General features: G+C 65.5%; 60 protein-coding genes and 1 pseudogene (1 of these 61 only partly in view). 5 read left to right on the top strand and 56 right to left on the bottom strand.

What is annotated here, in order from left to right; genetic code table 11:
* From CBM2594_RS15510 to pilM, 11 genes are all read right to left on the bottom strand, one after another.
* A protein-coding gene (locus CBM2594_RS15510; protein WP_116357596.1) for a glutamate synthase subunit beta crosses the window boundary here: on the bottom strand, nt 1-103 show its 5' end (the start). Its footprint begins 1,361 nt before the window's first position; only the first 103 of its 1,464 coding nucleotides appear in the window; the start codon lies at nt 101-103; its stop codon lies off the left edge, out of view.
* 121 nt (nt 104-224) lie between these two features.
* On the bottom strand, nt 225-4,934 hold the full coding sequence (locus CBM2594_RS15515) for a glutamate synthase-related protein (RefSeq protein WP_116357807.1): 4,710 nt from the start codon (nt 4,932-4,934) through the stop codon (nt 225-227).
* A gap of 375 nt (nt 4,935-5,309) precedes the next feature.
* Nucleotides 5,310-6,029, bottom strand: a complete 720-nt coding sequence (locus CBM2594_RS15520) for a transposase (protein WP_116357597.1) — start codon at nt 6,027-6,029, stop codon at nt 5,310-5,312.
* A 54-nt stretch (nt 6,030-6,083) separates the two neighbouring features.
* Complete coding sequence (locus CBM2594_RS15525; protein WP_116357598.1) at nt 6,084-7,226, bottom strand: deoxyguanosinetriphosphate triphosphohydrolase; 1,143 nt, start codon at nt 7,224-7,226, stop codon at nt 6,084-6,086.
* A 48-nt stretch (nt 7,227-7,274) separates the two neighbouring features.
* On the bottom strand, nt 7,275-8,381 hold the full coding sequence (gene aroB / locus CBM2594_RS15530) for a 3-dehydroquinate synthase (protein WP_116357599.1): 1,107 nt from the start codon (nt 8,379-8,381) through the stop codon (nt 7,275-7,277).
* Nucleotides 8,378-8,938 carry a shikimate kinase gene (locus tag CBM2594_RS15535; RefSeq protein ID WP_116357600.1) on the bottom strand — a complete coding sequence of 187 codons (561 nt, stop codon included), beginning with the start codon at nt 8,936-8,938 and terminating at the stop codon, nt 8,378-8,380. The genes aroB and CBM2594_RS15535 overlap by 4 nt, the downstream gene beginning before the upstream one ends.
* A gap of 343 nt (nt 8,939-9,281) precedes the next feature.
* Nucleotides 9,282-11,414, bottom strand: coding sequence for a type IV pilus secretin PilQ (gene pilQ / locus CBM2594_RS15540; protein WP_116357601.1), 2,133 nt, complete (start codon nt 11,412-11,414; stop codon nt 9,282-9,284).
* Complete coding sequence (locus CBM2594_RS15545; RefSeq protein ID WP_116357602.1) at nt 11,411-11,959, bottom strand: pilus assembly protein PilP; 549 nt, start codon at nt 11,957-11,959, stop codon at nt 11,411-11,413. The genes pilQ and CBM2594_RS15545 overlap by 4 nt, the downstream gene beginning before the upstream one ends.
* A complete protein-coding gene (locus CBM2594_RS15550; protein WP_116357603.1) occupies nt 11,956-12,627 on the bottom strand; it encodes a type 4a pilus biogenesis protein PilO in 672 nt (223 codons plus the stop codon). Before CBM2594_RS15550 ends, CBM2594_RS15545 begins: the two co-directional genes overlap by 4 nt.
* A 2-nt stretch (nt 12,628-12,629) precedes the next feature.
* Nucleotides 12,630-13,295 carry a PilN domain-containing protein gene (locus CBM2594_RS15555; RefSeq protein WP_116357604.1) on the bottom strand — a complete coding sequence of 222 codons (666 nt, stop codon included), beginning with the start codon at nt 13,293-13,295 and terminating at the stop codon, nt 12,630-12,632.
* 17 nt (nt 13,296-13,312) lie between these two features.
* On the bottom strand, nt 13,313-14,383 hold the full coding sequence (gene pilM / locus CBM2594_RS15560) for a type IV pilus assembly protein PilM (RefSeq protein ID WP_174079128.1): 1,071 nt from the start codon (nt 14,381-14,383) through the stop codon (nt 13,313-13,315).
* Between the two features lie 399 nt (nt 14,384-14,782).
* Here pilM and CBM2594_RS15565 point away from each other — a divergent pair, with 399 nt between their 5' ends.
* Entirely contained in the window at nt 14,783-17,158 is a 2,376-nt protein-coding gene (locus CBM2594_RS15565; RefSeq protein WP_116357606.1) for a penicillin-binding protein 1A, read from the top strand.
* An 82-nt stretch (nt 17,159-17,240) separates the two neighbouring features.
* Here the strand turns inward: CBM2594_RS15565 and cyaY are convergent, their stop codons facing one another.
* The gene (gene cyaY, locus CBM2594_RS15570; protein ID WP_116357607.1) at nt 17,241-17,576 is read right to left on the bottom strand and encodes an iron donor protein CyaY; all 336 of its coding nucleotides are present in this window, start codon (nt 17,574-17,576) and stop codon (nt 17,241-17,243) included.
* A gap of 374 nt (nt 17,577-17,950) precedes the next feature.
* On the opposite strand from cyaY, the gene lysA reads away from it, so the two are divergent.
* Nucleotides 17,951-19,210, top strand: coding sequence for a diaminopimelate decarboxylase (lysA, locus tag CBM2594_RS15575; protein WP_116357609.1), 1,260 nt, complete (start codon nt 17,951-17,953; stop codon nt 19,208-19,210).
* Between the two features lie 34 nt (nt 19,211-19,244).
* Here the strand turns inward: lysA and msrQ are convergent, their stop codons facing one another.
* From msrQ to CBM2594_RS15615, 8 genes are all read right to left on the bottom strand, one after another.
* Nucleotides 19,245-19,946 (bottom strand): protein-methionine-sulfoxide reductase heme-binding subunit MsrQ, encoded by a 702-nt coding sequence (gene msrQ, locus CBM2594_RS15580; protein ID WP_116357610.1) that lies wholly within the window; start codon nt 19,944-19,946, stop codon nt 19,245-19,247.
* Nucleotides 19,946-20,947 (bottom strand): protein-methionine-sulfoxide reductase catalytic subunit MsrP, encoded by a 1,002-nt coding sequence (msrP, locus tag CBM2594_RS15585; RefSeq protein WP_116357611.1) that lies wholly within the window; start codon nt 20,945-20,947, stop codon nt 19,946-19,948. Before msrP ends, msrQ begins: the two co-directional genes overlap by 1 nt.
* Nucleotides 20,948-21,107: 160 nt before the next feature.
* Nucleotides 21,108-21,971 carry an anti-sigma factor family protein gene (locus CBM2594_RS15590; RefSeq protein ID WP_116357612.1) on the bottom strand — a complete coding sequence of 288 codons (864 nt, stop codon included), beginning with the start codon at nt 21,969-21,971 and terminating at the stop codon, nt 21,108-21,110.
* Nucleotides 21,968-22,507: an RNA polymerase sigma factor gene (locus CBM2594_RS15595; RefSeq protein WP_116357613.1), complete on the bottom strand. Its 540-nt coding sequence runs from the start codon at nt 22,505-22,507 to the stop codon at nt 21,968-21,970. The genes CBM2594_RS15590 and CBM2594_RS15595 overlap by 4 nt, the downstream gene beginning before the upstream one ends.
* Nucleotides 22,508-22,546: 39 nt before the next feature.
* Nucleotides 22,547-22,984 (bottom strand): COG4315 family predicted lipoprotein, encoded by a 438-nt coding sequence (locus tag CBM2594_RS15600; RefSeq protein WP_116357808.1) that lies wholly within the window; start codon nt 22,982-22,984, stop codon nt 22,547-22,549.
* 157 nt (nt 22,985-23,141) lie between these two features.
* Nucleotides 23,142-24,308 (bottom strand): c-type cytochrome biogenesis protein CcsB, encoded by a 1,167-nt coding sequence (ccsB, locus tag CBM2594_RS15605; RefSeq protein ID WP_116357809.1) that lies wholly within the window; start codon nt 24,306-24,308, stop codon nt 23,142-23,144.
* Between the two features lie 49 nt (nt 24,309-24,357).
* Nucleotides 24,358-26,565, bottom strand: a complete 2,208-nt coding sequence (locus tag CBM2594_RS15610; protein ID WP_116357614.1) for a cytochrome c biogenesis protein ResB — start codon at nt 26,563-26,565, stop codon at nt 24,358-24,360.
* A gap of 185 nt (nt 26,566-26,750) precedes the next feature.
* A complete protein-coding gene (locus CBM2594_RS15615; protein ID WP_116357615.1) occupies nt 26,751-27,410 on the bottom strand; it encodes a c-type cytochrome in 660 nt (219 codons plus the stop codon).
* Nucleotides 27,411-27,906: 496 nt separating this feature from the next.
* Here CBM2594_RS15615 and yihA point away from each other — a divergent pair, with 496 nt between their 5' ends.
* The 3 genes from yihA (at nt 27,907) to CBM2594_RS15630 (ending at nt 31,090) form a co-directional block, all read left to right on the top strand.
* On the top strand, nt 27,907-28,608 hold the full coding sequence (gene yihA, locus CBM2594_RS15620) for a ribosome biogenesis GTP-binding protein YihA/YsxC (protein WP_116357616.1): 702 nt from the start codon (nt 27,907-27,909) through the stop codon (nt 28,606-28,608).
* Nucleotides 28,609-28,870: 262 nt separating this feature from the next.
* The gene (gene hemB / locus CBM2594_RS15625) at nt 28,871-29,863 is read left to right on the top strand and encodes a porphobilinogen synthase (protein WP_116357810.1); all 993 of its coding nucleotides are present in this window, start codon (nt 28,871-28,873) and stop codon (nt 29,861-29,863) included.
* A gap of 24 nt (nt 29,864-29,887) precedes the next feature.
* A complete protein-coding gene (locus tag CBM2594_RS15630) occupies nt 29,888-31,090 on the top strand; it encodes a magnesium transporter CorA family protein (protein WP_116357617.1) in 1,203 nt (400 codons plus the stop codon).
* A 19-nt stretch (nt 31,091-31,109) separates the two neighbouring features.
* Here the strand turns inward: CBM2594_RS15630 and dsbD are convergent, their stop codons facing one another.
* The 36 genes and pseudogenes from dsbD to rpsL form a co-directional block, all read right to left on the bottom strand.
* Nucleotides 31,110-33,038: a protein-disulfide reductase DsbD gene (gene dsbD, locus CBM2594_RS15635; RefSeq protein WP_116357618.1), complete on the bottom strand. Its 1,929-nt coding sequence runs from the start codon at nt 33,036-33,038 to the stop codon at nt 31,110-31,112.
* 43 nt (nt 33,039-33,081) lie between these two features.
* Nucleotides 33,082-33,456 (bottom strand): divalent-cation tolerance protein CutA, encoded by a 375-nt coding sequence (cutA, locus tag CBM2594_RS15640; protein ID WP_116357619.1) that lies wholly within the window; start codon nt 33,454-33,456, stop codon nt 33,082-33,084.
* Nucleotides 33,457-33,583: 127 nt separating this feature from the next.
* A complete protein-coding gene (gene rplQ, locus CBM2594_RS15645; protein ID WP_010812373.1) occupies nt 33,584-33,979 on the bottom strand; it encodes a 50S ribosomal protein L17 in 396 nt (131 codons plus the stop codon).
* A 135-nt stretch (nt 33,980-34,114) separates the two neighbouring features.
* Nucleotides 34,115-35,095 carry a DNA-directed RNA polymerase subunit alpha gene (locus tag CBM2594_RS15650; protein ID WP_010812374.1) on the bottom strand — a complete coding sequence of 327 codons (981 nt, stop codon included), beginning with the start codon at nt 35,093-35,095 and terminating at the stop codon, nt 34,115-34,117.
* 165 nt (nt 35,096-35,260) lie between these two features.
* On the bottom strand, nt 35,261-35,884 hold the full coding sequence (gene rpsD / locus CBM2594_RS15655) for a 30S ribosomal protein S4 (RefSeq protein ID WP_116357620.1): 624 nt from the start codon (nt 35,882-35,884) through the stop codon (nt 35,261-35,263).
* A 314-nt stretch (nt 35,885-36,198) separates the two neighbouring features.
* Nucleotides 36,199-36,597, bottom strand: coding sequence for a 30S ribosomal protein S11 (rpsK, locus tag CBM2594_RS15660; RefSeq protein ID WP_010812376.1), 399 nt, complete (start codon nt 36,595-36,597; stop codon nt 36,199-36,201).
* A 24-nt stretch (nt 36,598-36,621) separates the two neighbouring features.
* The gene (rpsM, locus tag CBM2594_RS15665) at nt 36,622-36,987 is read right to left on the bottom strand and encodes a 30S ribosomal protein S13 (protein ID WP_010812377.1); all 366 of its coding nucleotides are present in this window, start codon (nt 36,985-36,987) and stop codon (nt 36,622-36,624) included.
* Nucleotides 36,988-37,006: 19 nt separating this feature from the next.
* Nucleotides 37,007-37,123 carry a 50S ribosomal protein L36 gene (gene rpmJ, locus CBM2594_RS15670; protein WP_008642959.1) on the bottom strand — a complete coding sequence of 39 codons (117 nt, stop codon included), beginning with the start codon at nt 37,121-37,123 and terminating at the stop codon, nt 37,007-37,009.
* Between the two features lie 31 nt (nt 37,124-37,154).
* A complete protein-coding gene (gene infA, locus CBM2594_RS15675) occupies nt 37,155-37,373 on the bottom strand; it encodes a translation initiation factor IF-1 (RefSeq protein ID WP_010812378.1) in 219 nt (72 codons plus the stop codon).
* Between the two features lie 23 nt (nt 37,374-37,396).
* Nucleotides 37,397-38,740: a preprotein translocase subunit SecY gene (gene secY, locus CBM2594_RS15680; RefSeq protein WP_115660937.1), complete on the bottom strand. Its 1,344-nt coding sequence runs from the start codon at nt 38,738-38,740 to the stop codon at nt 37,397-37,399.
* A 44-nt stretch (nt 38,741-38,784) separates the two neighbouring features.
* The gene (gene rplO / locus CBM2594_RS15685) at nt 38,785-39,219 is read right to left on the bottom strand and encodes a 50S ribosomal protein L15 (protein WP_012354135.1); all 435 of its coding nucleotides are present in this window, start codon (nt 39,217-39,219) and stop codon (nt 38,785-38,787) included.
* Between the two features lie 19 nt (nt 39,220-39,238).
* Entirely contained in the window at nt 39,239-39,421 is a 183-nt protein-coding gene (rpmD, locus tag CBM2594_RS15690) for a 50S ribosomal protein L30 (protein ID WP_010812381.1), read from the bottom strand.
* Between the two features lie 10 nt (nt 39,422-39,431).
* Entirely contained in the window at nt 39,432-39,950 is a 519-nt protein-coding gene (rpsE, locus tag CBM2594_RS15695; RefSeq protein ID WP_006160449.1) for a 30S ribosomal protein S5, read from the bottom strand.
* A gap of 21 nt (nt 39,951-39,971) precedes the next feature.
* Nucleotides 39,972-40,328 (bottom strand): 50S ribosomal protein L18, encoded by a 357-nt coding sequence (gene rplR, locus CBM2594_RS15700; RefSeq protein WP_010812382.1) that lies wholly within the window; start codon nt 40,326-40,328, stop codon nt 39,972-39,974.
* An 11-nt stretch (nt 40,329-40,339) separates the two neighbouring features.
* Nucleotides 40,340-40,873, bottom strand: a complete 534-nt coding sequence (rplF, locus tag CBM2594_RS15705) for a 50S ribosomal protein L6 (RefSeq protein WP_012354137.1) — start codon at nt 40,871-40,873, stop codon at nt 40,340-40,342.
* A gap of 10 nt (nt 40,874-40,883) precedes the next feature.
* On the bottom strand, nt 40,884-41,279 hold the full coding sequence (gene rpsH, locus CBM2594_RS15710; protein ID WP_010812384.1) for a 30S ribosomal protein S8: 396 nt from the start codon (nt 41,277-41,279) through the stop codon (nt 40,884-40,886).
* A 27-nt stretch (nt 41,280-41,306) separates the two neighbouring features.
* Nucleotides 41,307-41,612 carry a 30S ribosomal protein S14 gene (gene rpsN, locus CBM2594_RS15715; protein WP_010812385.1) on the bottom strand — a complete coding sequence of 102 codons (306 nt, stop codon included), beginning with the start codon at nt 41,610-41,612 and terminating at the stop codon, nt 41,307-41,309.
* A gap of 9 nt (nt 41,613-41,621) precedes the next feature.
* Complete coding sequence (gene rplE, locus CBM2594_RS15720; RefSeq protein WP_010812386.1) at nt 41,622-42,164, bottom strand: 50S ribosomal protein L5; 543 nt, start codon at nt 42,162-42,164, stop codon at nt 41,622-41,624.
* 25 nt (nt 42,165-42,189) lie between these two features.
* Nucleotides 42,190-42,498 (bottom strand): 50S ribosomal protein L24, encoded by a 309-nt coding sequence (rplX, locus tag CBM2594_RS15725; RefSeq protein WP_010812387.1) that lies wholly within the window; start codon nt 42,496-42,498, stop codon nt 42,190-42,192.
* Nucleotides 42,499-42,507: 9 nt separating this feature from the next.
* Complete coding sequence (gene rplN / locus CBM2594_RS15730; RefSeq protein WP_010812388.1) at nt 42,508-42,876, bottom strand: 50S ribosomal protein L14; 369 nt, start codon at nt 42,874-42,876, stop codon at nt 42,508-42,510.
* A 281-nt stretch (nt 42,877-43,157) separates the two neighbouring features.
* Nucleotides 43,158-43,436 carry a 30S ribosomal protein S17 gene (rpsQ, locus tag CBM2594_RS15735; RefSeq protein WP_116357621.1) on the bottom strand — a complete coding sequence of 93 codons (279 nt, stop codon included), beginning with the start codon at nt 43,434-43,436 and terminating at the stop codon, nt 43,158-43,160.
* A complete protein-coding gene (gene rpmC / locus CBM2594_RS15740) occupies nt 43,433-43,627 on the bottom strand; it encodes a 50S ribosomal protein L29 (protein WP_010812390.1) in 195 nt (64 codons plus the stop codon). The genes rpsQ and rpmC overlap by 4 nt, the downstream gene beginning before the upstream one ends.
* 11 nt (nt 43,628-43,638) lie before the next feature.
* Nucleotides 43,639-44,055 (bottom strand): 50S ribosomal protein L16, encoded by a 417-nt coding sequence (gene rplP / locus CBM2594_RS15745; RefSeq protein WP_010812391.1) that lies wholly within the window; start codon nt 44,053-44,055, stop codon nt 43,639-43,641.
* A gap of 2 nt (nt 44,056-44,057) precedes the next feature.
* Nucleotides 44,058-44,855 (bottom strand): 30S ribosomal protein S3, encoded by a 798-nt coding sequence (gene rpsC / locus CBM2594_RS15750; protein WP_010812392.1) that lies wholly within the window; start codon nt 44,853-44,855, stop codon nt 44,058-44,060.
* Between the two features lie 9 nt (nt 44,856-44,864).
* Nucleotides 44,865-45,194 (bottom strand): 50S ribosomal protein L22, encoded by a 330-nt coding sequence (gene rplV, locus CBM2594_RS15755; protein WP_003271370.1) that lies wholly within the window; start codon nt 45,192-45,194, stop codon nt 44,865-44,867.
* 9 nt (nt 45,195-45,203) lie between these two features.
* The gene (gene rpsS / locus CBM2594_RS15760; protein WP_012354138.1) at nt 45,204-45,479 is read right to left on the bottom strand and encodes a 30S ribosomal protein S19; all 276 of its coding nucleotides are present in this window, start codon (nt 45,477-45,479) and stop codon (nt 45,204-45,206) included.
* Nucleotides 45,480-45,501: 22 nt separating this feature from the next.
* Nucleotides 45,502-46,332 carry a 50S ribosomal protein L2 gene (gene rplB, locus CBM2594_RS15765; protein ID WP_116357622.1) on the bottom strand — a complete coding sequence of 277 codons (831 nt, stop codon included), beginning with the start codon at nt 46,330-46,332 and terminating at the stop codon, nt 45,502-45,504.
* A 2-nt stretch (nt 46,333-46,334) separates the two neighbouring features.
* A complete protein-coding gene (gene rplW / locus CBM2594_RS15770) occupies nt 46,335-46,649 on the bottom strand; it encodes a 50S ribosomal protein L23 (protein ID WP_006576245.1) in 315 nt (104 codons plus the stop codon).
* A complete protein-coding gene (gene rplD / locus CBM2594_RS15775) occupies nt 46,646-47,266 on the bottom strand; it encodes a 50S ribosomal protein L4 (protein ID WP_116357623.1) in 621 nt (206 codons plus the stop codon). The genes rplW and rplD overlap by 4 nt, the downstream gene beginning before the upstream one ends.
* 12 nt (nt 47,267-47,278) lie before the next feature.
* On the bottom strand, nt 47,279-47,929 hold the full coding sequence (gene rplC / locus CBM2594_RS15780; protein ID WP_010812397.1) for a 50S ribosomal protein L3: 651 nt from the start codon (nt 47,927-47,929) through the stop codon (nt 47,279-47,281).
* Between the two features lie 354 nt (nt 47,930-48,283).
* Complete coding sequence (locus CBM2594_RS15785) at nt 48,284-49,513, bottom strand: dienelactone hydrolase family protein (protein WP_116357624.1); 1,230 nt, start codon at nt 49,511-49,513, stop codon at nt 48,284-48,286.
* A 289-nt stretch (nt 49,514-49,802) separates the two neighbouring features.
* Nucleotides 49,803-50,111 (bottom strand): 30S ribosomal protein S10, encoded by a 309-nt coding sequence (gene rpsJ, locus CBM2594_RS15790; RefSeq protein WP_006160488.1) that lies wholly within the window; start codon nt 50,109-50,111, stop codon nt 49,803-49,805.
* Nucleotides 50,112-50,188: 77 nt separating this feature from the next.
* A pseudogene (gene tuf / locus CBM2594_RS15795) lies at nt 50,189-51,443 on the bottom strand (elongation factor Tu).
* Between the two features lie 82 nt (nt 51,444-51,525).
* Nucleotides 51,526-53,634, bottom strand: a complete 2,109-nt coding sequence (gene fusA, locus CBM2594_RS15800; protein ID WP_116357625.1) for an elongation factor G — start codon at nt 53,632-53,634, stop codon at nt 51,526-51,528.
* Nucleotides 53,635-53,751: 117 nt separating this feature from the next.
* A complete protein-coding gene (rpsG, locus tag CBM2594_RS15805) occupies nt 53,752-54,222 on the bottom strand; it encodes a 30S ribosomal protein S7 (protein WP_010810459.1) in 471 nt (156 codons plus the stop codon).
* Between the two features lie 224 nt (nt 54,223-54,446).
* Nucleotides 54,447-54,824, bottom strand: coding sequence for a 30S ribosomal protein S12 (gene rpsL, locus CBM2594_RS15810; RefSeq protein WP_010810460.1), 378 nt, complete (start codon nt 54,822-54,824; stop codon nt 54,447-54,449).
* Nucleotides 54,825-55,042: the final 218 nt, after the last annotated feature.

The following is a 55,042-nucleotide window of genomic DNA, read 5'->3' on the forward strand; positions in this document are numbered from 1 at the left end:
ACAGCGCGAACACGAATTCCTTGTAGTGCTTCACGCGCTTGACTACCGGTTCGTAGCCCTCATTCTGGCGCGGAAATTCGAGAAAGCCAGTCGCCTTACCCATGTTGCGTCCTTGGTCATGCTGCGCGGGACCGGCGGCGTCGCCGGCCCTGCGGTGGGGTCAGTATCTTGTCGGGGCCGCGGCGGCTTGCCGCGGCCCCTCTGCGTGGTTGCGTCGCGCTCGCTCAGGCCGCGATGGCTTCGCGGTCGCTGTCGCGGGCGGCCTGTTCCTTGGCGTACATCTCGCCCAGCGCGCGCTTGTACTCGGTCGGGAAGACCTTGACGAACTTGCGGCGTGCCGTGGTCCAGTCGGCCAGCAGCGCCTTGGCGCGCTCGGAACCGGTGTAGCGGAAGTGCTGCTCGATCAGGTTGCGCAGGATGACTTCATCCAGCACGCGCTTGCCGTCGACCTTGTGCCACGAAGCCTGGGGCTGGCCCTTCTCCTGGTCGGCCGAGGCCAGCACTGCTTCCAGCGCCACCATCGAGGTGTTGCAGCGCTTGTCGAACAGGCCGTCCTCGTCGTAGACGTAGGCCACGCCGCCCGACATGCCGGCCGCGAAGTTGCGCCCGGTGCCGCCCAGCACCACCACCGTGCCGCCGGTCATGTACTCGCAACCGTGGTCGCCGGTGCCTTCCACCACGGCCACGGCGCCCGAGTTGCGCACCGCGAAGCGCTCGCCGGCAACGCCGTTGAAGAAAGCTTCGCCGGCGATGGCACCGTACAGCACGGTGTTGCCGACAATGATGTTGCGGGTCGGATCGCCGCGGAATTCATGCGGAGCGCGCACGATCACGCGGCCGCCCGACAGGCCCTTGCCGACGTAGTCGTTGCCGTCGCCGACCAGGTCCAGCGTGATGCCGTGCGCCAGGAACGCGCCGAACGACTGGCCGGCGGTGCCTTGCAGCTGGATGTGGATGGTGTCGTCGGGCAGGCCTTCGTGGCCGTACTGCCTGGCCACCACGCCCGACAGCATCGCGCCGACGGTACGGTTGACGTTCTTGACCGGCTGGATGAACGAGACGCGCTCGCCCTTCTCGATCGCCGGGCGGGCCTTGGCGATCAGCACGTGGTCCAGCGCCTTGCCGGCCTCGGCCGACAGGCCGTGGTCCTGCACGTCGGTGTGGAACAGCGGCACGTCCGCGCCCAGCGAGACCTGGTGGAAGATGCGGCTGAAGTCCAGTCCGCGCGCCTTCCAGTGCTCGATGCCGGCCTTGGTGTCGAGCAGGTCGGCGCGGCCGATCAGCTCGTCGAAGGTGCGGATGCCCAGCTGGGCCATGATCTCGCGGGCCTCTTCGGCGACGAAGAAGAAGAAGTTGACCACGTGCTCGGGCTTGCCCTGGAACTTCTTGCGCAGCTGCGGATCCTGCGTGGCCACGCCCACCGGGCAGGTGTTCAGGTGGCACTTGCGCATCATGATGCAGCCCTCGGCCACCAGCGGTGCCGTGGCGAAGCCGAATTCGTCGGCGCCCAGCAGTGCGCCGATGACGACGTCGCGGCCGGTCTTCATCTGGCCGTCGGCCTGCACGCGGATGCGGTTGCGCAGGCCGTTGAGCAGCAGCGTCTGCTGCGTCTCGGCCAGGCCCAGCTCCCACGGCGTGCCTGCGTGCTTGATCGACGACCACGGCGAGGCGCCGGTGCCGCCGTCATGGCCGGCGATCACGACGTGGTCGGCCTTGGCCTTGGACACGCCCGCGGCCACGGTGCCGACGCCCACTTCGGACACCAGCTTGACCGAGATATCCGACGACGGGTTGACGTTCTTCAGGTCGTGGATCAGCTGCGCCAGGTCCTCGATCGAGTAGATGTCGTGGTGCGGGGGCGGCGAGATCAGGCCCACACCCGGCACCGAGTAACGCAGCTTGCCGATATAGTCCGAGACCTTGTGGCCCGGCAGCTGGCCGCCTTCGCCCGGCTTGGCGCCCTGCGCCATCTTGATCTGGATCTGGTCGGCCGACGCCAGGTACTCGGCGGTCACGCCGAAACGGCCCGACGCCACCTGCTTGATCTTCGAGCGCAGCGAGTCGCCGGCCTGCAGTTCCAGGTCCTTCTCGATCACGCCGTCGCCCAGCACGCCCTTGAGGGTATCGCCCTGCTTGATGGGGATGCCGCGCAGTTCGTTGCGGTAGCGCTTCTCGTCCTCGCCGCCTTCGCCGGTGTTGGACTTGCCGCCGATGCGGTTCATCGCCAGCGCCAGCGTGGTGTGGGCTTCGGTCGAGATCGAGCCGAGCGACATGGCGCCGGTGGCGAAGCGCTTGACGATCTCCTTGGCGGGCTCGACTTCTTCCAGCGGAATCGCCTTGGCCGGATCGACCTTGAACTCGAACAGACCACGCAGCGTCATGTGGCGCTTGCTCTGGTCGTTGATGATGTTGGCGTATTCCTTGTAGGTCTGGTAGGCGCCCTTGCCGTCGTCGGCGCGCACCGAGTGCTGCAGCTTGGCGATCGAGTCCGGGGTCCACATATGCTCTTCGCCGCGGACGCGGAAGGCATATTCGCCGCCGGCATCGAGCATGTTCTCCAGCACCGGGCTCGCGCCGAAGGCGTCCTTGTGCAGGCGCAGCGCTTCCTCGGCGACCTCGAAGATGCCGATGCCCTCGACGTTCGACGGCGTGCCGTGGAAGTACTTCTGCACCAGCTCGCGCGACAGGCCGATGGCTTCGAAGATCTGCGCGCCGGTGTACGACATGTAGGTGGAGATGCCCATCTTGGACATCACCTTGAACAGGCCCTTGCCGATCGCCTTGACGAAGTTCTTCACTGCCTTCTCGGGCGACAGGTCGCCCGACAGGCCGCTGGCCATGTCGGCCAGGGTTTCCATCGCCAGGTACGGGTGCACGGCTTCGGCGCCGTAGCCGGCCAGCAGCGCGAAGTGATGCACTTCACGCGCGGTGCCGGTCTCGACCACCAGGCCGGTGGAGGTGCGCAGGCCCTTCTCCACCAGGTGGTGGTGGATCGCGGACGTGGCCAGCAGCGCCGGGATGGCGACATGGTCGGCATCGACCGGGCGGTCGGTCACGATCAGGATGTTGTAGCCCGAGCGCACTGCGTCCACCGCTTCGGCGCACAGCGAGGCCAGGCGCGCTTCGATGCCTTCCTTGCCCCACGCGGTCGGGTAGCAGATGTTAAGTTCGTACGAACGGAACTTGCCGCCGGTGTAGTGCTCGATGTTGCGGATCTTGGCGATGTCCTTGAAGTCCAGCACCGGCTGGGACACTTCGAGGCGCATCGGCGGGTTGATGTTGTTCAGCTCGAGCAGGTTCGGCTTCGGGCCGATGAACGACACCAGCGACATCACCATGTTCTCGCGGATCGGGTCGATCGGCGGGTTGGTGACCTGGGCGAACAGCTGCTTGAAGTAGTGGTACAGCGTCTTGTTCTTGGACGACAGCACCGCCAGCGGGCTGTCATTGCCCATCGAGCCGGTGGCTTCCTCGCCCGACATCGCCATCGGCGCCATCAGGAACTTGACGTCTTCCTGGGTGTAGCCGAACGCCTGCTGGCGGTCCAGCAGCTTGGCCACGGGCTTCTTCTCGGCGGCGACGTCTTCCGGCTTGGCGTCGATCTCGTCCAGCTTGATGCGCACGGCGTCGATCCAGCTCTTGTACGGCTTGGCGTTGGCCAGGTTGTCCTTGAGCTCCTTGTCGTCGATGATGCGGCCCTGCTCCATGTCGATCAGGAACATCTTGCCCGGCTGCAGGCGCCACTTCTGCACGATGCGCGACTCGGGGAACGGCAGCACGCCGGCTTCCGAGGCCAGCACCACGACGTCGTCCTCGGTCACGTAGAAGCGTGCCGGGCGCAGGCCGTTGCGGTCCAGCGTGGCGCCGATCTGGCGGCCGTCGGTGAAGCAGATCGCGGCCGGGCCGTCCCACGGCTCCATCATGGCGGCGTGGTACTCGTAGAACGCGCGGCGGTTGTCGTCCATCAGCGTGTGCTGTTCCCAGGCTTCCGGGATCATCATCATCATCGCGTGGACGAGCGGGTAGCCGGCCATCGTCAGCAGTTCGAGGCAGTTGTCGAACGATGCCGTATCGGACTGGCCCGGGTAGATTAGCGGCCACAGCTTGGGCAGGTCGTCGCCCAGCACCGGCGACGAGATCGCGCCGGTACGCGCGTTGATCCAGTTGACGTTGCCCTTGACCGTGTTGATTTCGCCGTTGTGGGCGACCATGCGGTACGGGTGGGCCAGTTCCCAGGCCGGGAAGGTGTTGGTCGAGAAGCGCTGGTGCACCAGGGCCAGCGCCGACACGGCGCGCGGGTCCTGCAGGTCCAGGTAGTACTCGCCGACCTGGTTGGCCAGCAGCAGGCCCTTGTACACCACGGTACGGGCCGACATCGACGGCACGAAGTATTCCTTGCCGTGCTTGAGCTTGAGCGCCTGGATGGCGTGGCTGGCGGTCTTGCGGATGACGTAGAGCTTACGTTCCAGCGCGTCCGTGGTCATGATGTCGCGGCCGCGACCGATGAAGATCTGGCGGATCACCGGCTCGGTCTTGCGCACCGTGGGGGACATCGGCATGGCGGCGTCGACGGGGACGTCGCGCCAGCCCAGCACGACCTGGCCTTCCAGGCGCACCGTGCGTTCCAGCTCCTGCTCGCAGGCCAGGCGCGAGGCGTGTTCCTTGGGCAGGAAGATCATGCCCACGCCGTATTCGCCGGCGGGCGGCAGGCTCACGCCCTGCGCCGCCATCTCTTCGCGGTAGAACTGGTCGGGGATCTGGATCAGGATGCCGGCGCCGTCGCCCATCAGCGGGTCAGCACCGACCGCGCCGCGGTGGTCCAGGTTCTCCAGGATCTTCAGGCCCTGGGAAATGATCTCGTGCGACTTCTTGCCCTTGATATGCGCGACCATGCCGACGCCGCAGGCGTCATGCTCGTTGGTCGGGTCGTACATGCCTTGCGCCTGCGGGCGCAGGTCGATGGCGGTGGAGGACGCGGCGATCTGCTCGCTGGTCTGCGCTTGGGCCGAAAGATTTTTCGTTTGGTCCACGGGCTGAATTCCGGTGAAGGCTGCGCGAACGACTGGGCGTACCGGAACGGGGACCGCGCGCTTTCTATATATCCAGCCGGCCGAGGTCGGCGGAGAAATTCGGGGACGAAGCTGTCTGCGGGCCGCAGCGGCGTACACGAGCGTGACGCGCCGCACAATGACTGTGGGTGGAGCAACTATATGGGAATCGCCTGCGCCTCGCAAAAAAATTAAACGGGGTCAGAACACATTAATTGACGCACCGTTTCGGTGAATCGATTAAATGGGGACACATATATTTTATGGCGCTTCAAGCTCATCTGCGACCTTGGTTTGCACCTTCTTGGGGCGTCCTTTCGGCAACGGTTGCACGCGCCGGGTGGCATGTCTCTCCAGCTGCGCCAGGAACGCGTCGTCTCCCAGCGGCCAGCCGCTATGCGCATGGGCGCGCAAGGTGTCCAGGGTCCTGCCGGACAGGCCTTCGGCGCTGAGCATGCGGTAGTTCGACTGCCGCTCGAACGGGGTATTGCCCAGTTCCCAGTAGGCGGCGTGGTCGCTGACAAACGGGCTGGCCTCGATGCCGGCATGATGGCGGTAGCTGCTCCAGCGGTCGCTCTCCGGGGTGTTGACCTCCCCGGCACGGACCGCGTTGCCCTCGACGTAGAGCATGGCCGGCAGCATCCATTGCGCCGGATCAAACACCGCGGAGCGGAAGCGCCCTTCCCACAGCGTGCCGGTGCGGCCCGCGACGCGGTTGAAGTAGCGCGCGTAGCGGCGGCCGACGGCCTGCATGGTCAGGCTAAGCGCGTCCTCACTTTTCGGAGTGGCCACGAGATGCACGTGGTTGGGCCGCAGCGCGTAGGCGTGGACGGCCAGGTCGTGCTCGCGCGCGGCCATGCGCAGGCAATCGAGGTAATGCAGGTAGTCGTCAGGGCCCAGGAACACGGGCTGGCGGTTGTTGCCGCGCTGCAACACCAGCGCGGGCAATCCGGTGGGAGAAAAACGGGGAAGACGGGCCATGGCAGGTCATGCGGGCTGGGATGCCCGCATCATAGCCTGATCCGTCCCTATTTTTCAGTTGGCATTCCCCTCGCTGACCGCGAAGATGCGGCGATGCTCGCGGATGGCGTAGCGGTCTGTCATGCCGGCAATGTAATGGGCGATCAGCCGTGACTGGTCGCCGCCGTGGCCGGCCTGATACTGCGGCGGCAGCAGGCGCGAATCGGACATGAAGGCCTGGAACAGGTCGCCGACGATGCGCTGGGCCTTGGCCGACATCCGCATCACCAGGTAATGTCGGTACAGGTGGCGGAACAGGAAGCGCTTGAGCGCGGCGGCTTCCTCGTGGATCTGCGGGCTGAAGCCGACCAGCGGGCCGGCGGCGCGCACCGCGTCGATATTGCGCGGGTTGGCGTCGGCGATATTGCGGCTGGTGGTTTCGATCAGGTCGACGATCAGCGTGTTGATCATGCGCCGGACCGTCTCGTTGATGGCGCGGCGGCCGTTGATGCCGGGGAAGGCGTCGGCCACCTCGGCCCGGTGGCGCGCCCACATCGGCACTTCGTCGAGCTGCTCCAGCGTCAGCAGGCCGGAGCGCAGCCCGTCGTCGATATCGTGGTTGTTGTACGCGATCTCGTCGGCAAGGTTGGCCAGCTGCGCCTCCAGCGACGGTTGCGTGCCTTCCAGGAAGCGCCGTCCCAGCTCGCCCAGCGCCGAGGCATTGACGCGCGAGCAATGCTTGAGGATGCCCTCGCGCGTCTCGAAGGTCAGGTTCAGCCCGTTGAAGCCGCCGTAGCGCTCTTCCAGCTCGTCCACCACCAGCAGGCTCTGCAGGTTGTGCTCGAAGCCGCCGTGGTTTTTCATGCACTGGTTCAGCGCGTCCTGCCCGGCATGGCCGAACGGCGTGTGGCCCAGGTCGTGCGCCAGCGAGATTGCCTCGACCAGGTCTTCATTGAGCCGCAGGTTGCGCGCGATCGAGCGGGCGATCTGCGCCACCTCCAGGCTGTGGGTCAGCCGCGTGCGGAACAGGTCGCCCTCGTGGTTGACGAAGACCTGAGTCTTGTACTCGAGCCGCCGGAACGCCGTGCTGTGGATCACGCGGTCGCGGTCGCGCTGGAATTCGCTGCGCGACAGCGACGCGGGTTCGGCGTGCACCCGCCCGCGCGTCTGCGCGGAGCGGGCGGCGTACGGGGCGAGGTGGCTTTCAAAGTCGGTCATGCAGCGCGTCCGGTGGCTGGGTCGGGGTGGCGAGGCATAACCGATCGGTCAGGCGACCGGTGCCTCGGTGGGAGGTTTCAGGACGGCGTGCGCCAGCGTTGCGCGCAGATCCGCGTCCGGCACGCTGGTGATGAACGCCTCGCCGAGCTTTTTCAGCAGGATGAACTTGATGCTGCCGGCCTCGGCCTTCTTGTCGACCTTCATCAGTTCGATATAGCGCTCGGCGCCCAGTTCCGGCGCCACCACCGGCAGCATCGCCGCCTGCGTGAGCGTGCGCACGCGCGCCAGCGTCTCGATATCGATAAAGCCCAGCCGGTGCGACAGGTCGGCGGCCATCACCATGCCGCAGCCGACGGCTTCGCCGTGCAGCCAGGCGCCGTAGCCCATGCCAGCCTCGATCGCATGGCCAAAGGTATGGCCGAAATTGAGGATGGCGCGCAGCCCGCCCTCGCGTTCGTCCTGCGCCACCACGCCGGCCTTGATTTCGCACGAGCGCTGCACCGCCACGGCCATCAGTTCGGGGTCGCAGTCGTTCAGCGCCTTGATGTTGCGCTCGATCCAGCCGAAGTACTCGGCATCGGCGATGGCGCCGTGCTTGATGACCTCGGCCATGCCGGCGGCCAGTTCGCGCGGCGGCAGCGTGCGCAGCGTGTCGATATCGGCGATCACCGCGTTGGGCTGGTGGAACGCACCGATCATGTTCTTGCCGAGCGGGTGGTTGATGCCGGTCTTGCCGCCCACCGATGAATCGACCTGCGCCAACAGCGTGGTCGGCATCTGGATGAACGGGACGCCGCGCATATAGCACGCGGCGGCAAACCCGGTCATGTCGCCGACCACGCCGCCGCCCAGCGCCACCAGCGTGGTCTTGCGGTCGGCGCCGGCCTGCAGCAGCGCGTCGAAGATCCGGTTCAGCGTTTCCCAGTGCTTGAAGGACTCGCCGTCGGGCAGCGTGACGGTGCGCACGGTCTTGCCCAGCGCGGTGAGCGTGGCCGCGACGCGCGCCGCATAGAGCGGCCCGACGGTTTCATTGGTGACGATGACGGCGTGCTGGCCGCGCACGTGCGGGCGCAGCAGCTCGGCGTTGTCGAGCAGGCCGGTGCCGATGTGGATGGGGTAGCTGCGCTCGCCCAGGTCGACTTCAAGGGTAATCATGGATTGGGGTCCTGCGCCGGGGGTTCGGCATCGTCCGCGGGCGGGGACGCCGGCTGCGGGGGATCGATCCGGAAACCGGCCATTTCAAGTTGCATCAACACCATATTAGCAAGCTGCGCCACCGAGGGCTTGCCGGTTTCGATGATGAAGTCGGCGACTTCGCGGTATAGCGGGTCGCGCTCGGCGTACAGCGCCTCGAGCTTGCCCTTGGGGTCCTCGGTCTGCAGCAGCGGGCGGTTGCGGTCGTGCCGAGTGCGCAGCCACAGGTCGTGCGGGCTGGCGCGCAGGTACACCACCGTGCCGCGGGCCTTCAGCACCGCGCGGTTCTCGGCGCGCAGCACGGCGCCGCCGCCGGTGGCCAGCACGATGCCCTGGCGCTGCGCCAGTTCGCGGATCATCGCGGCCTCGCGGTCGCGGAAGCCGGCCTCGCCCTCGAGTTCGAAGATCACCGGGATGCGCACGCCGCAGTGCGCCTCGAGCTCATGGTCGGAATCGAAAAACGGATAGTGCAGGCGCCGTGCCACCGTGCGGCCCACGGTGGTCTTGCCGGCGCCCATCAGGCCGACGAAAAAGAGGTTGGGTCGATCGGATTCCGGTCGCTCGGAGTCGGATCGATCGGCATCGCGCCGATCCTGGGCCTGGCGCTGTGCCGCCGGGCCGGTCGCTGGGGCTGTCACGGGACTGTGGTTCGGGAGCGCGGCATGCGGGCCGTCCTCCCCGGTTGGGAACTGCATCATCTTCTTATGTTGTGGCGCGGCCGGCAAGTGGCGAATGCGGCATGGCCCACACGGCTGGCCCGCCCCGGGGCCGTCTCCGCCCCCCGCGGCGCGCAAAAAAAGGCCGCATCCCTCGATGCGGCCTGCCAGTCTACTGTATCCGGCGCCTCCGGACGCCATGTCCCTACCTGAGCGACACGCTCTCGTTCAGGATGCGCGGGGTCAAAAACACCAGCAGCTCGGTCCGGTTGCGCACCTTGGCGTTGTTCTTGAACAGGTAGCCGAGCACCGGGATATCGCCCAGCAGCGGCACCTTGTCGACATCGGTGGACTCGGTCTGGGTGTAGATGCCGCCGATCACGACGGTGCCGCCGTTCTCGACCAGCACCTGGGTCTGCACGTGCTTGGTGTCGATGGCAAAGCCGGAGGTGGTCTGGATGCCCACGCTGTCCTTGTTCACGTCGACGTCCAGCAGCACGTTGCCTTCGGGCGTGATCTGCGGCGTCACCTCCAGCTTCAGGTTGGCCTTGCGGAACTGCACCGAGGTGGCGCCGCTGGACGTGGCCGCCTGGTAAGGCAGCTCGGTGCCCTGCTCGATCAGCGCCTTGATGTTGTTGGCCGTGACCACGCGCGGGCTGGAGATGATCTTGCCCTTGCCGTCCGCCTCCAGCGCCGACAGCTCCAGCGCCAGGAAACGCGTGGCGGCGCTGTTGAACAGGCTCACCGCGATATTGGCGGGGTTGGTGCCGTTGATGGAACCGGCCGGCAGGCTCAGGAACGGGCCGTTGTCGGAGGTGGCGCCCGGCAGCACGTTGTTGTAGGTGTTGCCGACGCGGGCATTGTTGTACTGCCCGGCGAAGCCCAGCTTCACGCCCAGGTTGCGGCTGAAGGTATCGGTGGCCTCGACGATGCGCGCCTCGATGATGACCTGGCGCACCGGGATGTCGATCTTGCCGATGAAGCTCTGCACCTCTTCCAGCTTGGAGGCGATATCCGACACAAAGAGCTGGTTGGTGCGCGCATCCGCCGTCAGCGACCCGCGCTTGGACAGCATGCGCGTGCTGGCGCCCGCCGCGCCCGCGGCACCGATGGGGGCGGCCGCGCCGCCGCCGGCGCCCATGCCCAGCAGCATCCTGCGCACGTCCTCGGCGCGCTGGTAGTTGAGCTGGAACACCTGGCTGCGGATCGGCTCGAGGTCGTTGATCTGCTGCTGCGACTCGAGCTCGAGCTTTTCCTTGGTCTGCAGTTCGGCCTTGGGCGCCACCCACAGCACATTGCCGTTGCGGCGCGAGGCCAGCCCCTTCGCATCCATCACGATCTGCAGCGCCTGGTCCCACGGCACGTCCTTGAGCCGCAGCGTCAGGTTGCCCTGCACGCTTTCGCTGGTGATGATGTTCAGGTTGGTGAAGTCGGCGAACACCTGCAGCAGCGAGCGGATGTCGATGTTCTGGAAGTTCAGCGACAGGCGCTCGCCGCGGTAGCCGGGGCCGCTGATCAGCTTGGTCGGGTCTTCCTTGACCGGCCTGACCTCGACCACGAACTGGGTATCGGTCTGGTACGAGCTGTATTCCCAGTTGCCGCGCGGTTCGATGGTCAGGCGCGCGTTGCCGTTGGCATCGGAAGCGCGCATGCCCTGCACCGGCGAGCCATAGTCGCTGACGTCGAAGTGCCGCCGCAGGTTTTCCGGCAGCGTGGTGCCGAGAAAATCGACCACCACGTTCTTGCCCTGTTGCGCAATATTGATGCCCGAGTCGCGCGAGGACAGGTCCACCACCACGCGCCCCGCGCCGTCGGCGCCGCGGCGGAAGTCGATATTGCGCACCGACGGCCGCCCTGCCGCGCCCGGCGAGGTGGCGGCCGGCGCAAACGTCGGCGCAGCGCTCTTGGCCGCCGGCGCGACGTTATCCAGGGACACCACGAAGACATTGCCGCGCTGGTCGGTGCGATAGGTGGCGTTGCGCGCAAGGTCAAGGATCACGCGCGTACGGTCGCCGATCTGCATCACGTTGGCGGCCTTGACCAGCTTGCCGCCGTATTCATACTGCGCGCGCCGCTCGGCAAAGCCGGTATCGAAGAAATCGATCGCGAGCCGTGCCGGGTTCTGCGTGGTGAAGTCCGCCGGCTTCTGCGCCAGCGGCCGTTCCAGCTCGACCACCAGCACGGTCTGCTCGCCGGTCGTGCTGACGTCCACCGACTTGATCCGGTTGCCTTGTGCCAGCGCGGCCTGCGCAGCCATGCCAAGCCACAGCGCCAGCGCCATTGCCGCCGTCGTCCTCGCGGCGCCCGCGAGCGCCCGATACCAGCGCGCGGGGGTCATGCCGCCGCGTCCAGCTTCAGGCTGGTCATTTTCTCTTTCCACTCGGATACCCCCTCCCGGACCAATTCGCGCAGCACGATCTCCTGATCGGTGATGCGGACCACCCGGCCATAGCTCTGGCCGAGATACTGACCCACCTTCACATGGTGGATCTTGTTATCAACACGGACGATGCCGAAGGTTTCCCCATGCTTCTTCATCATCCCGAGCATCTTGAAGTTCTCGAGCGGATAGTCCTCGAGCGGCTCGCGGCGCCGGCCGGCTTCGGGCGAATCGGCCAGCGTCTTGTTCAGTTCGCCGATCTTGGCCTGCGCGAACGGTTCGGGCGCGCTGGCCGCGGCGTATTCGCGCGGCACGTAGGGCCGGGCGTCGGGCACGGGCTCGGGCGGCCTGGCGCGGGCGCTGCGGGTGGCATCCATCCACTGGCGCAGCGCGTCTTCATCGCTGGCGCCGCAGGCGCCCAGCAAACCGAGCGCCAGCGCCGCCGCGAGCGCGCGCCGCGATGCGGTCCATGCCAGGGCGCGGGTCCGGACGATGCGGCTCATTTCGGACCTCCTGCCTTGGCGGCTGCAGCGGCCGCGGCGGCCTTGCGTTGCGCCGCCTGCTCTTCCGGGTCGAGCGCGCGGTAGGCCATCGCCACCGCTTCCATCGACAAACCGCCATCCTTGGTATTGGCCAGTTGCAGGTTCTGCATCGACACGATCCGCGACAGCGCCGCGACGTCGGCATTGAACTGTGCCACCTCGTGGTAGCGACCGGTCACGCGCAGGTTCACCGGGATCTCGGCAAAGTACGGCTTGATCACCGCCGCCTGCGGCTTGAACAGCTCGAACTGCAGCCCGCGCGCCACGCCGGCATGGTTGACGTCGGCCAGCAGCGCGTCCATTTCCGTCTTGTTGGGCAGTTGCCGCTCCAGCAGCGCCACGCGTTGCTCGACCTGCTTCTTCTGCTCGCGCAGCGCGTCGAGGTTGGCCACCTGCGCCACCTTGGACTGGTACGCCTGCTTCAGGCTTTCCTGCTCCTGGCGCTGGCGCTCGAGCTCATCGAACTTTCCGCTCCAGTAGAACTGCCAGCCCAGCAGCAGCACCACCGCCGCGGCCAGGATCGCGAACAGCACGCGCGGCGCGGCCGGCCAGGTCTCCGGCTCGTTCAGGTTGAGCCCGCGGAACTGGCTGGTCAGGTCAGCCAGGTTGATTTCGGTATTGAGCGCCATGGTCAGGCCTTTCCGGCCGCGGGGGCGGGTGCAGGTGCAGGTGCGGCGGATGGGGCCGAAGCGCCCGGCGCAGCCTTCTTGCCGTCGGCCGGCGCCTCCGGCGCGCGGTACGCGAAGCGCATCGAGAAATCGAACAGCCGGCGCTGCTCGCGCAGGTTGTTGGTCATGGTGACCGCCTTGGACTCGACCAGTTCGGCCTTGTCGAGCCAGTCGACCCCGCCCAGGTTGCGCAGCAGTTCGGAAATGCGCTCGTTGGACTGCGCCACGCCGGCGATGGTGAAGGCCTCGCCGGCCTGCTTCAGGCTGGTCAGGTAGACGCCCTCGGGCACCTGCCGCACCAGTTCCTCGAGCAGCTGCACCGGGCGGTTGCGCTCGGTCTGCAGGCTTTCGACGGCCTTCTGCCGCTGCAGCAGCGCGTCGATGTCTTTCTTCAGGCTGTTGACTTCCCGGATCTGTCCGTCGAGCCTGGCGTTTTCCGCGCTCAGCACCTGGTTGAGCGCCACCACCGAATCAATGCGCCCGTCGATATAGACGCCGCCCAGCAGCACCACGGCCGCGCCGGCAGCCGCCGCTGCGCCGAGCATCGTGTAGACCTTCTTGCGCCGCGCCGCCTTGCGGGCTTCGTGGTAAGGCAGCAGGTTGACCGAAGGCAGTGTGTTCGTTGACATCTGTTGCCTCCGGTGCGTTATTGCAGGCCGCGCAGGGCCAGGCCGGCACTGACGATATACGCCGGCAGGTCGCGCTGCAGGTAGCGCTCGTTGACCTTGGCGTTGGTCGCCATGTTGGCGAACGGGTTCGCCAGCGTGGTGGTGATCTTGGTCTGGTGCTGGATCGCCGCCTGCACGCCGAACAGCGATGCATGCCCGCCGGACAGCAGGATCTCGTCGACGCGGCCCAGGCTGGAGCTGGCGATGAAGTTGCCGATCGCCGACTGCACTTCCATGGCGAGGGCATCGAGCGACGGCTTGAGCAACTGCGCGCGCCAGGCCTCGGGCAGCGTGTTCTTGCGCTTCTTGATCTCGGCCTTGAGCGCGTCGAGCGTGAACATGCGCGCCGCGCTTTGCGTGAGCTGGTCGCCGTAGCTGTTCAGCGGCTGCTCATAGAGTTCTTTCCAGCCCTGGTAGAAGATGGCCTTGGAACGGCTGCCGCCCAAATGAACGACGGCCACCACCGGCAGCGCGCGCGCGTCGGCCTCGGACATTTCGTGCGGGACGCCCAGCATCTGCACGATCGAGCGCTGCACCGCGTATTCCTCGACATCCATCACCTGCGGCTTGAGGCCGGCCATTTCGGCCGCGGTCACGCGTTCCTGCACGCGGTCGCTGTTGGCCGCAGTCACGCGCACGCCGATGCCGCCCTCGGTCTCGCTGGGGCCGATCACGGCGAAGTCGAAGTTGACCGCCTGCGAAGGAGGATAAAGCCGGTGCGCTTCGGATTCGACCTGGGAATAGAGTTCGTCTTCGGACAGGTTGTCCGGCAGGCTGACCGTCTGCGATTCAGTCAGCATGGAGGGCACGCCCAGCACCACGTCCTTCGAGCGGATGCCGGCCTTGCCGAGCGCACGCCTGAGCGCGATCCCGACGGCCTCGATGTTGATGACGTTGCCATCGGCAACGGCGTTGCGGTCCAGCAGTTCGCTGGCGCATTTTTCCAGCCGGTAGTCTTGCCGGCTGCCCCCCACGGACAGCTCGACTACCTTGATGCTGGACGACCCGATATCCACGCCGACCGTAGTCCGGCGCAGAAGCCCCGACAAAATGCCCCGACGCAAGGTGACCCCCTGACTTTTGAACTCGCCCCTGGCTTGAACGCTCTAATCGGGCGAGCCTAGTTTCTTGAATGAAACGTCTGCTTTTTATGTTGGGCGATTCTCACAAAATCCAGCATCGGTGGCAACGTGCCGAACTGGGCCGCACTTGTTTTTGAGAAGGCCCTCATCAATCCGTTGCCAAAACCCCACGGTCGTCGGGTTCCCTTCCATGCCTGCCTGTGCCGCGCGCTTCCCCCATGGCCCCCGCCAACGTCGCCCTGCACGCCGGCATCCGCGGCCTTACATCTTGTAACAGCGCGATAGCGGCGCCCCCGCCACTGTGCGCCCGGGCGGGCGGATGCCGGAAGATATAATCGCGGGCACCCCTGACTAGGTATTTCCCTTATGGCCACAGCACAACAGAAGCCGTCCCACCCTGCCCGCCGTTCGATCTGGACGCGGCTCATGTTCTGGGCGGTCGGACTGGTTGTCGCCGGTGCCGTCGTGATTGCGCTGCTGCTTGGCTACGCACTGCTGGTGGCCGCGCCCAACCTGCCGTCGCTGGACACCATCACCGACTACCGGCCCAAGATTCCGCTGCGGATCTACACCGCGGACAATGTGCTGATCGGCGAATTCGGCGAGGAGCGGCGCAACTTCGTGCCCATCGCCGAAATTCCGGACGTGATGAAAAAGGCGGTGCTGGCGATCGAGGACGACCGCTTCTACGAGCACGGCGGCGTCGACTTCGTCGGCGTGATGCGCGCCGGCCTGGCCAACCTGCGCGGCGGGCTGTCGCAGGGCGCCTCCACCATCACCATGCAGGTGGCGCGCAATTTCTTCCTGTCCAGCGAGAAAACCTACACCCGCAAGATCTACGAGATGCTGCTGGCGTACAAGATCGAGGCCAACCTGAGCAAGGACCAGATCCTCGAGCTGTACATGAACCAGATCTACCTGGGCCAGCGCGCCTACGGCTTCGACAGCGCCGCGCGCGTGTACTTCGGCAAGTCGGTGCGCGACGTGACGCCGGCCGAGGCCGCCATGCTGGCCGGCCTGCCGAAGGCGCCGTCGGCGTACAACCCGGTGGTCAACCCGCGCCGCGCCAAGGTGCGCCAGGAGTACATCCTGCAGCGCATGCGCGATCTGCGCTACATCACGCCCGAGCAGTACGACCAGGCCGTGCAGGCCGAGCTGAAGGTGCGCACCGAGGGCAACGAGTTCTCCACCCACGCCGAGTACGTCGCCGAGATCGTGCGCCAGCTGATGTACGCGCAGTATCGCGAGGAAACCTACACGCGCGGCCTGACGGTCTACACCACGCTGACCAAGACCGACCAGGACGCCGCCTATGAAGCCGTGCGCACCGGCATCATGAACTACGAGCGCAAGCACGGCTACCGCGGCCCCGAGGCCTTTATCGACCTGCCGTCGGATCCGGCCGAGCGCGAGCAGGCCATCGACGATGCACTGGTCGAGCACCCGGGCAGCGGCGACCTGCGTTCGGCGGTGGTCACCAGCGTGGCGTCCAAGCAGGTCAAGGCGACGCTGCTGTCCGGCGAGGTGGCGACCATCGAGGGCCCGGCGCTGCGCTTTATCGCGCCGTCGCTGTCGGCCAACGCGCAGCCCAAGATGAAGATGCGTCCCGGCGCGGTAATCCGCGTGACGCAGGACGCCAAGGGCAACTGGTCGGTAACGCAGCTGCCGGAAGTGGCCGCGGCGTTCGTGTCGATCAACCCGCAGGACGGCGAGATCCGCTCGATGGTGGGCGGCTTCGACTTCAACCGCAACAAGTTCAACCACGTGACCCAGGCCTGGCGCCAGCCCGGTTCCAGCTTCAAGCCGTTCATCTACTCGGCGGCGCTGGAAAAGGGCTTCTCGCCGGCCACCGTGATCAACGACGCGCCGCTGACGATCGGCCCCGACACCGGCGGCCAGGTGTGGGAACCGAAGAACTACGACGGCCGCTTCGAGGGCCCGATGACCATGCGCCGCGCGCTGGCCAAGTCGAAGAACCTGGTCTCGGTGCGGATCCTGCGCGCGATCGGCACGCAGTACGCGCAGGACTACATCACCCGCTTCGGCTTCGAGGCCGACAAGCACCCCGCCTACCTGCCGATGGCGCTGGGCTCGGGCGCGGTGACGCCGCTGCAGATGGCCGGCGCCTACTCGGTGTTCGCCAACGGCGGCTACCGCATCAATCCGTACCTGATCCAGAAGGTGGTCGATGCGCGCGGCAACGTGATCTCTGAAACCCATCCGCAGCGCGCCGGCACCGACGCGGTGCGCGTGCTCGACGCGCGCACCGCCTTTATCGCCGACACCATGCTGCGCGATGTGGTGCGCTACGGCACGGCCAACAGCGCCAAGCAGCGCCTGGGCCGCAACGACCTGGCCGGCAAGACCGGCACCACCAACGACGCGGTCGATGCCTGGTTCGCCGGCTACACCCCCAACCTGGTGGCGATCGCCTGGATGGGCTACGACCAGCCCAAGAGCCTGGGCGTGCGCGAAACCGGCGGCGGCCTGGCGCTGCCGATCTGGGTCGGCTACATGAGCAAGGCGCTCAAGGGCGTGCCCGAGTCTCCGGAGCGCCCCGCCCCCGAAGGCGTGCTGATGGTGGGCGGCGACTGGACCTTCGAAGAAAACGCCGGCGGCGCCGGCGTGGCGTCGGTGGGCCTGGGCGATCCGTGGCCGGGCAAGCCGGAGGAATCGACGACCCCGCCGGTCGATACCGAGCAGGAGAAGAAGAAGATCCTGGAGATGTTCGGCGGCGCCTGAGCGCGGTCGCCAGACAGCAGAAAGCCGGCCGCAAGGCCGGCTTTCTTTTTGCGCTTCGGGTTACGCCCCGGGGAAGCTCGTGTCAGTGCAGCTTCACGCTTGCGCCGGCCTGTTCGCTGACATAGCCCGACAGCGCCGCGTACAGTTCGCCGCCGTTGCGCGTATCGATCCAGCGCTCGCCGTCGCGGCGGAAGTGGAAGCCGCCCGCGCGCGCGGCCACCCACAGTTCCTGCATCGGCGCCTGGCTGTTGATGATGATCTTGGAGCCGTTCTCGAATTCCAGCTCCATCACGTTGCCGGTGCGGCTGATTTCAATGTCGGCGTCGGCCGCGTCGGCGGCGGCCTCGACCGCGGCTTCGATGCGGTCCAGCTCCCGCGTGGCCAGGGCCAGGAACTCGCTTTCGCTCAAGGGGGGCATGCTAAACTCCGAGACCGCCGTTGCCGCCGCTGCCCGGACCGGGCGTACGTGGCGCGAACGGCTTTTTTTGTTAAGAATCCTTCGGATGCCAGGCGGTCGCGCCGGGCCATCCAACGCCTTGCCAACAGCCAAAAGGACGACCCGATGCTGCGTCGTGTTGCGATTGTATCGGCGTTTGCCGCCGCCCTTGCGATGCCCCTGCTGGGCGGATGCGGTATCCGCGGGCCGCTGACCCTGCCCAGGGTCCCGGCCGAGCCGACCCCGCCGACCGTGCCGGATCCGGGCCTGGGCCGGGCCGATGCGATGCCGGCCGCCCCCGCTGCGCCGGCGACGGCACCGGCATCGTCCCCCGCCGCCCCCACCCCCCGATAACCATGACCGCATTCTTCCACCGCCAGGACGGCGCGCTTGCCGTCGAGCAAGTGCCGCTGGCGCGCATCGCCGCCGAGTTCGGCACGCCCACCTATGTCTATTCGCGCGCAGCGCTGAGCGCCGCGTACCAGGCCTACGCCGCCGCCTGCAAGGGCCGCAAGGCGCAGGTCCAGTACGCGATGAAGGCGAATTCCAACCTCGCGGTGCTGCAGGTGTTCGCGCGGCTGGGCGCGGGTTTCGACATCGTCTCCGGCGGCGAGCTCAAGCGCGTGCTGGCCGCGGGCGGCGATCCGCGCAAGGTGGTGTTCTCGGGCGTGGGCAAGAGCGCGGCCGAAATGGAACTGGCGCTGGCGCAGGACGTGCGCTGCTTCAACGTCGAGTCGATTCCCGAACTCGACCGCCTGAACGAAGTGGCCGGCCGCGTCGGCAAGCGTGCGCGCGTGTCGCTGCGCATCAACCCCGATGTCGACGCGAAGACCCATCCGTATATCTCCACCGGCCTGAAGGGCAACAAGTTCGGCATCGCCTTCGAAGACGTGCTGCCGACCTACCGCGCCGCCGCCGCGCTGCCGCACCTGGCCGTGACGGGCATCGATTGCCATATCGGTTCGCAGATCACCGAGGTCGAGCCCTACCTGGAAGCGCTGGACAAGGTGCTGGACGTGGTCGAGGCGCTCGAGCGCGAAGGCATCAGCCTGGAACACATCGACGTGGGCGGCGGCCTGGGCATCACCTACACCGACGAGACCCCGCCGGACATCACCGGCTTCGCCACCACGCTGCTGGAGCGCGTTGCCGCGCGCGGCCATGGCCACCGCGAGGTGCTGTTCGAGCCGGGCCGCTCGCTGGTGGGCAACGCCGGCGTGCTGCTGACGCAGGTGGAGTTCCTCAAGCCGGGCGCGGCCAGGAACTTCTGCATCGTCGACGCCGCCATGAACGACCTGGCACGCCCGGCCATGTACGAGGCCTACCACCGCATCGAGCCGGTGGCGCTGCGCGACGCGCCGGCCGTGACCTACGACATCGTCGGCCCGGTCTGCGAATCGGGTGACTGGCTCGGCCGCGACCGCGCGCTGGCGGTGCAGCCCGGCGACCTGCTGGCGGTGATGTCGGCGGGCGCCTACGGCTTCACCATGAGCTCCAACTACAACACCCGCCCGCGCGCCGCCGAAGTCATGGTCGATGGCAGCAAGGTCCACCTGGTGCGCGAGCGCGAGCTGGTCGAAGACCTGTTCCGCGACGAGCGCCTGCTGCAGGACTGATTCCCGCGGCCCGGCCCGCCCCGGCTTATGCGCCTTATGCGGCGGGCTGCCGCGTTCCCGCGGCCGGCTTGCGCAGCCGCCACCACACCCGCATCCCCAGCAGCACGAACACCACCGCGGCGTAGATCGATACTTCGCCGAAGTCGTTCTTGCCCGCCTTGTGCCACCAGTAGTGCAGGATGGCGAGCACGGCGATGGCATAGACCAGCCGGTGCAGCGCCTGCCAGCGCTTGCCGCCGAGGCGGCGCACCATGCCGTTGGTCGAGGTCAGCGCCAGCGGCACCATCAGCATGAAGGCGGTGAAGCCCACCGTGATGAAGGGCCGCTTATACACGTCCTTGATCATGTAGGCGAGGTCGAAGCCGCGGTCCACGCCGATCCACAGCAGGAAGTGCTGCAAGCCGTAGAAGAACGCGAACAGGCCCAGCATGCGCCGCAGCCGGATCAGCCAGTTCCAGCCGGTCAGGCGGCGCAGCGGCGTGATGGCCAGCGTCAGGCACAGCATCACCAGCGTCCAGGTGCCGGTCGAGCGCGTGACGAACTCGAGCGGGTTGGCGCCGAACTGTTCCGTGGCCCCGAGGTATAGCAGCCGTATGAAGGGCAGCAATGCCAGCAGCCAGAGCGCAAGCTTGAGCGCGCGCACGCGCTGCGGCGACAGCGTGGCCAGGCCAGCCGGCTTGCGCGCCGCCACGGCTGCGGCGCTGGAGGAAGAGGTGACCATGCGCTCGCCTTGCATCAGAAGAACTTCTTCAGGTCCATGCCCTGGTACAGCGCGGCCACCTGCTGGGCATAGCCATTGAACGGCAGCGTCTTGCGCTTGGGTGCGAACAGCGCGCCAAAGCCGCTGCCGCGCTCTTCGCCGATGCGGCGCTCGGTGGCCTGGCTCCAGCGCGGGTGGTCGACGTCGGGGTTCACGTTCGAATAGAAACCGTATTCCTGCGGCGCGGCGAGGTGCCAGCTGGTCGGCGGCTGCTTGTCGACAAAGCGGATCCTGACGATCGACTTGGCGCTCTTGAAGCCGTATTTCCACGGCACCACCAGGCGCACCGGCGCGCCGTTCTGGTTCGGCAGCACCTCGCCGTAGAGGCCGAAGGTCAGCAGCGCCAGCGGATGCATGGCTTCATCCATGCGCAGGCCCTCGCTGTACGGCCAGTCGAGCACGCCGCTGCTGATGCCGGGCATCTGCTTCTTGTCGGCCAGCGTGATGAACTGCACGTACTTCGCCCCGGGCTGCGGCTCGACGCGGCGGATCAGCTCGGCCAGCGGATAGCCGATCCACGGGATCACCATCGACCAGCCCTCGACGCAGCGCATCCGGTAGACGCGCTCTTCCATCGGCGCCAGTTTCACCAGTTCGTCCAGGTCATAGACCTTGGGCTTCTTCACCAGCCCCTCGACCGCCACCTGCCACGGACGCGGTCGCAGCGTGCCGGCGTGGCGCGCCGGGTCGGACTTGTCGGTGCCGAACTCGTAGAAGTTGTTGTAGGTGGTGACGTCTTCGTAGGGCGTGCGCTTTTCGGTGATGACGTAGGCGTTGTTGGGTGTCGCGGGCAGCCTGGCGCCATGCTGCCCTTGCGCCAGGGCCTGCCGAGCGAACCATGGCGCCAGCGTGGCGCCGGCGGCACCGGCCGCAGTGAGCGCCAGCATGCGGCGGCGCGATTCGAAGACATCGCGAGGGGTGATCTCGCTGGCGGCAATGTCGCCGCCGCGCAGCCACTTGGGGGAAGGAATCAGCATGGTTTTCCTCGATTGCCTGGTCGGGCCGGCGCCGCGGGCGCCTGCTTGCAGGATTGGACTCCTGGCTTGGTCGTGGAGTGCGGGCCAGTCCTGACAGTTTTTTGTGATGGCATCGCAATGACGCCGCAGGGCGCCGGGCCGCCGCGTGCCGGGTGCCGTGCTATCCGCCCTGGTATTGCTGGTACACCACCTGCGCCAGCGTCAGCAGCCGGGCGCGTTCCAGCGGTCCCGCCAGCGCAAAGCCCAGGTCGCGGTCGATCCAGTAGAACGCCATCATCGGGTCGCGCCCCGGTGTGCGCCGCCGCGCGCCTTCGCCCGTCATGCGCTCGACGCGGAAGCCGGTATCGGGCGTGCCCTGCGCCATGCGCCGCAACTGCAGCGACAGGCGCGTGCCGTCGTCGGCTTCATACATCAGGATGGCCGACGGGCCGCCTTCGGCCACGCCCAGCCGGCCGCCGATCAGGTGGAAGCCTTGCGCGCGCAGGTCGGGCACCTGCAGCGCCGTGCCCAGCCGTTTCGACAGCCAGGCAACCAAATGGGCCTCTTCGGTCGCCGCGACTTCCACCGGGTGGCGCATCTCCGGCGCGTAGACCGCGTGCGTGGCAAGGGCCTCGCGCGCAAAGCGCTCGCCGGGGGCCAGCACCAGCGCGCCGGGGGCGAGGCGCCCGTGCGCCAGCCAGCCCAGCGTACCGCCGACCGCCAGCAGCGCGACCGACGCGCAAGTGGCGGCCAGGGCCATGGTCCAGCGCGGCCAGGGACGGGCGCCATCGCGCCGGCCGTTGCGGCCGCGGGAGCGGCGCTGATCGCCGTGCAAACCCGGCGGCAAGGCCGCCAAGGGCACCGGTTCATTCAGTACGGGGTCGAGCGCACCGTGCAATGCATCGGCCTGCCGGCGCCAGGCGGCCACCTGTGCCGCAGCGTCCGGGTGCTGCGCCAGGTAGGCCTCGACGGCGGCGCGGCGCGCGCCGGCCAGCTGGCCATCGGCGTAGGCGTGGAGATCGGCTTCGTGGATGCCCGACATCATTTCACCCGTTGCAGCGGATTGGCGGCCGCGGCGTTCCGGTTCGGCGCCGCGCCGTCAAGCAGCCGGCGCATCTGTTCGCGCGCGCGCGCCAGCCGCGACATCACCGTCCCTTGCGGGATGTCGAGCACGCGCGCGGCCTCGGCATAGGTCAGTTGTTCCAGGCTGACTAGCAGCAGCACCGCGCGCTGCGGCTCGGGCAGCTGTGCCAGCGCCTGCGACAGGTCACGGCGCAGGCCGGGGTCGTCCGCGGGGCCGCTGACCTCGGGCAGGGTGTCGGTGGCCACCACCAGGTCCTTCCTGCGCAAGGCATTCAGGCGCAGGCGGTGCATCAGGGTCAGCAGCCACGGCAGCAGGCCGTCGGCGCCGTCGCCCCACCATGCGCCGGGGCGCAGGCGGAAGCGCCAGCGGTAGCGCAGCGCGCGCTCGAGCGTGTCCTGCACCAGGTCGTCGGCCAGCGCCGCGTCGCCGGTAAGGCCGCGCGCGTGGCGCCGCAGCCGCGGCGCCAGTGCGACCAGCTGGCCGTCAAACCCGTCCATGCCGTGGCTGTGGTGGTGGCTGCGGGGGTGGCTGCCGCGTCAGGGCTTGGCCACGTGCCAGACGTTGTTGACGTTGTCGCCGGTGCGGTCGCCCGGCTTGGCGTCCTTGGCGAAGCGGTACAGCGGCTGGCCGCGGTAGGCCCACTGCTTGCTGCCGTCATCGCGCGTGATGATGGTGTACTGGCCCGAGCCACTGGTGCCCGGGGCGGCCATCAGCGGCGGCCAGTTGGTGGCGCAGGGGCCGTTGCAGGCGCTCTTGCCGCTGCCGGCGGTGTCGCGGTCAAAGGTGTACAGCGTCAGGCCCTGCGGATCGGTCAGCACGCCATTGGCCACTTTCACCGTGGGCGGCAGATTGCCGGCGCTGCCGCCGCCCATGCCCATGCCGGCACAACCGGCGAGCAGGACGGCCGCGCAGCCGAGCGCGAGCGCGCCGGGACGAACCAGGGATGCAGCAGCGTTACGACGCAGACTTGCCATGATCTTGTTCTCCATGCAAACCGGTGCCGCCAGCCGGCACCGTCCCTCCAGTAAACACCGGATGTGATCTCTTTATTCCCGCAACGCCCGAAAAAATTTGAAAAAGTCGAAAAAAAACCTGCCCGAAGGCAGGTTTTTGCATCGCAGCATGCGCGCGTCAGAGTTCGCCGTAGCTGTGCAGCCCCGACAGGAACATGTTCACGCCCAGGAACGCGAAGGTCGTCACCAGCAGGCCGACCAGCGCCCACCAGGCCGCCACCGTGCCGCGCAACCCCTTCATCAGCCGCATATGCAGCCAGGCCGCGTAGTTGAGCCAGACGATCAGCGCCCAGGTCTCCTTGGGGTCCCAGCTCCAGTAGCCGCCCCAGGCTTCGGCCGCCCACAGCGCGCCGAGGATGGTGGCGATGGTGAAGAAGGCAAAGCCGACCGCGATCGCCTTGTACATCACGTCGTCGAGCAGTTCCAGCGACGGCAGGCGCTCGGCCAGGATGCCGCGCTGCTTGAGCAGGTAGGCCACCGCCACCATCGCCGCCAATGCAAAGGTGCCGTAGCCGATAAAGTTGGCCGGCACATGGATCTTCATCCACCAGCTTTGCAGCGCGGGCACCAGCGGCTGGATCTCCTGCGCATTGCGGCTGACCGTGTACCACAGCAGGAAGCCGACCGCGGCCGACACTACCAGCATCACGAACGGGCCCAGCGCGCGCGTGGCGTAACGGCCTTCGTAATACAGGTAGAACAGCGAGGTGATCAGCGTGAACAGCACGAACACTTCGTACAGGTTCGAGATCGGGATGTGGCCGATATCGGTGCCGAGCAGGTAGGACTCGTACCAGCGCACCAGCATGCCGGTGAAGCCCAGCACCACCGCGCCCCAGCACAGCTTGCTGCCGAGGCTGTAGCCGGTGCCCGAGCGCGTCGCCAGCCCGACCCAGTAGAACAGCGTGGACAGGAACACCAGCGCGCTCATCCACAGGATGGCCGACTGGCTGGACAGGAAGTACTTGAGGAAGAAGGCCTGCTCCGCGCGCGCGAGCTGGCCCTGGTAAAGCTGGATCGCGAACAACGACAGCACCGCCAGCGCCACCATCAGCGGCCGCACCGGCTTCCAGTGCCAGCCGAGCAGCGCAAAGGTGGGCACGGCGCCGATCAGCACCGCCTTGTCGTAGCCGTCCATCCATTGCCCGTATTGCGACAGCGCCACGCCGGCGCCGACGGCCAGCGCCAGCGCGAAGAGCCAGTCCACCCAGCTCAGGCGGCGCAGGAAGGAAGGTTCGAGGTAGGCCTCGTCGGCACCGCTGTCGGCGCGCGGGGTGCCGCGCATGGCGGGACCGGCCTGGTTCACATTAGAAGACATAGCGTACCTGCTCGATTCAGTGGGGAGTGCCGGCGGATTCGTGGGCAGCGCTTTGGCCCCCTGCGGCACGGCCGATGTCGTCGCGCAGCGCCGCGAATTCTTTCTCGAAATCCATGGTGCGGCGCTGGGTCGACATCGCCATCAGCACATGGCTGCCGGCAGCACCGTCATCGGCGTGGCCCGTGGCGGACGGGTCAGTCGGCTGGTCTTTTATCCAGACCCAGACCCGGCGCTCGCGGATATAGAACATCGCGAACACGCCCAGCACCAGCAGCAGACAGCCAAGATACACGATGTTCTTGCCCGGCGCACGGGTCAGCTGGAACACGCTGGCCTTGATTTCCTGGAAGTCGTCGAGCTGCAGGAACACGGGCGCGCCGTAGAAGAAACTGTCCGACAACGCGTTGATGGCCTGCTGCAGGAAGGCGCCGCTCTGGGCACTGTTGGCCACCACCGGCAGCTGGTCCTGCGCGCGCGCCAGCTGCCACAGCTCCCACATCGAACCGTTCAGGATCTTCAGCAGCACGTCGGCGGCCTTCTGCTGTTCCGCCGGCGGCACCGACTTTTCCAGGAAGGCGGCGATCGCGGTGAATCCGCCCGGCGGCGAATCCGGCGCGGGGCGGGTCGCGCCCGCGAACAGGTCGAGCGCGCGCAGCGCGCTTTCGGCCAGCTGCCGGCGCAGCTCGGCCTTGTCGTCGCCGGGCATCGACGCCAGCGCAAAACGGCGCGCGGCCTCGCCGCGCAGCGCGCGGTCCTGCAGCGCGGCGCGCAGGCGCATCCAGTCGGCCACGCTGCTCTGGTCGTCGGCGGGAATGCGCAGGTAGCGGAACGGCTCGCTGGGCGACTCGCGCATGCCGGCCAGGAACACCGACTGGCCGTCCATCTGCACCGGCACCATGTAGTTGTTGTACTCGCGCGCCTGCCCGGTGCGGTCGCGCAGCTTGTACTGCACCGACGGGCCGACATTGCGCAGCGTCTTGGCGCGGTCGGTGCTGGCGGCGGCGCCGAGATGCTGTTCCAGCGTCTCGTTGAAGGACTTGCGCGCCACGCCGCGCGCATCGGGCTTGCCCGAGGCATCGGTGACGTTCTCGATATTCATCAGCCGGAAGTCGCTGAACTCCACCGTCAGGCCGTCGCGGTCGGCGCTGGTGCCGGTGCCGGCCAGCGGCTTGTTGCCGCCGACCGCGCCGTCGAGGGTGAAGGTGGCGTGGCCGCTGCCCTGCATCGGGTAGCCGACGAACTTCAGGCGCGAGCCGCCGTCCTCGAAGCTGGACTGGTAGATGGCGATGCCGTCGACGATCAGCGGCTCGTTCACCTTGATGGTGGCCTCGGTCTGCTTGCCGGTGGCGCGGTCGGTCACGACCACGTCCGAAGCGAACAGCTTGGGCATGCCGGTCTCGTAGAAGTCGACCTTGAACTTCTTGAGCGTGATCGCGAACGGCAGGTCCTGCACCAGCGCACCGTCGGCAATGTTGAGGATGGCGGTGGAGACGGTCGAGCCCTCGGGCACGTAGGCGTTGCCGCGGAAGCCGGGGTTGCTCGCCGACAGCCGGTGCTCGGGCGGGATCTCGCTGATCACCGCGTTGCCGCGGATCGGGGTCTTGCCGCCCAGCCACATCTGCGCGCGGATCAGCAGGTCGCCGTCGAGCAGGCCGCCGATGCAGATCACCACGATGGCGGTGTGCGCCAGGATATAGCCGGCCTTGTTGGCGGCGCCGGCCTTGGCGGCCAGCAGCGTGGCGCCGTCATGCTCGACCGCCTTGATGCGGTAGCCGCGGTTGCGCAGCAGCGCCGACAGCCGGCCGACGGCCTCGGCGCGCGGACGCGCGCCGTCGAACTCGCCGCGATGGTGGAAGGCGCGCAGGCTGCGCTCGCGCACATGGTCCTTCCAAGAGCGCATGTCCGCGACCATCTTGGGCGCGTTGCGCACCAGGCACAGGCTGGTGGACACCACCAGGAACGCCAGGATCAGCAGGAACCACCACGAACCGTAGACCTTCTGCAGCGACAGCGTATGGAACACCTCGGCCCAGAAGGGACCGAACTGGTTGACGTAGTTCGGATACGGCTCGTTCTGCTTGAGCACGGTGCCGATCACGCTGGCGATGGAGATCACCGTCAGCAGCGCGATCGCGAAGCGCATCGAGGACAACAATTCGACCGCGTCGCGCAGCACGCGGTGAGAGGTCTTCAGGTGCAGCCCTGAAGTGGAAGCGGTCGACATGTGCAGTGAAACCTAAAACAGCGTACGGCCTGGAAATGAATAAAGGGTGGACATGCTTTGGCAAGCAGGCCACCCTTTTCGATTGTGACAAGCGCGTTCGGTTGCATGCTGGGGCACGCCGGCAGGCGGCCGCGCAACCAATGCGCCGGCGCGTTCAGGCGCCAGCGTCGCGGAATCCCGGATCGTCAGCGAACCCCGGCGACGTAGTCCGCCACCGCCTTGATCTCGGCATCCGACATCTTGGCGGCGATGGTCGTCATGACCGGGTTGTTCTTGCGGGTGCCCTGGCGGAATGCCACCAGTTGTGCCTCGGTATAGTCGGCCCACTGGCCGCCGATGCGCGGATACTGCGCCGGAATGCCCGCGCCGGCGGGGCCATGGCAGGCGGCGCAGGCCGGCACGCCCTTGGCTGCGATGCCGCCACGGTAGATCTTCTGGCCGGCTTCGATGCTGTCCTTGTTCTTGGCGGTGGCGGGCTTGAGCGACTGCTTGGCCAGGTAGGCGCCGACGTTGCGCATTTCCTCGTCGGTCAGCACCGATGCCATCGGCACCATGATTGCGTTGTTGCGGGTCTTGGCCTTGAAGTCGGCCAGCTGCTTGTGGACGTATTCCGGATGCTGCGCGGCCAGCTTGGGGTTGGCGGCGGCGGCGCTGTTGCCGGCGGCGCCGTGGCAGCTCAGGCAGGCGGGCACATTGCGATCGGGGGCACCTTGCGTGTACAGCGTTTCACCCTTGGCCGGGTCCGCCTTCGCGGCGGCCTGCTCTGCGGCAGATGCCAGTCCGGAAAGGGCGGCGGCAGGAACGGCCAGAGCCAGGACACCCAGAATCTTCGCAATGCGGTTCATTCGCACACCTTCTCTGAATTGTTTTGGATACCGTAATGCGTGCCGCTCCGGCGCTTTGCCGGCGGTGAGGACGCGCCGGTGCAAAAGGCTGGAATCGTGGCGACCCGCGTGCGGCTGACCGATCCGCGCAACGCTGGCCGTGGCGGCAGACCCCGCCAGCCCGCTCCCGCCGCCGCCGCACCGTCCGGTGCAACGCGCAATGCAGGACAAGGCCTTGCCCACGATGGAACGACACACTAGGCTTCCCGCCCGGACGACGGCAGCCGAGGCACGCGGCATGGATGCCACGCGTCACCCGTTCAGGAGACCGTAAACCGGCGTATTGTACAATAAGTTAAGTGCCGGATTGATGCCTTGCGGCTTGTCGTGCCCGCTTCGGGCTGCGCCAGATCAACCCCGGCGGGCGGCCCAGGCCGCAGCCATCCCACCCTGGCGAGACCCCGGCCCCGGCACGCGCACCGCGCTGCCTCCGCGGCCCGCCCCACCGCTCTAGCGCATGTCCCTTCTTCACCAGGCCCGCTTCTTCATCACCGTGAACCACCTGCGCGACCTGCCCGCCACGGCCGTGCCCGAGGTGGCGTTCGCCGGCCGCTCCAACGCCGGCAAGTCCACCGCGATCAACATCCTGTGCAACCAGAAGCGGCTGGCGTTCTCGTCGCGCACGCCCGGGCGCACGCAGCACATCAACTATTTCTCGGTGGCGCCGGTCAAGGCGCCGGACCCGCTGGCGTTCCTGGTCGATCTGCCGGGCTATGGCTATGCCGAAGTCTCGGGCTCGGCCAAGTACCACTGGCAGGGCCTGCTGAGCGATTACGTGCAGACGCGCCAGCAACTGGCCGGGCTGATCCTGATGATGGATGCGCGCCGCCCGTTCACGGACCTCGATTGCCAGATGGTCGAATGGTTCCTGCCCACCGGGCGGCCCATCCACGTGCTGCTGACCAAGGCCGACAAGCTCACCAACAGCGACAATGCCAAAGCCCTGCGCGAAACCCGCAAGATGCTGCAAGGCTATGCCGAGCAGATGGAAACGCCGGTGCCGATGACGGCGCAGCTGTTCTCCAGCCTGAAGCGCCGCGGCATCGAAGAGGCGCAGGGCGTGATCGCCGGCTGGCTGAACTTGCCGGAAGCGCAAAAGGTTGAACAGAAGGCCGCCGCCGCGAATACCGAGCCTCCGGCATCCGATCCGGCCGCGTGATCACGGCAATGCGCGCGGCACCGAGCGCGCAAAAAAAAGCCCCGTCGCAAGCAACGGGGACGAACTTTCCCGCCGCTGGGGCGGGTACCCGCTCAGGGAGGAGTAGCGGGAGACACCGCGCCACGCAGTGCGCAACGCAAAGTGTCCGCGAGTATGATGGCGGGCACGCACAAAAGTTTAGTTTTTCTTCGGCCAGCCGCATGACGCTGCGCGCGCCGTGCTTGCCGGCCTGCATTTCGTCCTCTTCCGCCAAGAAGCCGCCATGTCGACCTTCCCCGAGTTCCGCCCGCGCCGCATGCGCCGCGATGATTTCTCCCGCCGCATGATGCGCGAGCATCGCCTGTCCCCGGACAACCTGATCTACCCCGTTTTCATTCTCGATGGCCAGAACCAGCGCCAGGCCGTGGCGTCGATGCCGGGCGTGGAGCGCGTCTCGGTCGACCTGCTGATGCCGGTGGCCGAAGATTGCGTCAGGCTGGGTATCCCGGTGCTCGCGCTGTTCCCGGTGATCGACCCGTCGCTGAAGACCCCCGACGGCATCGAGGCCACCAACCCCGACGGGCTGGTGCCGCGCGCCGTGCGCGCGCTGAAAGACCGCTTCCCCGAACTCGGCGTGCTGTGCGACGTGGCGCTCGACCCGTACACCAGCCACGGCCAGGACGGCGTGCTCGACGACAACGGCTACGTGATCAACGATGCGACGGTGGAGATCCTGGTGCGCCAGGCGCTGGCGCAGGCCGAGGCCGGCGTCGACATCGTCGCCCCGTCCGACATGATGGATGGCCGCATCGGCGCCGTGCGCAGCGCGCTGGAAGACAACGGCCATATCCATACCCGCATCATGGCGTACTCGGCCAAGTACGCGTCGGCGTTCTACGGCCCCTTCCGCGACGCGGTGGGCTCGGCCGCCAACCTGGGCAAGGGCAACAAGATGACCTACCAGATGGACCCGGCCAACACCGACGAGGCGCTGCGCGAAGTGGCGCAGGACATCCTGGAAGGCGCCGACATGGTGATGGTCAAGCCCGGCATGCCGTACCTGGACATCGTGCGCCGGGTCAAGGACGAGTTCCGCTTCCCCACCTACGTGTACCAGGTCAGCGGCGAGTACGCGATGCTCAAGGCCGCCGCGCAGAACGGCTGGCTGGACCACGACAAGGTGATGATGGAATCGCTGCTGGCGTTCCGCCGCGCCGGCGCCGACGGCATCCTGACCTATTTCGCCCGCGACGCCGCGCGGCTGCTGCAGGCCTGAGCGGGCGACGGTAACCGCGCGCCCATGGAATTGCTCGGCTTCTCCGCCAGCCAGGTCCACCCGCTCGCAACGCTCACCGACGCCGCCGGCTTTCTGTCGGGCAACGCCGCATCGCTGTTCGTGTGGGCGGACTTCTCCACCGAAGAGGTCACCGCGGCGCCCGACCGCTGGCGCGAGCAGGTGCGCCAGCTTGCCGGCGCGCCAATCCTTGACCTGCACCTGGCCGACGCCACCAACGCCGCGCATCCGTCGTATTTCGATACGACCCATGCGTACGACATGGTGATCTTCCGCAAGCTGACCTTCGAAACCAGCCGCGCCATCGCCGAGGCCGAGCCGCAGGACCCCGCCGCCGCCAGGCCCGCCGAGGCCGCGGCCCGGCAGAAGCGGCATCCGCCCGGCTTCCTGCCGGCGCTGGCCCGGATCGACACGCAGCCGGTCACGTTCTTCATGTTCGACAACGTGCTGGTCACGGTGCGCTCGGGGCCGTCGCGCACCATCGACCAGGTGCGCCAGCGCCTGCTCGAGCTATGCCAGGCGCCGCGGCCGCAGGCCACGCCCGGGCGCGGCAACGGCCAGCCGCTGCTGCACGGCATCCGTCCGCCGAGCCGGCCCGAGGACCTGATGCTGCGGCTGCTCAACGCCATGGTCGACCGCTACCTGGAACTGCGCGCGCCGCTGACGCGCCAGCTCGACCGCTGGCAGCGCGCGCTGCTGAACTCGCGCCGCAGCTTCTCCAGCTGGGAAGGCCTGCTCGATGCCCGCATCCAGCTGCGCAAGCTGGAACACCTGAGCGAGGAGCAGCGCGACGCGCTGCAGGAATTCCGCGACAGCCTGCTCGACAACCGCTACAGCAGCGACCCGCCCGGCGGCCCGGCCAATGCGCCGGGGCGCGACGAGGTGCTGCTGGTGCGCATCAACGACGTGATGGAGCATATCCAGCGGGTGCTGGCGCATGCGCGGCGGCTCGAGGATTCGATCGAATCGGCGGTGCAGATCCACTTCTCGGCGGTGGCGCACCGGACCAACCGCACCATGCGCGCGCTGACGCTGATCACGGCGCTGTTCATGCCGCTGACGCTGATCACCGGCGTGTTCGGCATGAACTTCGACCGCATGCCCTGGCTGCGCGAGCCGCAGGGCTTCTGGTGGTCGATCGGGCTGATGGGCGTCGTCGCGGTGGTGCTGGCGGCGCTGTGGGGGCTGGCGCGGCAGCTGGAGCGCTAGCCGCAGGCGCGGGTACGCTTCAGGTGCGCGTACGCTCGCCGAAAGCGCGTTCCAGGCTTTCCAGGAAGCGGCTGGCCGACTGGTAGCCGATCACGCGCACCGGGCGCTCGCGCCCGTCCGCACCGAACAGGATGATGCCGGGCGGCCCGAACAGGCCGAAGCGCTTGAGCAGGGCCTTGTCGTCGGCATTGTTGGCGGTCACGTCCGCCTGCAGCAGCACGATCTCCGCCAGCCGCGCGCGCACGCGCGCGTCGACAAAAGTCATGCGCTCCATTTCCTTGCAGCTGACGCACCAGTCGGCATAGAAATCCAGCAGCACCGGCTTGCCCGCGGCCGCGGCCTGCGCCACGCGGGCATCGAGTTCGGCGACGCTGCGCACGCGCTCGAAGCGCACCGCCTTCGCGTCGCGGCCGCTTTCGCCACCGCTTTCGGCGCCGCTACGTGCCACGCTGAGGTGCGACAGCGGCTGCAGCGCATCGCGCCCGCCCGAGGCCACGCCGATCAGCACGATCGCCGCGGCGATGGCAAACAGCACGCCCACGCCCTTGCCCACCCGGGCCAGGTTGCGCGGATCCGGCCCCAGGCCGTCGAAGGCACCGAGAAACACCGCCGCCACCAGCAGCAGCGCCGCCAGCAGCAGCATCGTGGTCCACGCCGGCAGCACCGGCCCCAGCATCCACAGCGCCACGCCCAGCAGCAGGAAGCCGAAGAAGCGCTTGGTCACCTCCATCCAGCGCCCGGCGCGCGGCAGCAGGTTGCCCGCGCCCACGCCCACCAGCACCAGCGGCACGCCCATGCCCAGCGCCATCGCGAACAGTGCGCCGCCGCCGATCACGGCATCGCGGGTCTGCGCGATATAGGCCAGCGCCCCGGCCAGCGGCGCGGTGACGCAAGGCCCGACGATCAGCGCCGAGATCGCGCCCATCGCCGCCGCACCCGCCACCTGGCCGCCCTGGCGGCGGTTCGACGATTCGGTCAGGCGGGTCTGCCAGCGCTGCGGCAATTGCAGCTCATACAGCCCGAACATCGACAGCGCCAGCGCCACCATCAGCGCCGCGAACAGGCCCAGCACCCACGGCGTCTGCAGCGCGGCCGACAGGCCCTCGCCCAGCAGCCCCGCGGCCACCCCGACGGCCGTATAGACCACCGCCATGCCCAGCACATAGGCCAGCGAGACCACCAGCGCGCGGCCGCGCGTGACATGCTCGCCGACGACGATCGACGACAGGATCGGCACCATCGGCAGCACGCACGGCGTAAAGGTCAGCAGCAGGCCCAGGCCGAAGAACAGCGCCGCGATCACGCCAAGGTTGCGGCTGGCCAGTGCGCCGGCGATGCGGTCGCTGTCGTCGGCGCGCAGGGTGGCGGCCGCGCCAGGTACCGCGGGGACCGCGGGTGCCGGGGCCGCCTCGGCGGCGGGAGCATCGCTGCGGCCGCGCTTGCCGAACAGGTCGGCCAGCACGCCGCCTCCGACCTTGTAGACGGTTTCCATCGGCGGATAGCACAGGCCCTTGTCGGCGCAGCCCTGCGAAGTCACCGTCAGCGTCCATTTGCCATCGGCGGGCGCGGCCTCGACCGGCACCCGGATGACCACGCTGTCGCGGTAGGTCTCCATCTCCTTGCCGAAGGTCTCGTCGAACTTGACCTTGCCGTGCGGATAGGCCGGCGGGCCCAGTTTCACGCCGGCGGGCTGCGCGGCGAAGGCGAAGCGCTCGCGGTACATGTAGTAGCCGGGGGCGACGTCGAAGCGGACCTCGACGCTCTTGTCGTCGAGCTGGCGTGCGGCAAACCGGAAGGCCTGCTCCGGCGGCAGGAAGTCGTCTTCCGTGGCGGCATGCGCCGTGCCGGCAAGGCACAACCAGGCCAATACCGCCAGCAGCGCTGCGGCAATATGCCGCGCCCAAACCTGCCCGCGCGAGCGCTCCGGAAGTGCCAAACCGATGTCCATGAAGCTGTTTCCTGTCTGTCTTGATCTGTCGACGCTGCCGAACCTACTGCTGCGCGGCGGGCGGCGCGGTACTGCCGGCCTCGGCATGGACCCACGCCAGATAAGGCGCGTAACCCGCCGCCAGCGGCCAGGCAATGATCTCCGGCACGTCGTAGGGGTGATGTTGCCGGATCACGGCCTCCAGTGCAGCGTAGCGCGCACGCGTGGTCTTGATCAGCAGCGGCCATTCCTGCGCCTGCTCGAGCTTGCCCTGCCACCAGTACTCGGATTCGACCGGCGTCAGACGGTTCACGCAGGCAGCAGCGCGCGCCTGCAGCACGGCCTGCGACAAACGCGCCGCGGTGCCGGCATCGGGCGCGTTGGTCAGGACGACCAGCACCTCGTCCGGACCGGCAACGTGGTCAGTTTGGCTTTGCATCGACACTCTCCTTGCGGCAGGCTGCCGCCGCGCGGCCCAAAAAACAAAAGAGCCAGGCGCATGCCTGGCTCGATTGTAAGCGGTGTGCCCGCAACCGTCGTACGACGGCAGCAGGCAGGAAACGCACTTATTCCGCGGCTTCTTCGGCCGGGGCTTCGGTGATTTCCGGACGATCCACCAGCTCGACCAGCGCCATCGGCGCGTTGTCGCCCTGGCGGAAGCCGAACTTCAGGATGCGGGTGTAGCCGCCCGGACGGGTGGCGTAGCGCGGGCCCAGTTCGGTGAACAGCTTGGTGACCATGTCGCGGTCGCGCAGGCGGGCGAAGGCCAGGCGGCGGTTCGCAACGGTGTCCTTCTTGGCCAGCGTGATCAGCGGCTCGACAACCTTGCGCAGTTCCTTGGCCTTGGGCACGGTGGTCTTGATCAGCTCGTGCTGGAACAGCGAGTTGGACATGTTGCGCAGCATCGCGAGACGGTGCGACGAGGTGCGGTTCAGTTTCCGCAAGCCATGACGGTGACGCATGATGATTCCTTTCAGTTAAGTGTTTGACCAGCTCTTCTATCGTCCGATGCGGCTGGACGCGGGCCGGTAGTCATACATGCCCCGGCCGAGGCCGGGGCGGTTACCGCGGTGCGGGACGGATGCCCCGCGCCACAATTACTTCTCCAGACCTGCGGGCGGCCAGTTCTCGAGCTTCATGCCGAGGGTCAGGCCACGCGAGGCGAGGACTTCCTTGATCTCGTTGAGCGACTTGCGACCCAGGTTCGGGGTCTTGAGCAGTTCGTTCTCGGTACGCTGGATCAGGTCGCCGATGTAGTAGATGTTTTCGGCCTTCAGGCAGTTGGCCGAACGCACCGTCAGCTCCAGGTCGTCGACCGGGCGCAGCAGGATCGGGTCGATCTGCGGCGTGCGGCTCGATGCGGCCTCGGCCGCCGACTCGGTGCCTTCCAGCGCGGCGAACACGGACAGCTGGTCGACCAGGATGCGGGCCGACTGGCGGATCGCTTCCTCGGGCGAGATCACGCCATCGGTTTCGATGTTCATGACCAGCTTGTCGAGGTCGGTACGCTGTTCCACGCGAGCCGATTCAACCGCGTACGACACGCGGCGCACCGGCGAGAACGAAGCGTCCAGCACGATGCGGCCGATGACCTTGCCGGATTCGTCGCCGAACTTGCGCACGTTGCCCGGCACGTAGCCGCGGCCTTGCTCGACCTTGATCTGCATGTCCAGCTTGCCGCCGGCCGACAGATGGGCGATCACGTGGTTCGGGTTGATGATCTCGACGTCGTGCGGCAGCTCGATATCGGCAGCCGTGACCACGCCTTCGCCATCCTTGCGCAGCGACACCGTGACTTCGTCGCGGTTGTGCAGCTTGAACACCACGCCCTTCAGGTTGAGCAGCAGGTTGACGACGTCTTCCTGCACGCCGTCGATGGTGGAATACTCGTGGACCACCCCAGCGATCGTGACTTCGGTCGGGGCATAACCGACCATCGACGACAGCAGCACGCGACGCAGGGCGTTACCGAGCGTATGGCCGTAGCCGCGCTCGAACGGCTCCATCACGACTTTGGCGTGATGGTCGCCCAGAGGCTCGACGGCGATGATTTTTGGCTTGAGGAGTGCTGTTTGCATTAGGTTGTCCTTTTCAATACCCTCGGCTCGTTACACCGATAAGGCTGACGTTTGGAACCTGGAAATCCCATCGTAACGATGGGCGAAGCCCGACGCGCGCGAAGCGCGTCGGGCTGAAGGAGAAGCTTTGCGACGAACGCAAGCTCTGGGCCGGGTGCTCGCGGATTAACGCGAGTACAGTTCGACGATCAGGCTTTCGTTGATGTCGCCCGAGATATCGGCGCGATCCGGGACTTGCTTGAAGGTGCCTTCGAACTTCTTGGAATCCACGGCCACCCAGGCCGGGAAGCCCGACTGCTCGGCCAGCGACAGCGCCTCGGCGATACGGACCTGCTTCTTCGACTGCTCGCGGATGGTGATCACGTCGCCCGACTTGATCTGGGCCGACGGCACGTTCAGGGTCTGGCCGTTCACCAGGATCGCCTTGTGCGACACCAGCTGGCGCGCTTCGGCGCGGGTCGAGCCGAAGCCCATGCGGTACACCACGTTGTCCAGGCGCGATTCCAGCAGTTGCAGCAGGTTCTCGCCGGTGTTGCCCTTGCGGCGGTCGGCTTCGGCGAAGTAGCGGCGGAACTGGCGCTCGAGCACGCCGTAGATGCGCTTGACCTTCTGCTTTTCGCGCAGCTGGTTGCCGTAGTCCGAGGTGCGGGCACCCGAGGTGCGGCCATGCTGGCCCGGCTTGCTGTCCAGCTTGCACTTGTCGGCCAGCGAGCGGCGCGAGCTCTTCAGGAACAGGTCGGTGCCTTCACGGCGGGAAAGTTTGGCCTTCGGGCCGGTATAACGTGCCACGTTGTCTTCCTTTGATCGATCACGGCGCCTTCAGGACGCGCCGTGAGTCCGCCAACGCAGTGCTGGCGCGGTGCATCGGGGCACGCGCCGGACCGTGACGGACGGTGGGCTTATTAAGCGCGCTCCGTTGCCGGAGGCATCGCTGCAAGCATTTACCAATACGCTACTTATGCGCCGGCTGGCCAATGTGCTGCGAAAGCCATTGCTCCGGCGCAAAACGAAAACCTGCCGCATTAAAATGCAGCAGGTCAGCGCGCGATACTACCATATCCGGAACCGGCAGGTAAACCCGCCGGCCCGGACACGCCAACGCCTTAGATGCGGCGGCGCTTCGGCGGACGGCAGCCGTTGTGCGGAATCGGCGTGACGTCTTCGATGATCGCGATCTTGATGCCCAGCGCGTTCAGCGCGCGGACAGCCGATTCACGACCCGGGCCGGGGCCCTTGATGCGCACTTCCAGGTTCTTGATGCCCTGGTCTTGCGCCACGCGGCCGGCGTTCTCGGCAGCAACCTGGGCAGCGAACGGGGTCGACTTGCGCGAACCCTTGAAGCCCTGGCCACCGGCGGTCGCCCACGACAGGGCGTTGCCCTGGCGGTCGGTGATCGTGATGATGGTGTTGTTGAACGAAGCGTGGACGTGCGCAATGCCGTCGGCAACGTTCTTCTTGACCTTTTTACGCGCGCGAGCGGCGTTATTCGGACCTTTTGCCATTAGTTTCTTCCTCTGCCTTCGGCTTTACTTCTTCAGAGCCACGCCGGCCTTGCGCGGACCCTTGCGGGTACGGGCGTTGGTCCGGGTACGCTGACCGCGCATGGGCAGGCCCTTGCGGTGACGCATGCCACGATAGCAACCAAGGTCCATCAGACGCTTGATGTTCATCGTGGTTTCACGACGCAGGTCACCCTCGACCGTGACCTTGCCCACTTCGTCACGAAGCTTTTCCAGGTCGGCGTCGGTCAGGTCCTTGACCTTCTTGTCAAACGGTACACCGGTGGCCTCGCAAATCTTGCGAGCGCGCGAGCGGCCGACACCATAAATGGCCGTCAGGCCGATTTCGGTGTGCTTGTGGTTCGGGATGTTAACCCCTGCGATACGTGCCATTCGTCAATCCTCTTTCCGATTAGCCTTGGCGTTGCTTGTGGCGGGGATCCGACGAGCAGATCACGCGCACGACACCGTTGCGCTTGATGATTTTGCAGTTGCGGCAAATGCGCTTAACAGAAGCCAGCACTTTCATGATTTTTCCTCTTCCTTCAATTCCTGTTCGCTCACTTCGTCCGGAAGACGATTCGTGCGCGCGACAGATCATATGGGGTCAGCTCGACCGTCACCTTGTCACCCGGAAGAATCCGGATGTAGTTCATTCTCATCTTGCCGGAGATATGGCCCAGCACCACATGGCCATTCTCCAGCTTGACTCGGAACGTCGCATTGGGCAGGTTTTCCAGGACCTCCCCCTGCATCTGGATGACGTCGTCTTTAGCCATACCTAGCCTGTACCGATCCGAAGTCAGCGCAAGGTCAGATTGCCCTTGAAATTCGCCTTCTTCAGCAGCGACTCATACTGCTGCGACATGACATAGGACTGCACCTGGGCCATGAAGTCCATCGTGACGACCACGATGATCAGCAGGGAGGTTCCGCCGAAATAGAACGGAACGTTCCAGCGCAGCACCAGGAATTCCGGCAACAGGCAGACCAGTGTGATGTAGATCGCACCAGCCAACGTCAGACGCACCAGGATCTTGTCGATATAGCGCGTCGTCTGCTCGCCCGGACGAATGCCCGGAATGAAGGCACCGCTTTTCTTCAGGTTGTCTGCCACTTCACGGCTGTTGTACACCAGGGCCGTATAGAAGAAGCAGAAAAATACAATCGCAGCAGCGTACAGCAGGATGTAGACCGGCTGGCCCGGCGACAGCGTGGCAGCCAGGTCCTTGATGAACCGGCCGACCATACCGGTCGAGTCAGACGTGAACCAGCCCGCGATCGTCGCCGGGAACAGGATGATCGACGATGCGAAGATCGGCGGAATCACCCCTGCCATGTTCAGCTTCAGCGGCAGGTGCGACGACTGACCGCCGTACACCTTGTTGCCGACCTGACGCTTGGCATAGTTCACCAGGATCTTGCGCTGGCCGCGCTCGACGAACACCACGGCGAAGGTCACACCGATCACGATCGCCACGATGAAGATCGCCGCGATGATGCTCATGGAACCCGTGCGGACCAGTTCGAACAGTCCGCCGATCGCGTTGGGCAGGCCCGCCGCGATACCGCCGAAGATGATGATCGAGATGCCGTTGCCCAGACCACGCTCGGTGATCTGCTCACCCAGCCACATCAGGAACATCGTGCCGGTCACCAGCGTGATCACCGCCGTGGCCCGGAACATCAGGCCCGGATCCAGCACCAGCCCGGGCTGCGACTCCAGCGCGACCGCGATCGACAGCGCCTGGAACGTGGCCAGGACCACGGTGCCGTAGCGCGTGTACTGCGTGATCTTGCGCTGCCCTGCCTGCCCTTCCTTCTTCAGCGACTCCAGCTGCGGCAGCACGATCGTCAGCAACTGCATGATGATCGACGCCGAGATGTACGGCATGATGCCGAGCGCGAAGACGGTAAAGCGCGACAGCGCCCCGCCCGAGAACAGGTTGAACATCCCGAGGATGCCACCCGACTGACTCTGGAAAAGCTTCGCAAGCTGCTCCGGATCGATACCGGGCACCGGAATATGAGCGCCGATGCGGTACACGATCAGGGCCAGCACCAGGAACATCAGCCGGCGCTTGAGGTCGCCGTACTTCGCCGTGTTCCTGGCTTGCGCGCTTGCATTGGGTTTCGCCGTGGCCAAACGATGCTCCGACTATGACTGCCTATGCTGCGATAAATGCCGTATCAGGCTGCGATCTGGCCGCCGGCGGCTTCGATCGCGGCCTTGGCGCCAGCGGTGGCGCCCAGACCCTTGATCGTCACCTTGCGGGTCAGCTCGCCGGCCTTGATGACCTTGGCGCTCTTGACCAGGTCGCCGACCAGGCCAGCCTGCTTCAGGACCAGCAGATCGACTTCGGCCGCTTCCAGGCGCTCGATGTCACGCAGCGTGACTTCGGCGGTGAACGCCTTGGTCAGCGAGGTGAAGCCGCGCTTCGGCAGGCGACGATACAGCGGCATTTGACCGCCTTCGAAGCCGACCTTGTGGAAGCCGCCCGAACGCGACTTCTGACCCTTGTGACCGCGACCGGCGGTCTTGCCCAGGCCGGAGCCGATACCGCGGCCGACGCGACGCTTGGCGTGCTTCGAACCGGCGGCCGGTTTCAGGTTGTTCAGTTGCATCTTGCTCTCCAAGTCCCGATCAGGCCAGAACCTTGACCAGGTACGAGACCTTGTTGATCATGCCGCGCACGGCGGGCGTGTCCTGCAGCTCCGACACCGAGTTGATGCGGCGCAGGCCCAGGCCACGAACGGTGGCGCGATGATCCTCGCGCGTGCCGATCAGGCTGCGCACGAGTTGCACTTTTACGGTTTTCTGCGACATTGCGTTCACCTTAACCCAGGATGTCTTCGACCGACTTGCCACGCTTGGCGGCGATTTCGCCCGGCGTGCTCATCTTCTGAAGGCCGTCCAGCGTGGCGCGAACCATGTTGTACGGGTTGGTGGAGCCGTGCGACTTGGTCACCACGTTGGTGACGCCCATCACTTCGAAGATCGCGCGCATCGGGCCGCCGGCGATCACGCCGGTACCTTCCTTGGCGGGCATCATCAGCACCTTGGCGGCGCCGTGCTTGCCAACGACTTCGTGTTGCAGCGTGCCGTTCTTCAGCGAGACCTTGACCATCTTGCGACGGGCTTCGTCCATTGCCTTCTGAACAGCAACCGGCACTTCCTTGGCCTTGCCCTTGCCCATGCCGATGCGGCCATCGCCGTCACCGACCACGGTCAGCGCAGCGAAACCGAGAATCCGGCCACCCTTCACCACCTTGGTGACACGGTTGACCGAGATCATCTTCTCGCGGAGGCCGTCGTCGCGTTCGTCCTGTTGGACTTTTGCTTGCATCTTTGCCATGACGTATCTCTCTCTATGCGCTTAGAACTTCAGGCCGGCTTCGCGGGCGGCGTCTGCCAGGGCCTTGACGCGGCCATGGAAACGGAAGCCGGCGCGATCGAACGCGACGGTTTCCACGCCGGCAGCCTTCGCCTTCTCGGCGATGCGCTTGCCCACGACGGTAGCGGCAGCGGCGGTAGCGCCCTTGCCATCCAGTTCCTTGCGCACTTCCACCTCTGCGGTCGAAGCCGAAGCCAGCACCTTGGTGCCGCACTCCGAGAAGACCTGGGCGTAAATATGCGAATTCGTACGGAACACGGTCAGACGATTGACTTTCATCTCCGCGATCTTGGCGCGGGTCTGACGTGCACGGCGCAAACGAGCGTCTTTCTTGTTCATCATTGCACCCCTTACTTCTTCTTGGTTTCCTTCAGGATGACGCGCTCGTCGCTGTAACGCACACCCTTGCCCTTGTAGGGCTCGGGCGGACGGTACGCGCGGACTTCCGCGGCAACCTGACCGACTTTCTGCTTGTCCGCACCCTTGATCAGGATTTCGGTCTGCGTCGGCGTTTCGGCCTTCACGCCTTCCGGCATCTCATGGATCACGTCGTGCGAGAAACCAAGCTGGAGCTTCAGCGCAGTGCCTTGCAGCTGGGCACGATAGCCCACGCCAACGAGGTTCAGCTTGCGCTCGAAACCGGTGGTCACGCCCTTGACCATGTTCGCCGCCAGGGCGCGCATGGTGCCTTGCAGGGCGTTTGCTTCACGCGACTCGTCAGCCGGTGCGAAGGTCAGCGTGTCGTTCTCGACATTGACCTTGACCAGGCTGTGAATCGGTTGCGACAGCGTACCCAGCGGACCCTTCACGGAGAGCACGCCAGCTGCCACGTTCACTTCCGCGCCCTTGGGGAGCGCGATGGGAGCCTTACCTACACGGGACATGGTTCTCTCCTTAAGCGACGTAGCAGAGAACTTCGCCGCCCACGCCGGTGGCGCGAGCCTTGCGGTCGGTCATCAGACCCTGCGGGGTCGAGATGATCGCCACACCGAGGCCGTTCATCACTTGCGGGATGTCGCTGCGGCCCTTGTACACGCGCAGGCCGGGCTTCGAGACGCGCTCAATGCGCTCGATCACCGGACGGCCGGCGTAGTACTTGAGACCGATGCTCAGTTGTGCCTTGCCGCCATCTTCCTGGACGGCGTAGTCGTCGATATAGCCTTCGTCCTTCAGGACCTTGGCGATTGCCACTTTCAGCTTCGACGACGGCATGACAACCGACGCTTTCTGCACGCCCTGGGCGTTGCGGATGCGCGTCAGCATATCGGCGATAGGATCGCTCATGCTCATACTGTTTCTCCTGTAGCCTGTGCGTAATTACCAGCTGGCTTTCGTCAGACCCGGGATTTCGCCCTTGAAGGCGATTTCGCGGATCTTGTTACGCGCCAGGCCAAACTTGCGGAAGGTACCGCGGGGACGACCGGTGATCGCGCAGCGGTTACGCTGGCGGGTCGGGTTCGCGTTGCGCGGGAGCTGTTGCAGCTCGAGACGCGCGCTGTAACGCTCTTCTTCCGACTTTTCTTGGTCGTCGATAATGGCCTTGAGGTTGGCGCGCTTGGCGGCGTACTTCGCCACCAGCTTGGCGCGCTTCTTCTCACGTTCAATCAGAGCCAGTTTAGCCACGGTTACCCCTTAATTGCGGAACGGGAACTTGAACGCACCGAGGAGTGCCTTGGCTTCCTCGTCGTTCTTTGCCGTCGTCGTGATGCTGATGTTCAGACCACGCAGTGCGTCGATCTTGTCGTACTCGATTTCGGGGAAAATGATCTGCTCTTTCACACCGATGTTGTAGTTGCCGCGACCGTCGAACGAACGGCCCGACACACCACGGAAGTCACGCACGCGCGGCAGGGCCACGGTGACGAAACGATCGAGGAATTCGAACATGCGCTCGCCGCGCAGGGTCACCATCGCACCGATGGGGTAGCCCTGGCGGATCTTGAAGCCGGCGATAGCCTTCTTGGCCTTCGTCACGACCGGCTTCTGACCGGCGATCTTGGTCAGGTCGCCGACAGCGTTCTCAATGATCTTCTTGTCATTGATGGCTTCGCCAAGACCCATGTTCAGGGTGATCTTGGTGATGCGCGGCACTTCCATGACCGACTTGTAGCCGAACTGTTCGATCAGCTTCGGCACAACCTGTTCTTTGTAAAACTCTTGCAGACGTGCTGCCATGCTCAACTCCTATACGTGCCCAGAATCAAGCTGCCACGACGGCGCCGGTGGTCTTCAGCACGCGCACGCGCTTGCCGTCTTCCACCTTGATGCCGACGCGCGACGGCTTGCCATTGGCATCCACGAGCGCAACGTTGGAAATATGCAGGGGCATGACCTTGTCGACCACACCACCGGTAGTGCCTAGCATCGGGTTCGGGCGCGCATGCTTCTTGGCGATGTTCACGCCTTGCACCGCGACCTTGTCGCCGAGGACGGCCTGCACGGTACCGCGCTTGCCCTTGTCCTTGCCGGTCAGCACGATGACTTCGTCGCCTTTGCGAATCTTGTTCATGGCGGCTCCTTACAGCACTTCCGGAGCGAGCGACACGATCTTCATGAAGCGCTCGGTACGGAGTTCACGAGTCACCGGCCCGAAGATACGGGTGCCGATCGGCTCGAGCTTGTTGTTCAGCAGGACGGCGGCGTTGCCGTCGAACTTGATCAGCGAACCGTCAGCGCGGCGCACGCCCTTGGCGGTACGCACGACGACGGCGTTGTAGATGTCGCCCTTCTTGACGCGACCGCGCGGCGCTGCGTCCTTGACGGTCACCTTGATGATGTCGCCAACGCTTGCGTAGCGGCGCTTGGAGCCACCCAGCACCTTGATGCACAGCACTTCGCGCGCACCAGTGTTATCGGCCACTTCGAGCCGGCTTTCTGTCTGAATCATGGTGTTTGTCTTCCCAACTTAATCCGCCAGGTGCGATAGCGCCCGTCGGTCAGTCTTGGTCCCGTCGGTTCCGGCCTTGCGCCAGCACCGTATGGGTTGATCAACTTTGAAGTCGGTAGGAGCCCGGCAAATCCGACGAAACCTCATCGAAGCCGCCTGGCCCTGGCTCGCTCAACAGGCCCGCCCGGGTGGTACAGCTAAGGCGAACGCAATAAAGCGGAAGTCCAGGATTATAGCTACATAATCCTGGACTTGCAAGTCAAGCTAAGAACGTGTTGTTCTTAGATGACGCGTGCAGCCTCTACCAGCCGGGAAACCACCCAGGACTTGGTCCGCGACAGCGGACGGCCTTCCTGGATTTCGACCTTGTCGCCTTCCTTGTACTGGTTGGCTTCGTCGTGTGCGTGGTACTTCTTGGAACGCAGCACGTACTTGCCGTACAGGGGATGCTTGACGCGGTTTTCCACCAAGACCGTAACGGTCTTGTCCATCTTGTCGCTCACGACACGGCCGACCAGGGTGCGGCGAAGCGACGTTTCCGTTTGTGCAACTTCAGTCATTTCGCGTTCGCCTTTTGAGTCAGCACGGTTTGCACGCGCGCGATGTCCTTGCGAACCTTCTTCAGCTGGCTGGTGTTCTGCAGCTGTTGGGTTGCCTTTTGCATGCGCAGGCTAAATTGGGCCTTCAGCAGCTCGGAGAGCTCCTGGTTCAGGCCTGCGGCGTCCTTGCCGCGAAGTTCGGATGCTTTCATTCCTGCTCTCCTTACGTCCCGACCTGGCGCACCACGAAATTGGTGGCGATCGGCAGCTTGGCCGCCGCGAGGCGGAACGCCTCACGTGCCAGGTCTTCGCTCACGCCATCCATTTCGTACAGCATCTTGCCCGGCTGGATTTCAGCCACGTAGTACTCCGGATTGCCCTTGCCGTTACCCATACGGACTTCGGCGGGCTTCTTCGAGATCGGCTTGTCCGGGAAAATCCGGATCCAGATGCGGCCGCCACGCTTGATGTGGCGGGTCATCGCACGACGTGCCGACTCGATCTGACGAGCCGTCAGGCGGCCACGGCCCATGGCCTTCAGGCCGAATTCGCCGAAAGACACGGCGTTACCACGGGTAGCCTTACCCGTGTTGCGGCCTTTCTGCTCCTTGCGGTATTTTCTGCGCTTAGGTTGCAGCATCGTTATTCTCCACTCTTCGCATCTGCGCCAGGCGCAGCGCGGCGACCGGCACCGGCACCGCCGCGGCGGTTGCCACCCGGACGGCCTTCGCCTTCACGGCGGCGGCCTTCCGGACGACCCGGGCGACGACGACGGTCGTCCTGCGGCTCTTCCACCACCGGCGCGTCATTGCGGCCGAGGTGATCCCCCTTGTAGACCCACACCTTGACACCGATGATGCCGTAGGTGGTTTCTGCTTCGGAGAAGCCGTAGTCGATGTCGGCGCGCAGGGTGTGCAGGGGCACACGGCCTTCGCGGTACCACTCGGTACGTGCGATTTCGATACCGTTCAGACGGCCGGCGCTCATGATCTTGATACCCTGGGCGCCCAGGCGCATCGCGTTCTGCATGGCGCGCTTCATGGCGCGGCGGAACATGATGCGGCGCTCGAGCTGCTGGGTGATCGAATCGGCGATCAGCTGAGCATCGGTTTCCGGCTTGCGGATTTCCTCGATGTTCACGTGCACGGGCACGCCCATGCGACGCTGCAGTTCGGCCTTCAGCAGTTCGATGTCCTCACCCTTCTTGCCGATCACCACGCCCGGACGCGAGCTGTAAATGGTGATGCGGGCATTGCGGGCGGGGCGCTCGATCACGACGCGGCCAACCGATGCGTTCTTGAGCTTCTTCTTCAGGAAGTCGCGAACTTCGATGTCTTCCTTCAGCATGCCGGCGAACTTCGTGTTGCTGGCGTACCAGCGCGAAGCCCAGTTACGGCTGACAGCCAGACGGAAGCCAGTCGGATGAATCTTCTGTCCCATCGTGACTCCTTAGTTGCCGAGCGTCACAGTGATGTGACAGGTTTGTTTCTCGATGCGGTTGCCGCGGCCCTTTGCCCGTGCCGTGAAGCGCTTGAGCGAGGTTGCCTTGTCGACGTAGATCGATTTGACCTTGAGTTCGTCGATGTCGGCGCCTTCGTTGTGCTCGGCGTTGGCGATGGCCGATTCGACCACCTTCTTCACGATCCCGGCAGCCTTTTTCGGGCTGAACGTCAGGACGTTGAGCGCGCGCTCGATCGGCAGACCACGGATCTGGTCAGCGACCAGGCGCGTCTTCTGGGCGGAGATGCGGGCACCGCGATGAATCGCTTTCACTTCCATGATGGCACCTTACCTCTTCGCTTTCTTGTCAGCCGCGTGGCCCTTGAACGTGCGGGTGATCGCAAATTCGCCGAGCTTGTGGCCAACCATGTTTTCCGTAACGTACACCGGCACGTGTTGACGGCCGTTGTGAACGGCAATCGTCAGGCCGATGAACTCCGGCAGAATGGTCGAGCGGCGCGACCATGTCTTGATGGGCTTCTTGTCCTTGCCGCTCGTTGCAACTTCCACCTTCTTCAGCAGGTGGGCGTCGCAGAACGGACCCTTTTTAGCGGAACGAGTCATATCTTTAGCTCCTACCTACCGATTAACGCTTGTGGCGCTTCTGGACGATCATGCTGTCCGTGCGCTTGTTGCTGCGGGTACGGTAACCCTTGGTCGGGGTACCCCACGGCGACACCGGATCACGACCGGCAGCGGTCTTGCCCTCGCCACCACCGTGCGGGTGGTCGACCGGGTTCATCACGACACCACGGACCGTCGGGCGGATACCGCGCCAGCGGGTCGCACCGGCCTTGCCGATGACGCGCAGGCTGTGCTCTTCGTTGCCCACTTCACCAACGGTGGCGCGGCACTCGATGTGCACGCGGCGCACTTCGCCGGAGCGCAGGCGAACCTGGGCGTACAGGCCTTCGCGGGCCAGCAGCACGGCGGAGCCGCCCGCGGCACGTGCGATCTGCGCGCCCTTGCCCGGCAGCATTTCCACGTTGTTGATCGTGGTACCGACCGGAATGTTGCGGATCGGCAGGTTGTTACCGGCCTTGATCGGCGCTTCCGAGCCGTTCAGCAGCTGCTGGCCGGCAACCATGCCCTTGGTGGCGATGATGTAGCGGCGCTCGCCGTCGGCGAACACGACCAGCGCGATGTTGGCGCTGCGGTTCGGATCGTATTCCAGGCGCTCGACGCGGGCGGGGATGCCGTCCTTGTCGTTGCGCTTGAAGTCGACCACGCGGTAGTGGTGCTTATGACCACCGCCCTTGTGGCGGGTGGTGATATGACCATTGTTGTTACGGCCCGACTTCTGGAATTGCTTTTCCAGCAGCGGCGCGTACGGGGTGCCCTTGTGAAGGTCCTTGTTGACCACCTTCACCATCGAGCGACGACCCGGGGAAGTCGGCTTGGTCTTGACGAGTGCCATGATTACTTGGCCTCCGCTTCAAAATTGATTTCCTGACCCGGCTTCAGCGACACGTAAGCTTTCTTCACGTGGTTGCGACGGCCCATGAAACGGCCGAAGCGCTTCTGCTTGCCCTTCTGGTTCAGGATCTGAACGGACTGCACCTCGACCTTGAACAGCAGTTCGACGGCGGCCTTCACTTCTGCCTTGTTGGCATCGCGGGCCACTTCGAACACGACCTGTTCATTCTTGTCGGCGACCAGGGTTGCCTTTTCGGAAACCACCGGCGCGAGCAGCACCTGCATCAAACGATGATCGTTCTTGGCTACTTGCGTCATTTCAGCAACTCCTCGATCTGCGCGACGGCCGCCTTGGTCACCAGCACCTTCTTGTAGTGCACGAGCGACAGCGGATCAGCCTGGCGCGGCTCCACGACTGCCACGTGCGGCAGGTTGCGCGAAGCCAGGTAGAGGTTTTCGTCGAGGCTGTCGGTGATGATCAGCACCGAGTCCAGGCCCATGGCCTTGAACTTTTCGGCCAAGAGCTTGGTCTTGGGCGCGTCGACAGTGAAACCGTCCACCACGTTGATACGACCTTCACGTGCGAGCTGCGAGTAAATCGAGCGCATGCCGGCACGGAACATCTTCTTGTTGACCTTCTGGCTGAAGTTCTCTTCCGGCGAATTCGGGAAGATACGGCCGCCCCCGCGCCACAGCGGCGAGGAAGACATACCGGCACGAGCACGGCCCGTACCCTTCTGGCGCCACGGCTTCTTGGTCGTGTGCTTGACCTCTTCACGATCCTTCTGCTTGCGGTTACCGCTGCGCGCGTTGGCCTGGTAAGCGACGACGATCTGGTGAACGAGGGCTTCGTTGTAGTCACGGCCGAACACTTCGGGCGAGGCTGCGACGCCTGCACCGACTTGGCCATTGTCCTGGAGGAGCTTGAGTTCCATTACATGCGCTCCTTAAGCTTTGGCTTTGGCCTTGACGGCCGGGGTAACGATGACCTTGCCGTTCTTGGAGCCAGGGATGGCACCCTTGACCAGCAGCAGCTTGCGCTCTGCGTCGATCTTGGCGATCTCCAGGTTCTGCACGGTGCGGGTGACATCGCCCAGGTGACCGGTCATGCGCTTGCCCGGGAACACGCGGCCCGGATCCTGCGCCATACCGATCGAGCCCGGCACGTTGTGCGAGCGCGAGTTACCGTGGGTGGCACGGCCGGAGGCGAAGTGATAGCGCTTGATGGTACCGGCGTAGCCCTTACCGATGGTCACGCCCTGCACGTCGATCTTCTGACCGACTTCGAACAGGTCGACCGACAGCGAACCGCCAGCTTGCAGTTCGGCAGCCTTGGCTGCGTCGATACGGAATTCGCGGATGATTTCGCCGGCTTCCACGCCGGCTTTGGCGAGGTGACCCGCCAGCGGCTTGGTAACGCGGCTTGCGCGTCGTGCGCCGAAGGTGACTTGAACCGCGGTATAACCGTCGGTCTCGTCCGTCTTGATTTGCGTCACGCGGTTGTCGCCGACCTCGACCACGGTCACGGGAATCGCTTCACCGTCGTCCGTGAAAATACGGGTCATGCCAACCTTGCGACCTACAAGGCCAAGGCTCATGGTTTGCTCCATTCCCAGCTGCGATTGGCCGGGGCTGATTGATACACGAAAACTGTGCTTGCGCTTGTGCGCGGATGGACTTGCGCTAAAGAAGACTGCGCGCGGCCAAAATGGCCAGCCCACTACCCGAGGAAACGGGTAGCCTTACACTATATCGCAGCAGTTTGGAAAGGGCAATATGAATTGCGGATTCCCGTGCAATGTTGTAGGCAGGGACGACGCGGCAGTGACGCTTGCGCTGCCTGGCTGTGGTGAAGAGACGACGGGCCGGTGTCAATGCGGCCCGTACGGCACAGCAGCAGAGACGTCAGGCAGCGACGCGGACGAACTTTGCAGCGATCGAGTACCAGCGCCTCACTTGCCCTCGCTCTGCGGCCAGCGCGCCATCAGCGTGTTCGACGGCAGCGTTTCATCGAGCAGCTTGCGTGCAGTCTCCACGCCCGCCACCGGCAAACCCGCCGGATCCAGCTTGCCGATCTGCACCAGCACGCTGGCCTGGTCCCAGTAGATGTGCTCGTGGTACAGCTTGTCGCCGCGGAACTTGACGATGGCGATCAGCGGGATCTCCACGCGCTTGCCGGTGGGCGGCACGCCAGGCAGCATCCAGTCGATCTCGCAAGTATGGGTGAAGCAGAACAGCAGTTCGTCGACGATCTGCGTGGCACCCACGGTGCGCGACAGCGGGATCAGCGTCGTGTCCGGCGGATTGCTGTGCACGAAGTGGTGCTGGTAGAAGCGGCGCAGCTGGGCGTAGCCGACGCCGCCGGTCATGGTCGGGATATGGTTCACATAGGGCTGCGCCACCATCGTGGCCATGGTCGCATCGACATCGCGGGTGGCGAATTCATACTCGCAGTGCCTGTCCCACAGCGCCGAGAAGTCGTAATGCGGCCCGATCTCGCGGCGCAGCGCGGCGATCGAGCGCTGGTGCGCCATCAGCGCCGAGGGCTTGTCGAAGTGCTCGCCGCCTGCGCGCGCGAAGGCATGGTCGACGCCGGGATAGACGTACACCTCGATGTGGTCCCGGCCGGCCAGCGCCTCGCCGATCGCCGCCTGCGCCTGGGGCGGGCAGAAGCCATCCTTCTGCGCGATATGCACCACCAGGCGGCCGCGCACATTGGCGGCCTCGTCCAGCGCATGCTCGATGCCCACGCCGTAGTACGCCACCGCGCAGGCGACGTCGGGCAGCCGGCAGGCCGCCAGGTAGGCCAGCTTGCCGCCCAGGCAGAAGCCCAGCACGCCGGTCTGGCCGATGCATTCGGGCCGCGCCCGCAAGGCATCCAGCGCGGCGCCCACGTCCTGGACGCCCCTGGCTTCGTCAAACTGCTGGTACAGCCCGAGCGCGCGCTGGAAGTCCGCGCCGCGGTCGGTCAGCTCGATCCCCGGCGCGATGCGCCAGAACAGGTCGGGCACCAGCACCGTATAGCCTTCCTCGGCGTAGTAGTCGGCCACCTCGCGCATGGTGGCATTGACGCCGAAAATCTCCTGGCACAGCACGATGCCGGGGCCCTTGCCCGCCGCAGGGGTGGCGAGATACCCGCTGAACGTGCCGTCGCGGGTCTGGATCTGGATGGTCTGGCCCATGGCCTGCGCTCCTTGTCGTTCTCTGTTGACTGACAGCTGGTGGAAGGTCGCGCTGCCGTGCGGGATTGCCATCATGGTGGCAGCGCACCGCAGCAACGTGGCCGCTGGCTGCAGCGGCTGTCCGATTAGTGCAGGAAAATCCGGCTTCGGTCAACGCAAGGCCGGGGGCGCGGGGTCGAGCCGCTATGGCGGTTGCGTCGACCATGCCGCGCGCCTGGCGAAAACAAAAACGGCGAACCGAGGTTCGCCGTTTTGCTGCATCAGGCCGCCTGGGCGGCCCGAAACATCTTTACACCTTGATCTCGACGTCCACGCCTGCCGGCAGGTCGAGCTTCATCAGCGCGTCAACCGTCTTGTCGGTCGGGTCGACGATGTCCATCAGGCGCTGGTGCGTGCGGATCTCGAACTGATCGCGGCTGGTCTTGTTGACGTGCGGCGAACGCAGGATGTCGAAGCGCTGGATGCGGGTCGGCAGGGGCACCGGGCCCTTGACGATCGCGCCGGTACGCTTGGCGGTATCCACGATTTCGGCGGCCGACTGGTCGATCAGGCGATAGTCGAAAGCCTTCAGGCGGATACGGATCTTCTGGTTCTGCATGATATTTCCTTAAAAGAGCGATTGGGCAAGCTGCCCGTTGAATGGGGACATGCCCGCAGGCATGTCCCAGGAAGTGCTTAGTCGAGGATCTTTGCCACGACGCCGGCGCCGACGGTACGGCCACCTTCGCGGATGGCGAAGCGCAGGCCTTCTTCCATGGCGATCGGGGCGATCAGCTTGACGGTGATCGACACGTTGTCACCCGGCATGACCATTTCCTTGTCCGCCGGCAGCTCGATCGAGCCGGTCACGTCGGTGGTACGGAAGTAGAACTGCGGGCGGTAGTTGTTGAAGAACGGGGTGTGACGGCCGCCTTCGTCCTTCGACAGGATGTACACCTCGCCGGTGAAGTGGGTGTGCGGCTTGATCGAACCCGGCTTGCACAGCACCTGGCCGCGCTCGACGTCTTCACGCTTGGTGCCGCGCAGCAGCAGACCGACGTTGTCGCCAGCCTGGCCCTGGTCCAGCAGCTTGCGGAACATTTCCACGCCGGTGCAGGTGGTCTTCACGGTCGGCTTGATACCGACGATTTCGATTTCTTCGCCGACCTTGATCACGCCGCGCTCGATACGGCCGGTCACCACGGTGCCGCGACCCGAGATCGAGAACACGTCTTCCACCGGCATCAGGAAGGTACCGTCAACGGCACGCTCCGGCGTCGGGATGTAGTTATCCAGCGCATCGGCCAGGCGCATGATGGCTTCTTCGCCCAGGTCGCCCTTGTCGCCTTCCAGCGCCAGCTTGGCCGAACCCTTGATGATCGGGGTGTCGTCNCAGGTCGCCCTTGTCGCCTTCCAGCGCCAGCTTGGCCGAACCCTTGATGATCGGGGTGTCGTCGCCGGGGAATTCGTACTTGGAGAGCAGCTCGCGCACTTCCATCTCGACCAGCTCGAGCAGTTCGGCGTCGTCCACCATGTCGCACTTGTTCAGGAACACGATGATGTACGGAACGCCAACCTGGCGGGCCAGCAGGATGTGCTCGCGCGTCTGCGGCATCGGGCCGTCAGCGGCCGAGCACACCAGGATCGCGCCGTCCATCTGGGCGGCACCCGTGATCATGTTCTTCACGTAGTCGGCGTGGCCCGGGCAGTCAACGTGCGCGTAGTGGCGGTTGGCCGTTTCGTATTCGACGTGGGCGGTATTGATGGTAATACCGCGGGCCTTCTCTTCCGGCGCTGCGTCGATTTCGTCGTACTTCTTGGCCGCACCACCGAACTTCGCTGCCAGCACCGTGGCGATCGCTGCGGTCAGCGTGGTCTTGCCATGGTCAACGTGACCAATCGTACCAACGTTCACGTGCGGCTTGGTCCGCTCGAACTTTTCCTTTGCCATTTTTTTAGCTCCTAATGGAATGCAGTCTTGTCGATTCATCACGCCGCCGCACCCGGATGGGTTGCGGCGGCATACAGCTTATTTACTTGCCCTTGGCGGCCATCACGGCTTCGGCGATGTTCTTCGGCGCCTCGGCGTAGTGCTTGAATTCCATGGTGTACGTGGCGCGGCCTTGCGTGGCCGAGCGCAGCGCCGTGGAATAACCGAACATTTCCGACAGCGGGACTTCGGCCTTGATGATCTTGCCGCCGCCCACCATGTCGTCCATGCCCTGCACGATGCCGCGGCGGGACGACAGGTCGCCCATCACGGTACCGGTGTAGTCTTCCGGCGTTTCCACTTCCACGGCCATCATCGGCTCGAGCAGAACCGGGCTGGCCTTGCGCATGGCTTCCTTGAAAGCCATCGAGCCGGCCATGCGGAACGCGTTTTCGTTCGAGTCCACGTCGTGGTACGAACCGAACGTCAGCGTGACCTTCACGTCCACCACCGGGAAGCCAGCCAGGATACCGGCCGTCAGCGTGTCGACGATACCCTTTTCGACCGCCGGGATGTATTCGCGAGGAATCACACCGCCCTTGATGGCGTCGATGAACTCGAAGCCCTTGCCCGGCTCTTGCGGTTCCAGCGTGATCACGGCGTGACCGTACTGGCCGCGGCCGCCCGACTGCTTGACGAACTTGCCTTCGACGTCCTCGGCCTTCTTGCGAATGGTTTCGCGGTAGGCCACCTGCGGCGCGCCGATGTTGGCTTCCACGCCGAATTCGCGCTTCATGCGGTCGACCAGGATTTCGAGGTGGAGCTCGCCCATGCCCGAAATGATGGTCTGGCCCGATTCTTCATCGGTGCGCACGCGGAACGACGGATCTTCGGCGGCCAGGCGGTTCAGGGCGATGCCCATCTTTTCCTGGTCGGCCTTGGTCTTCGGCTCGACGGCCTGCGAGATCACCGGCTCCGGGAACACCATGCGCTCGAGCACGATCGGGGCAGCCGGATCGCACAGCGTGTCGCCCGTGGTGGCGTCCTTCAGACCCACTGCAGCGGCGATGTCGCCGGCCAGCACTTCCTTGATTTCTTCGCGCTGGTTGGCATGCATCTGCAGAATACGGCCGAGGCGTTCCTTCTTGCTCTTGACCGGGTTGTACACGGTGTCGCCCGAATTGATCTTGCCCGAGTAGACGCGGAAGAAGATCAGCTGGCCAACGAACGGGTCGGTCATGATCTTGAACGCCAGTGCCGAGAACTTTTCGTTGTCGTCAGCCTTGCGCTCGAGCTTCTTCTCGCTGTCGTCCTCGTCCGTGCCCGTAACCGGCGGAATGTCGACCGGCGACGGCAGGAAGTCGATCACGGCGTCGAGCATACGCTGCACGCCCTTGTTCTTGAACGCGGTGCCGCACAGCATCGGCTGGATTTCGCAGGCGATGGTACGGTCACGCAACGCCTTGACGATCTCGGCGCGGGTCAGCTCTTCGCCGCCCAGGTACTTTTCCATCAGCTCTTCGCTGGCTTCGGCGGCGGACTCGACCATCTTCTCGCGCCATTCTTCAGCGGTGGCTTGCAGCTCGGCCGGGATGTCGCGGTATTCGAACTTCACGCCCTGGCTGGCTTCGTCCCAGATGATCGCCTTCATTTCCAGCAGGTCGATCACGCCCTGGAATCCGTCTTCAGCGCCGATCGGCACCACGACGGGCACCGGGTTGGCCTTCAGGCGGGTCTTCAGCTGGTCGTAGACCTTGAAGAAGTTCGCGCCGGTACGGTCCATCTTGTTGACGAATGCCAGGCGCGGCACGCGGTACTTGTTGGCCTGACGCCAGACGGTTTCCGACTGCGGCTGCACGCCGCCCACTGCGCAGTACACCATGCACGCGCCGTCCAGCACGCGCATGGAACGCTCCACCTCGATGGTGAAGTCGACGTGGCCCGGGGTGTCGATGATGTTGAAGCGGTGCTCGGGGTAGTTGCCGGCCATGCCCTTCCAGAAGGCGGTGGTGGCAGCGGAGGTGATGGTGATGCCACGCTCCTGCTCCTGCTCCATCCAGTCCATGGTGGCGGCGCCGTCGTGCACTTCACCGATCTTGTGGTTCACACCGGTGTAGAACAGGATGCGCTCGGTCGTGGTGGTTTTACCCGCGTCAATGTGAGCCGAAATACCGATGTTACGGTAACGCTCGATGGGAGTCTTACGAGCCACTTTAATCCTCTATTCGTCCGTGAGGCGCCGGCATCTCATGGCCCGCGCCCCTAACACAAACGGGCGAGATGTGTAAAAACACAGCCCGCCCGGCAACCAACAATGTTTTCGCTCGCTTTAGAAGCGGAAGTGCGAGAACGCCTTGTTGGCTTCGGCCATGCGGTGCACTTCGTCGCGCTTCTTCATCGCGCCGCCACGGCCTTCCGATGCTTCCAGCAGCTCACCTGCCAGGCGCAGCGCCATCGACTTCTCGCTGCGTTTCTTCGCGGCCTCACGCAGCCAGCGCATCGCCAATGCCAAACGACGCGACGGACGGACTTCGACCGGAACCTGATAGTTGGCGCCGCCCACGCGACGGCTCTTCACTTCCACCACCGGCTTCACGTTGTTGATGGCAACGGAGAACACTTCGATGGGGGCCTTGCCTGCCTTCTTTTCGATCTGGTCGAACGCGCCGTACACGATGCGTTCGGCAACCGACTTCTTGCCGTCCAGCATCAGCACGTTCATGAACTTGGCAACTTCAACGTTGCCGAACTTCGGATCAGGCAGAACGTCCCGCTTCGGGACTTCACGACGACGTGGCATCTTCTTTCCTTTAGATTCAGTTGAGAGCGCGGTCAGAGTTTCCCGCTCTCCGGCCACCAACTAGCTTGCATGCAAAGACAGCAAATTCGCCGGGTGACCACTTACTCGACGGCACGGTTGCCAAAAAGGCGCTCCGTTGTACCGCCGCCTGGTGACAGCACCATGACTTGCGCCACAGGCTATCGACTGTTGCTTCGGGCCTTGCGGGCCCAGGCTGCCGAAACTTAGGCTGCCTTCGGACGCTTCGCGCCGTACTTCGAACGGGCCTGCTTGCGGTCCTTCACGCCTTGCAGGTCCAGCGAGCCACGGACGATGTGGTAACGCACACCCGGCAGATCCTTCACACGGCCGCCGCGGATCAGCACGACCGAGTGTTCCTGCAGGTTGTGGCCTTCACCGCCGATGTACGAAATGACTTCGAAACCATTGGTCAGGCGCACCTTGGCGACCTTACGCAGTGCCGAGTTCGGCTTCTTCGGCGTCGTGGTGTACACACGGGTGCACACGCCACGGCGCTGCGGGCAGTTCTCAAGCGCCGGGCTCTTGCTCTTGACGACTTCCGAGACACGCGGCTTGCGAACCAGTTGGTTGATAGTTGGCATTGTTCAATCCAGCTTGGTTTTTACGAAAAACGCCCCTCGTGCCGGCATGCGCCAGGCGGGAGAGGCAACTACGGGTTTTGGGCGGGAGAGGTGAGCGGGCGCTCTGGAGACGGGACTGTGCGGTAACAGCATGGCCAAAGAGCGCGAGCCGGCACCCGGATCCCGCGTCTGCCGCCACCCGTCCATGGAAATCCAGTCCGGTAGGCTTGCCGGCAGCG

The sequence above is a fragment of the Cupriavidus taiwanensis genome (assembly GCF_900249755.1).
GTDB lineage: Bacteria > Pseudomonadota > Gammaproteobacteria > Burkholderiales > Burkholderiaceae > Cupriavidus > Cupriavidus taiwanensis_D.

Bases quoted from the DNA above. Each gene is read 5' to 3' on its own strand.
- rpsK (WP_010812376.1), bottom strand. From the start codon at position 36,597: ATGGCAAAAGGTCCGAATAACGCCGCTCGCGCGCGTAAAAAGGTCAAG.
- CBM2594_RS15590 (WP_116357612.1), bottom strand. From the start codon at position 21,971: ATGATGTCGGGCATCCACGAAGCCGATCTCCACGCCTACGCCGATGGC.
- rplD (WP_116357623.1), bottom strand. From the start codon at position 47,266: ATGGAACTCAAGCTCCTCCAGGACAATGGCCAAGTCGGTGCAGGCGTC.
- rpsC (WP_010812392.1), bottom strand. From the start codon at position 44,855: ATGGGACAGAAGATTCATCCGACTGGCTTCCGTCTGGCTGTCAGCCGT.
- rpmD (WP_010812381.1), bottom strand. From the start codon at position 39,421: ATGTCGCAGAAAACCGTAAAAGTGCAACTCGTGCGCAGCCTGATCGGC.
- CBM2594_RS15600 (WP_116357808.1), bottom strand. From the start codon at position 22,984: ATGGCAAGTCTGCGTCGTAACGCTGCTGCATCCCTGGTTCGTCCCGGC.
- yihA (WP_116357616.1), top strand. From the start codon at position 27,907: ATGTCCCTTCTTCACCAGGCCCGCTTCTTCATCACCGTGAACCACCTG.
- rplN (WP_010812388.1), bottom strand. From the start codon at position 42,876: ATGATTCAGACAGAAAGCCGGCTCGAAGTGGCCGATAACACTGGTGCG.
- CBM2594_RS15535 (WP_116357600.1), bottom strand. From the start codon at position 8,938: ATGGGCGCCGGCAAGACCACCGTGGGCCGCACGGTGGCACGGCGCCTG.
- rpsS (WP_012354138.1), bottom strand. From the start codon at position 45,479: ATGACTCGTTCCGCTAAAAAGGGTCCGTTCTGCGACGCCCACCTGCTG.
- CBM2594_RS15785 (WP_116357624.1), bottom strand. From the start codon at position 49,513: ATGGGCCAGACCATCCAGATCCAGACCCGCGACGGCACGTTCAGCGGG.
- cutA (WP_116357619.1), bottom strand. From the start codon at position 33,456: ATGCAAAGCCAAACTGACCACGTTGCCGGTCCGGACGAGGTGCTGGTC.
- aroB (WP_116357599.1), bottom strand. From the start codon at position 8,381: ATGATTACCCTTGAAGTCGACCTGGGCGAGCGCAGCTACCCCATCCAC.
- rpsQ (WP_116357621.1), bottom strand. From the start codon at position 43,436: ATGACTGAAGTTGCACAAACGGAAACGTCGCTTCGCCGCACCCTGGTC.
- rplF (WP_012354137.1), bottom strand. From the start codon at position 40,873: ATGTCCCGTGTAGGTAAGGCTCCCATCGCGCTCCCCAAGGGCGCGGAA.
- CBM2594_RS15555 (WP_116357604.1), bottom strand. From the start codon at position 13,295: ATGTCAACGAACACACTGCCTTCGGTCAACCTGCTGCCTTACCACGAA.
- CBM2594_RS15650 (WP_010812374.1), bottom strand. From the start codon at position 35,095: ATGCAAACAGCACTCCTCAAGCCAAAAATCATCGCCGTCGAGCCTCTG.
- CBM2594_RS15520 (WP_116357597.1), bottom strand. From the start codon at position 6,029: ATGGCCCGTCTTCCCCGTTTTTCTCCCACCGGATTGCCCGCGCTGGTG.
- ccsB (WP_116357809.1), bottom strand. From the start codon at position 24,308: ATGCGCGGCACCCCGCGCGCCGACAGCGGTGCCGACGAGGCCTACCTC.
- rpsM (WP_010812377.1), bottom strand. From the start codon at position 36,987: ATGGCACGTATCGCAGGGGTTAACATCCCGAACCACAAGCACACCGAA.
- pilQ (WP_116357601.1), bottom strand. From the start codon at position 11,414: ATGACCCCCGCGCGCTGGTATCGGGCGCTCGCGGGCGCCGCGAGGACG.
- lysA (WP_116357609.1), top strand. From the start codon at position 17,951: ATGACCGCATTCTTCCACCGCCAGGACGGCGCGCTTGCCGTCGAGCAA.
- CBM2594_RS15525 (WP_116357598.1), bottom strand. From the start codon at position 7,226: ATGACCGACTTTGAAAGCCACCTCGCCCCGTACGCCGCCCGCTCCGCG.
- infA (WP_010812378.1), bottom strand. From the start codon at position 37,373: ATGGCTAAAGACGACGTCATCCAGATGCAGGGGGAGGTCCTGGAAAAC.
- dsbD (WP_116357618.1), bottom strand. From the start codon at position 33,038: ATGGACATCGGTTTGGCACTTCCGGAGCGCTCGCGCGGGCAGGTTTGG.
- cyaY (WP_116357607.1), bottom strand. From the start codon at position 17,576: ATGCCCCCCTTGAGCGAAAGCGAGTTCCTGGCCCTGGCCACGCGGGAG.
- rplC (WP_010812397.1), bottom strand. From the start codon at position 47,929: ATGAGCCTTGGCCTTGTAGGTCGCAAGGTTGGCATGACCCGTATTTTC.
- CBM2594_RS15515 (WP_116357807.1), bottom strand. From the start codon at position 4,934: ATGTACGACCCGACCAACGAGCATGACGCCTGCGGCGTCGGCATGGTC.
- rpsG (WP_010810459.1), bottom strand. From the start codon at position 54,222: ATGCCACGTCGTCGTGAAGTCCCGAAGCGGGACGTTCTGCCTGATCCG.
- CBM2594_RS15550 (WP_116357603.1), bottom strand. From the start codon at position 12,627: ATGGCGCTCAATACCGAAATCAACCTGGCTGACCTGACCAGCCAGTTC.
- CBM2594_RS15595 (WP_116357613.1), bottom strand. From the start codon at position 22,507: ATGGACGGGTTTGACGGCCAGCTGGTCGCACTGGCGCCGCGGCTGCGG.
- msrP (WP_116357611.1), bottom strand. From the start codon at position 20,947: ATGCTGATTCCTTCCCCCAAGTGGCTGCGCGGCGGCGACATTGCCGCC.
- rplW (WP_006576245.1), bottom strand. From the start codon at position 46,649: ATGACGCAAGTAGCCAAGAACGATCATCGTTTGATGCAGGTGCTGCTC.
- rpsL (WP_010810460.1), bottom strand. From the start codon at position 54,824: ATGCCAACTATCAACCAACTGGTTCGCAAGCCGCGTGTCTCGGAAGTC.
- rpmJ (WP_008642959.1), bottom strand. From the start codon at position 37,123: ATGAAAGTGCTGGCTTCTGTTAAGCGCATTTGCCGCAACTGCAAAATC.
- msrQ (WP_116357610.1), bottom strand. From the start codon at position 19,946: ATGCAAGGCGAGCGCATGGTCACCTCTTCCTCCAGCGCCGCAGCCGTG.
- rplV (WP_003271370.1), bottom strand. From the start codon at position 45,194: ATGGAAGTGAAAGCGATTCATCGCGGTGCCCGCATCTCCGCCCAGAAG.
- CBM2594_RS15545 (WP_116357602.1), bottom strand. From the start codon at position 11,959: ATGAGCCGCATCGTCCGGACCCGCGCCCTGGCATGGACCGCATCGCGG.
- rplQ (WP_010812373.1), bottom strand. From the start codon at position 33,979: ATGCGTCACCGTCATGGCTTGCGGAAACTGAACCGCACCTCGTCGCAC.
- rpmC (WP_010812390.1), bottom strand. From the start codon at position 43,627: ATGAAAGCATCCGAACTTCGCGGCAAGGACGCCGCAGGCCTGAACCAG.
- rpsH (WP_010812384.1), bottom strand. From the start codon at position 41,279: ATGAGCATGAGCGATCCTATCGCCGATATGCTGACGCGCATCCGCAAC.
- rpsJ (WP_006160488.1), bottom strand. From the start codon at position 50,111: ATGCAGAACCAGAAGATCCGTATCCGCCTGAAGGCTTTCGACTATCGC.
- CBM2594_RS15630 (WP_116357617.1), top strand. From the start codon at position 29,888: ATGGAATTGCTCGGCTTCTCCGCCAGCCAGGTCCACCCGCTCGCAACG.
- CBM2594_RS15565 (WP_116357606.1), top strand. From the start codon at position 14,783: ATGGCCACAGCACAACAGAAGCCGTCCCACCCTGCCCGCCGTTCGATC.
- CBM2594_RS15610 (WP_116357614.1), bottom strand. From the start codon at position 26,565: ATGTCGACCGCTTCCACTTCAGGGCTGCACCTGAAGACCTCTCACCGC.
- rplB (WP_116357622.1), bottom strand. From the start codon at position 46,332: ATGGCACTCGTCAAGACCAAGCCGACTTCCCCGGGTCGTCGCTCGATG.
- rplX (WP_010812387.1), bottom strand. From the start codon at position 42,498: ATGAACAAGATTCGCAAAGGCGACGAAGTCATCGTGCTGACCGGCAAG.
- rplE (WP_010812386.1), bottom strand. From the start codon at position 42,164: ATGGCAGCACGTCTGCAAGAGTTTTACAAAGAACAGGTTGTGCCGAAG.
- rpsE (WP_006160449.1), bottom strand. From the start codon at position 39,950: ATGGCAAAGATGCAAGCAAAAGTCCAACAGGACGAACGCGACGACGGC.
- rplP (WP_010812391.1), bottom strand. From the start codon at position 44,055: ATGCTGCAACCTAAGCGCAGAAAATACCGCAAGGAGCAGAAAGGCCGC.
- CBM2594_RS15615 (WP_116357615.1), bottom strand. From the start codon at position 27,410: ATGAACCGCATTGCGAAGATTCTGGGTGTCCTGGCTCTGGCCGTTCCT.
- hemB (WP_116357810.1), top strand. From the start codon at position 28,871: ATGTCGACCTTCCCCGAGTTCCGCCCGCGCCGCATGCGCCGCGATGAT.
- rplO (WP_012354135.1), bottom strand. From the start codon at position 39,219: ATGCAACTGAACAACCTGAAACCGGCCGCCGGTTCGAAGCACGCCAAG.
- rplR (WP_010812382.1), bottom strand. From the start codon at position 40,328: ATGAACAAGAAAGACGCTCGTTTGCGCCGTGCACGTCAGACCCGCGCC.